The following is a 57,671-nucleotide window of genomic DNA, read 5'->3' as shown; positions in this document are numbered from 1 at the left end:
CGCTGGACGCCGGCCAGCTGCAAGCTGACGTGCAGGGCGGCGGTGCCGTTGACCGTGGCGATGGCGAACTTCGCGCCGGTGAAGGACGCGATGTGCTGTTCGAACTCGACGACCTTCGCGCCCACGGAAGAGACGAAGTTGGAGTCGATGCAATCGACGAGGTACTGCTTCTCATTGCCTTCGAAGACTGGGCGATGCAGCGGAATGAAGCTTTCGCCGTACTGATCACGCACGTGGTCTACCAAACTCTGCATGTCCAAGTTCCCAACCTTCATGCCACACCCGCCCGAGCTTCCGGAGCTGCCGTAATACCCATCTCCCGCAGCATCACTGCATTGACCTTGTGCACGTCGTACTTGTCCTCTGCAATCTGCCGCGACCGTCGCCCCATGCGATGGGCGAGCGTCGGATCTTCGATGAACTTCAGCATGGCCTCCACCAGCGCATCTACCGACTGCACTGGGACCAGGAAACCATTGTCGCCGTCGATGACCGTCTCGCGACAGCCCGGGGCATCCGTGGTGATGATGGGGCGGCCCATGGCCATGGCTTCCAGGACCGTGCGCGGGGTGCCTTCGCGGTAGGACGGCAGCACGTACACGCTACAGGCCGCAATCGATGGACGGACGTCGGCCAGCTTGCCGTGGAACTCGATCGTGCCGCTGGCAACCCATGCGTCGAGCTCGTCCTGGACGATGGCGTCAGGATTCTCGTCGATCCAACCAACCAGGCCGAAGCGGGCCTCCGGGTGCAATGACCGCACGCGCCCAGCGGCTTCAGCGTACTCGCGCACGCCCTTGTCGCCCAGAAGTCGCCCGATCATGAGGTATGTAGGTACACCCTCGGGCACGCCTTCCTCCTCGAATGAAGCCACATCCACGCCTGAGCCGTTCACCACGACCGAAGGCTTTCCAGAGGGAAGTATTCCAGAGTCGCGGAACAAGGCTTGATCGTCCGGATTCTGGAAAAACACCTTATGGGCGCGAGCCAGAGCGAGGCGATACAAGCGCTGGATCAACCCTGTCAGCATACTTTTGCGCGAGCCGGTAAATGCATAGCCCAGGCCCGTTACCAGGGCATAGCGGCGTGGTACCCGGGCCAACCAGCCCGCCAGCGTTCCATAGATGACAGGCTTGATTGTGTACCCCAGCATGGCGACTGGCTTGATCTCCCGAAGCAGACGATACAAGTGAGACACCAGCTTCAGGTCGGCAGATGGGTCCGTGCCGGTTCTGCTTAGCGGGATGTCGTGGACTTCTACTCCCATGCGTTCCAGGGAAGAACGAATACGCACGCCCGATGAAAGGCCAGGCGCAGCAACGTGAACGGAAAGTCCTGCGGAAAGCAGTGCTGCAATGAGTGGCCCCCGAAACGTCAATATTGACTCGGGAAAACTCGCTACAAGCAAGAAAGATCTGTTGCTCACAGCTTCGGCTCGCTTGCGCGGACAACATCCCGCCACATCGCAGCAAGCCTTGGAGCTTGGGCCTGAACGCTATAGAACTCTTCAACAGCCGCCCTACCACGCTCTCCCATAGCCGCCCTCAACTGAGGATCCATAACTAGCCGTTCAAGCTCTACGAGCCATTGCTCATTAGAACCAGCCAGCGCTCCACACTGCGCGCGTCCTATCACCTCGATATTCATCCCAACCGGGCTGGCAACGACAGGTACACCGGCAGCCATGTACTGAATAATCTTGTAGGCGCACTTCCCCAGCTCCCATTGACTCGCTTCCAGCGGCATAATTCCGATGTCGAACGTGGATACGAGTTGCGCCTCGCGATCTTCTGACCAGTCCACTGCTTTAAACGAAGTTCCTCGCAGCTGGATCGGATCCGCACCAACTGCCACACAATTCAGACCGTATCGATTCGCAAGTTCCTTCAGAGGCTCACCCACCAAGTTCAAGTACTTCGACGTGGAAGGAGACCCTATCCATCCGATAGTGATCGGTCCTGTCAAATTCGTAGCTCGAGCGACATATCTTTCAGCATCCACTACCGTGGGTACGTACTCAACACGAGGCGCTCCTGCCGCATCAGCTCGCTTCTGAATGTATCGACTTCCGGTCGTAACCAGATTTGAGCGTCGCATGATGCGGTCGATTTTGTCCCCCAGAAGGCGCTTCACAGCATTACTCCTGTGGGAGTCGTAAAGATGGAATATTGCGTCATCGAGATCGAGACTCAGGGGCACTGAGCCAGGCAGCATGCCGCTCTCTAACACCCACGGCAGCCATGGGAACGCCTCTTTCTCCAAGTGAACAAGATCGTATGACCCCGCACTACGCAGTGTGATGGCTCGCCTGACATAGGCTCTCGCAACTGAGGGTGCGGAGGTTTGACCTGCGTACTTCGCCTGCAGATACTCATCGTCCAAAAGACAATCGATGTCTAGTGCGATTCCCTCGGAACGCAAAGGCTCCAAGTACTGCATGGTCCGCAAGCGGCTGCTCGCGCCCTTCCTGCCATATTTACAAAGCGCCAAGACCTTCATCGTATTGGAGTGCTTATCGCACCACTCCGCGCTTGGCCAGCGACAACAGGTATTGGCCGTAGCCGTTCTTGGCCAGCGGCACGGCCAAGCGCTCGAGGTCGGCGTCGTCGATCCAGTCGTTCTGCCACGAGATCTCCTCGGGGCAACACACGCGCAGCCCCTGGCGGGCTTCCACGGTCTCGATGAAGTTCGAGGCCTCGATCAGCGACTGGTGGGTGCCGGTGTCGAGCCAGGCGTAGCCGCGGCCGAGCTGCTCGAGGTGCAGGCTGCCTTCATCGAGGTAGCAGCGGTTGAGGTCGGTGATCTCGAGCTCGCCGCGCGGCGAGGGCTTGAGCGAAGCCGCGAAGTCGCTGGCGCGGCCATCGTAGAAGTACAGGCCGGTGACGGCGTAGTTCGAGCGCGGGTTCACCGGCTTTTCTTCCAACCCCACGACCTTGCCGTCAGCGTCGAAATCGGCCACGCCGTAGCGCTCCGGATCGCTGACCCAGTAGCCGAACACCGTCGCCCCGTCCTGGCGTGCGTCGGCGCGCTTGAGGATCTCGGTGAAGCCGTGGCCGTGGAAGATGTTGTCGCCCAGCACCAAACAGCTCGGCTTGCCACCGACAAACTCGCGGCCGATCAGGTACGCCTGCGCCAGCCCGTCGGGGCTCGGCTGCACCGCGTAGCGGATGTCCATGCCCCACTGCGAACCGTCGCCGAGCAGCTGCTGGAACAGCGCCTGCTCGTGCGGGGTATTGATGATCAGCACTTCGCGGATCCCGGCGAGCATCAGCGCGCTCAGCGGGTAATAGATCATCGGCTTGTCGTACACGGGCAGCAGCTGCTTGCTGATCGCTTGGGTGAGCGGGTACAGCCGGGTGCCGGAGCCGCCGGCGAGGATGATGCCGCGGCGCGACGTCATGCCGCCGCCCCGATGCGCTCGAGGCGGTAGCTGCCGTCCAGCACGCGCTGCACCCAGGGCTGGTTGTCGAGGTACCAGTCGACCGTTTCGGCGATGCCGCGCTCGAAGCTGTACTTCGGCTCCCAGCCCAGTTCGTCACGCAGCTTGGAGGCATCGATCGCATAGCGCCGGTCGTGCCCCGGACGGTCGGCGACGTAGGCGATCTGCGATTCGCGCTGCTGGCCGTCCTCGCGCGGACGTCGCTCGTCGAGCAGCGCGCAGATCGTCTTCACCACGTCGATGTTCTGCTTCTCGGCGTTGCCGCCGACGTTGTAGGTCTCACCGACGCGCCCCTTGGCCAGCACGGTGCGGATGGCCTCGCAGTGGTCGCTGACGAACAGCCAGTCGCGCACCTGCTTGCCGTCGCCGTACACCGGCAGCGGCTCGCCGGCCAGCGCCTTGGCGATCACCAGCGGGACCAGCTTCTCTGGGAAGTGGTACGGGCCGTAATTGTTGCTGCAGTTGGTGGTCAGCACCGGCAGCCCATAGGTGTGGTGGAACGCCCGCACCAGATGGTCGCTGGCCGCCTTGGTCGCCGAGTACGGCGAGTTGGGCGCGTAGGGCGTGGTTTCGGTGAACAGGCCGGTCTCGCCCAGCGAGCCGTAGACCTCGTCGGTGGACACGTGCAGGAAGCGGAACGCGTCCTTCGCGGTACCTTCCAGCGCCTTCCAGTAATCGCGCACCGCTTCCAGCAGCGCCAGCGTGCCCACGACATTCGTCTGCACGAACGCCGCCGGGCCGTCGATCGAGCGGTCGACGTGGCTCTCCGCGGCGAAGTTGATCACCGCGTCCGGGCGGTGCTCGGCGAGCAGGCGCGCGACCAGCGCGCCGTCGCCGATGTCGCCCTGCACGAACAGGTGGTCCGGGTTGTCACGCAGCGAAGCCAGCGTGTCGCGGTTGCCGGCATAGGTGAGGACGTCGAGGTTGACGACGCGCACGCCGGCCGCCACGGCCTCGAGCACGAAATTACCGCCGATGAAACCGGCGCCGCCGGTGACAAGCCAAGTCTTCCTCCCGCTCATCTAAACCTCCCATGTTCATCAATAATAAGCGAGTCGATTTGTTCCTCACGCAGATGAGCTACCGATCGCGCCGAGGACTGTGCGCAAGCAGGCCTAACCAGAAACCACACGATAGGCAGCGCGAACATCCATTGCAGCGTAAATGCCTCGATATACGGATTCGTATTCGAAGCCAACACCGCGGATACAAACCCGACACCGAGGAACAAGTCGAGCTCAGAAAGAGAGCGATTTATCGCCAGTCTACAAAAAGCCGCAAAGCACATAACGAAAGCAACGGAGTACACCAACGCACCTATCAAACCAACCCGAAAGAGCGTCGCAACCCACACCATCTCGTAGCGCCACGGGAACGTATAGCTCCGAATATAATCAACGCCGACGCCATGACCCGCACCGAGCCCATAATGTTCTCCGACGCCTTCTAGCAGCGCCCGAGCCTGCTCCGAGCGGGCGGATCCACCCCCAGAGGACAGCTCGTCCCAAAACATTCCCACGATTAGGCTTATGTCAACGTCGGTAAACACAGGAAGCAAGAAAGCAACACTCAACACGCCAAAGGCAACAAACAGCACGCCCTTCGACATTCTAATGAAGCTACGGCGCCTGCCATCCGATCCGCCCGCAAGACGCCCTTGAAAAACAATTCCAAGCGCGGCGCCAAGAGGAATCGACATTATTAACGCAGAACGTCCCGAGGTGATCGCAGCAAGTGCCAACCCCCCCAATAACACTGCTCGAAGCACGTTCGAACGAATGATTCCAGGTGATGCGAAAAGGCCAGACGTAAAGAATATGAGAGCCCCATACACGTGCATGGTAGCCCCCGCATAACCGTCTTTGTAATTAAGGTTGGCACCCTCCCTAAAAAAGGAGACGGAGCTCGAACCAAAGCTAAAATACAAGAAGTAAAACAGGGCGACGCTTGCGGCCGCAAGGAGACTAACACTAACAAACACCCGCTCAAGTGCTTCTGCACTTGCAATTTGGACCATAGCGGCAAAGATAATAATCCATAGCAGTGGCGAAACGACGTAAATGACAAGAATCTGCCACATCGCCTCCAAAGGCGCCCCGCTATTCATACCAATCCCCATATAAAACAACGTGACTATGGAAACCAGCAGGTGAACTGCAAGCAAACGAAACAGCTTTTTCGTCCACTTGACCAAGCTCAGGCCCAACACAAATGAAGACATCAGGCAGGCAATCGTAGCCACTTGCAGTGAGTTAGGAACCACCATTGCCAAGAACAGCAATCCAGAAAGAGAAACCCAAAATACAACTCGCAAGGCAAAACGAGGCCGTCCCTTAGAAAATCTCGTTGGTAGTTGAATCACCTTCGACCCCGCGTGAGTGGGAAAACAGGCAAAAGCTGTGATTCCTTAGCTAGCATTTGCCAGACAAGCCGCTAAAAGAATTCATGGCTGACCGCGACGAGAAGAGCGCCTTTGACTGCGGCGAGCCTTTGATCCCAACAGCCTTAGCCCATACAGAGCCCCGTACCCTAACCAAGGCAGATTGCGAACGGTAGCCTTGGCTCCATCCGCAAGATATCCCGCTAGTACATAATCCATAATCAGCAAGAAAAGCAGCTTGCCCAAATAAACACGCTCACTACCGCGAGCCTGAGGAAAATCGTACCGAGAAAAGCGCTCGTTTAATGGAATGTATGAATGCACACTACGATTCTCAGCAGAACGACGGTAAACGGCAGTGACGCGGCTTGAGAACACCAAGGGGCTACGGGTAGTGCGAAACAGCCGATACCAGAACTCAACATCCTCGCCGTAACGATAACTTTCGTTATAACCACCAACATCCCGAAACGCGGACGCCTTTAACGCAAAGCTGGAAGAGCTAAGGAGTCCGTCCGGCAACGCAGCGCGCGCAAAATAATCTTGGTACACATCGCTCTGAATCAGACGCGGCTCTAGGGAGCATGCCCGATCATCGGAGAAGGTAGTTGCAAATACAACCGCAGGATCCGCGCACTCCTTGATAAGACCTGCCAAAGTAGACAGGTGATTCGGCAGCCAAAGATCATCCGCGTCTAAGAAAGCAAGATACTCTCTCCTCGAATGCCCTACTGCATGATTTCGCGCGCTCGAGACACCACCATTTTCCTTCTTCAGAACTATAAGCCGCGAGTCATTAATACTCTCTATCTGCCGAAGAGAGTTATCGGTCGAGCCATCATCGACGATGATCAGTTCGAAGTCGGGAAAATCCTGCGCAAGGACGGAGAGCGTCGTACTTTCGATCGACAGCTCCTTGTTGTATAGCGGAATAATTACGCTAAACATTTCAGGAAAACTCGAAGTTGAGCATCGCCGCTTCCCGCGCACCCGTTATACCCGTAGGCGCACTGTATTCACCGTTCAAAGAACCAGCCAAGTGACGGGAAAATTCAGATACCCCCGCCTCCCCGTTGGCCAGGCGGTAGGCTTGAAATCCTACGTCATCGAGAAAGTCAGTACACTTTTGATGATACTCGAGCAGGAAGAATGCCGTCTGAGCAAAACAGGCAAATACGGCCGCGTGAAGGCGGATCGAAACCATCACATCGCATTCTTGGACTAATCGGTACGTTTCTCTGACAACTGGCGAATACTTGATTATTTCGATACTTTCGCCCCCTATCGCATGGGCTAGGCGACGAGTGATCTCCTCGTCTCCGAACTCGGGGTGCCCGTTGAAAATGAACAGCCTGAACCTAAGGGGGCCACTGTAGTCTTTTTTCAGCTGAACCAGCGAGTCCTTAAGGAAGGTGAACCTCTCTTCTTCTTGTTCCAGTGAGCCACCCGAATAGCGTTCGTAGTAGCACGCGGCCACCCCCACTACCTTTTCGGGTTGCTGTAACACGCAACACTGAGTCTTATCCCCATATATCGCTGGCAACAGCGCAGCCAAGTCAAAGGCCAGCACGGGTGGACGGGGAAGATCATAGGAACTTGCGATTTCGAATGACCGCGCGTCGCGCAGGGCCAGATAGTCAAGTGACCGAAGATAGTTGATTGTACTTTTCTCTGCCGCAGAGTCTTTGTATGGACCCAGGGAAATACCGATTGCCGCAGTCTTGCCTGCGACATGCAAATCCTTCTTGAGCTTTGCATAGGTGCGAGGGTCTGTAAGCGAGAGGGATGAGTGAAAAGTTGAGCCCCCCGCAGAGATAAAGTAAGACGACCTTAAAATAAATGAAACGGCACGAGCGAAAGATAAGTAACCGTCATACGGATAGAAAACATCCGCAGGGGTGTTGATGATTGGCAGCGAACGAGCGAAAAACAAGGGCTTGGCTTGCTTGAGGAGCTTCGTCACCCCCCATGCGGCAACTTCACAGAAAGCGTCGTCACCGGTGTTAAATGCCCCATAGTATCCAGTCAGTACTGTCGTCATAAATTCGCAAACCAGCTCAAGTTAAGATCGCGCCGTCTTGAATGATTGACTGAGGAGCCAGGTCTTCTCGCGCAAGCTGAAGCCGTTTTCGATAAGCAGGTCGTAGTACTGCTTAATTTCAAACCGCTCGCCGAGGACACACTTCCGTTGGAGGGATCTAAAGTGGCGTCGACTCGCTGCCCACTTGTAGAATCTACAGATCTCACTTTCGGACAGCAATCCACTAGTTGCAGCCCGCGAAAGATCCAAGAAGTATTGGTTGAATATCAAATCTACATTCATCCGAGCAAGACCTTCTGCAGTGCTGATGTTGGCATCATGACGTCGATACCGTATGCCCTTGCTAGAGGACAAAACATTCGTACCGCAAAGCAACGACCGAAGGAGAATAGGAGTGTCCTCGGTGGGGCAGTCGGGTTGGAGAGGGCCGAAGAAATCAAATAATTCCCGCCTGAATGCTCGAGAAGCCCCCATAGTTTTCGAACTTCCATCCAGTAGGTGCTCGAGGGACTGGGTGACAGCTCTTGTATCCGCGACTAGAATTTCTCCGGACGTTGATGAGTGGTCATCGATCACGTCTGCAGAGAGCAATACGGCCTTGGCATCGGGGAACTCACTAAACAGTTCCACAGTGAGAGATACGCGGTTAGGTAGCGAGACATCATCGCCAGCTGCAATAACGATTATCTCCCCTTTCGCCGCTGCAACAACCTGATTGACATGAGCAGTCAGTCCCAGATTGGTCTCATTACGCCTCAGTGATACGCAGCGGTCACCGCTGTATTGTTCGAGAACTGCACACATGCGTTGATGAGTGCTGTCCGGCGAGCAATCATCAGAAATGAGAATTTCGAGGTTCCTATAATCCTGTGCCAGCGCGCCTTCAACCGCCTCCCGGATATATTCTTCCTGGTTGTAGGCGATCAGCGCGAGCGTAACCAATGGGGACTGCATCAATTCTGTCAACTTAGGCTCCAACCAATTTCCGCATACCGGGCACGCGACGTATCCAACGAACCACTCTGTGCTCAACACCCAACCGCGACACCAACTCGCGCATGCTCCACAGTCCTCCGACCATCGCCAACAGCGCCCCCAACGCCATGGCAGGAATATCGGACAACAATCGATTGGCTGCCAGCGCCATGCACATTAGCGCACCGGAGATCAGCATCATACGTAGTACTGCTGCGGACCAGCGGTAGCCGATTAGACGGCGCCCCACCCATGCCATACCTGCCGTGTAGAGCAAGTAGCTAAGGGCAAACGCATACGCTGCACCGACCACTCCTTGAGTCGGTACCAGCCATGTTGCTAGTACCGCCTGAATGGCTAGAAACGTCGCCTCTGTGGCCATGACCCAGCGCCCTGCACCCATTGATAGCTGGATGAATCCCATCGGCCAGGACAACACTCGCCCGAACACACCTAGCACCATCCACACAAGCACATCGGCCGCTGAGGCGAACTTGCTCGAATACAGCGCCCACACTACCCACTTCGCGAAGGCTAGCGTGACGAGCAATCCCGGCAGCGCCAGCAGGATTCCGATTTCGGTCTGCTCATTAACGGCGCGAATCGCGGCCGCACGGTCGTGGATGACCACTGTGAGCCGCGGATAGAAGTCGGTACCCATCGCGCCCAGGACGAATCCAGCGAACAGTCCGGACAGTGCCCACGCTGCCTGATAAATCCCGGCAGCATCCACCCCCAACGTCCGTGTGATCAGCGTGCGGACGTACAAATCCAGAACAAGAGTCAATACTCCGCCCCACATCATCGTGACTCCCAGCCCAAGCAGGGGCTTTGCCTCTGCTATTGCGTGCGGCCAGTCCATCGCCACTGTGGGCACCTCGACGCGTCTCGCGAACCACCAACTGCACAGCAAGGTGATGGCCGCATTCGCTAACAGCACTGGCACGATACCGTCCTCGCGCAGCCATGCGTACAGGCCTAGAGTTACCGCCGTATTTAGTATTGCCGCCGCTACCTGCACGCGAGCAATGTCGCCAATTCGACGCAATCCCTGCAACAATCCTAATTGCCCATTGCTGACCGCGGTGAGCATTAACATGCCGCCCAAAATCGCTAGCGCCCATGCGTGCTCCGTCGATTGGAACATCCAGCGACTCAAGGGAAGCGCCAGCGCAATGCTGGCAAGCCAGCCCAATGCCCCTGTCACCCACACCAAACGACGCAACGTGCGAATCGTACGGCCAACGGCCAGCGGATCGGCTTTGCCCTGTGCCTGCACAATGGCGCGCACTGAACTGCCCTGTAAGCCAAGCCCAGTCAGGGCTCCCAGCAGGCTAGTTGCCGAAATATAGAGGCCGATCAATCCAACGCCTGCCGGCCCCAAAAGCACCGCCACCACTTTCACCCGCAATAGAGCGACGATGTAATTGATCGCCTGCGCACCGCCAATGATGGACGACGAGCGCAGTATTTGACCATAGGAGTTTGTCACGGCGAAAGTTCGCGAATCACTCTCGCGGGAACGCCTGCTGCAATTACATTCTCTGGCACGTTGCCGGTCACAACGGAGGAATTGGCGATAACAGACCCACTCCCAATGCGCGCCCCTTTCAGGACACGAACGTTGGAGCCCAAGAATACGTTGTCACCGATATACACAGGGGCCGCCCATTCATGTTTAGAGCGACTCCGGTCTCGTATGCCTATTCCGTGGAAATCGCTATCGAGGACTTCAACATTAGCACCGATCAAGCAGTTCCTGCCGATAACTATTGCGGTGTGATCCGCAATGCAGCTAAACCCATTATTAATCCACGTACCTCCACCTATCGTAATAGACGCAGTTTCGTTGCGAGCCTCTAGATAAGCATACGAATCCAAGAACGCGGGTGATGGAAATACTCCGATGCTGACATTGTCCTCGAAGACAATTTTCCCACGCCCAGCGACCTGCATTGGTTGATAACGTGCAGGGCGCCCGACGAAGTGATTAGTGGATAACAACGAATACCAACCAACCCGTGCACGCTGGATCATGCGCATAAACAACAACGCGCTGCGTCGTTTGACACTTGATATCAGCATGTGACTGCTTCCACCACAGCGACCACATGCTCCTTAAGAAGATGCGGCCCCATCGGCAAACTCAACGCCTCAGTCGCCATCCGCGAGGCGATCGGGAACGCCTTTGCGTCAAAGCCCGCATGTGCGTACGCCGCCTGCCTGTGCGGCGGGATCGGATAATGGATCAACGTGCCCACGCCCGCCTCGGTCAGCCGCTGTTGCACGGCTTGGCGCTCCGGGGTCCCCACCACGAACAGATGCCACACGGGTTTAGCCCACTCCGGGACATGCGGCAACACCAATGCCGTGCGTTCGAGACCTTCTAAATACGCGGCTGCTACTTCAGCACGACGATCATTCCAAGCATCCAAGTGCGCTAGTTTGACTCGCAGGACCGCAGCCTGGAGCGGATCTAGACGACTGTTAAAGCCCTGCACCTCGTTAACGTACTTGACCCGCGACCCGTAGTTTCGCAGAACGCGGATTCGGTCCGCGATGTCTCGATCATTGGTGGTGACAGCACCACCATCCCCCAGCGCGCCCAAGTTCTTGCCGGGGTAGAAGCTCCACGCGACCGCATCACCATGCGAACCAATTCGCTCGCCTTTGTAACGTGCGCCGTGCGCCTGTGCGCCGTCTTCCAGCACGCGCAATCCGTGCTTACGCGCGATCGCGAGGATCGGCTCCATTTCCGCTGGCTGCCCATACAGGTGCACCGGCAGGATAACTTTGGTGCGCGAGGTGATGGCCGCGTCGATCAGCGAGGGATCGATGTTGTACGTGCGCGAGTCCGGCTCCACGGGAACCGGGATCGCCCCACACTGGCTGACCGCCAGCCACGTGGCGATATAAGTATTGGACGGTACGATGACTTCGTCGCCAGGGCCCACATCCATCGCCCGCAGCGCCAGGTGCAACGCATCCAGGCCGTTGGCGACACCAATGGCGTGCTTCGCGCCGCAATAGGCGGCGTACTCGTTCTCGAAACCCTCGACCTCGGGACCAAGGACGTACCAGCCACTATCAATCACGCGCGCGATAGCGGCATCAATCTCCTCGCGAAGCTCGATATGCGGAGCCTTCAGGTCTAGGAATGGAATCATGCGCCCGCTCTCGCCAGACGTACGAACTCGTCGTAATCCCGAATGTAGTCGTCCGCTTCGTAGTAGTGCGAAGCGAAGACCAGCAACACGGCGTCCGGCGAATACTTGTACTGGATACCCCACGTCATTGGGGGGAGGTGCAAGCCAGCATCGGGACGATCGAGGACGTACTCACGCCTAGTATGGCCGTCATCCGCCACGACGTTCACGCTTCCAGAAACGCAAACTAGGAACTGGTGGCATTGCTTGTGCGCATGCTCACCCCGCGTCTCGGCACTCGGGACATTGAACACCATGAAGTAGCGCTTAGCGGCGAAGGGCACGGATCTTTCGAACTCGCCAACCGTCAGGCTCCCTCGGATGTCGAGCACGCGGGGAAGCTTGCGCAGACGCGGCTCTCCCTCTGCCGCGCTTGCCATAGCCTCGGCAGCCTGAACTGCCGGCTGTGTTGCTGCGTCAACGTACCCCACGATGCGCGCCGGATTACCGATGACGATCGCGTTAGGCGGCACCGAACGAGTCACGACTGCGCCGGCGCCCACCATGGCCCTTCGACCAATCCTGACTCCGGGTAGGATGGTGGCATTCGCACCGATGGAAGCCCCCTCGCCAATATCGGTAGTCGCAAAGGTATTCGGATGCGTCTTGCTGCGCGGGAACTTGTCGTTCGTGAAGCTGGCATTGGGGCCGATGAAGACATCATCCGCCAGTTGAAGCCCGTCCCACAGCTGGACCCCGGACTTCACCGTGACCCGGTCACCCAACACCACATCGTTTTCGATCAGACAATGCGAGCAGATGTTGCAGTCCGATCCGATTACCGCACCCGGCAGGATCACCACGAACTGCCAGACCCGCGTACCCTTACCGATTTTCGTCGACTGCACGTCGGAAAGTGGGTGGATTATCACAGCCGCCCATCCACTGCTTCCCGCGGCAACACATACTTCACGTCATAAAGCACCGCTCCCGGCTTGCCATGCGCGCGTATCCCCGCCGCACCCAGCTTCCGGAACTCCTCGTGTCCCACCGCCACGATGATCGCGTCGTACTCACCCTCGCCCGGCTTGCACAGCGACAGCCCGTACTCATGCTTCGCCTCGCCCGCATCCACCCACGGATCGCATACGTCGACGCGCGCGTTGTAGCCCTGCAGCGCACCGATGATGTCCACAACGCGCGTATTCCGCAGGTCCGGGCAGTTCTCCTTGAACGCCAGCCCCAGGATCAGGATGCGCGCGCGCACGGGGTTGATCCCGTTGCGCACCATCAGCCGGATCACCTCGCCGGCCACGTACGCGCCCATGCCGTCGTTGGTGCGGCGGCCGGCCAGGATCACGTCCGGGTGGTGCCCCACTTCCTGCGCCTTGTGGGTCAGGTAGTACGGATCCACGCTGATGCAGTGCCCGCCCACCAGGCCCGGGCGGAACGGCAGGAAGTTCCACTTGGTGCCGGCGGCTTCCAGCACTTCCAGCGTATCGATGCCCAGCTTGTTGAACAGGATGGCCAGGTCGTTGACCAGGGCGATGTTGAGGTCGCGCTGGGTGTTCTCGATCACCTTGGCGGCCTCGGCCACTTTGATGCTGCTGGCCTTGTGGGTGCCGGCGGTGATGATGCTGGCGTACAGCGCGTCCACGAAGTCCGCGGCGGCCGGCGTGGAGCCGGAGGTCACCTTCATGATGGTGGTGACGCGGTGCTGCTTGTCGCCGGGATTGATGCGCTCAGGCGAATAGCCGCAGAAGAAGTCGACGTTGAACTTCAGGCCGCTCTCGCGCTCCAGGATCGGGACGCACACCTCTTCCGTGCAGCCGGGATACACGGTGGACTCGTACACCACGGTGTCGCCGGGCTGCAGCACCTTGCCCAGCGACTCGCTGGCGCGGCGCAAGGGAGTGAGATCCGGACGGCGGGCGCTGTCGATGGGCGTGGGCACGGTGACCACGTACACATTGCAGTCGCGGATGCCTTCCAGGTCGCAGGTGAAGCCGAGCTGCGTGGCGCTGGCCAGGAGCTCTGGCTCGACTTCAAGCGTGCTGTCGCGGCCGGTGCGCAGCTCTTCAACGCGCGCGGCATTGATGTCGAAGCCCACGGTGTCGTACTGCTTGCCGAACTCGACCGCCAGCGGCAAGCCCACGTAGCCGAGGCCCACCACGGCAATGCGGGTGGCCTGCGGCGAAGGAAAGTCACTCATTGATCCGGATCCCTTTGCATGATTGGCGTGTCCCGCGCTGTGCGCGGGGCCTTAGCCCTTGAACGTCCCTTGTCGCTGCCTGCGGCCTGTGCCGCGGCGATTCCTGCCAGTGCCGCCGCCACCGCCAGCATGGCCGGGGTGCGCAGGGGGTAGTCCACCAGCGAGTGCGCCAGTATCGCGCCCAGCGCCACCAGCGCGGTCATGCCCAGCCCGCGCATCTGCGCCGGCTGCCGCAGCAGTCCAAGCAAGGTGAGTGCCAACGCCACGGCGCCCAGCAGCAGGGTGACCATGGCGGGCACGCCGGCCTCGAGCCACCACTGCGCGTATTCGTTGTGGGCGTGGTTGACGTAGTTGGCCATCAGCAGTTCGCGCGGGGCTTCCTGCTCGAACACGGGCACGTAGCTGCCCACGCCCGCGCCCATGGGTGCGAAGCGCGCGGCGATCTCGCCGGTGAGCGCGCGCAGCGGGCCGCGCAGCTCGTCGATGGCGTCCACCTGCATCCAGCGCAGGGCCAGGAACAGGGCCAGCGCGGCCACGGCAAGGCTGGCGGCCAGGGCAATCCGGCTGCGGGTGCCGCCGCGCCAAGCCGGCCAGTGCACGGCCACCACCAGGGCGCAGGCCAGGATGATCAGCGCCACGCCGGCGCGCGAGCCGGTGAGCGGCAGGGCCACGGCCGCAAGCAGCATGACCAGGGCGGCGACGGTGCCGTGCATCAGGCGGTGCGGGCGGCCTTGCGGCCAGGCACCGGCCACCATCGCCAGGCGCGCGCAGGCCAGGGTGGCCGCGACCACCAGCAGGGTGGCCTGGTGGTTGGGATTGGCGAAGAAGCCGTTCATCGCCGGCTTCCACTGCGGGTAGGGATTGAGCGGGCTTTCCTGGGGGGCGCCGATCTGGGCCACGCCCAGCAGCAGGCTGGCCACGGCCAGCACCACGATCAGCTGCGCCAGGCGGCGGTGGGCGGCAGGCGGCAGGGCCAGCGCCATGGCGAAGATGGCCAGCGCCGGCAGCAGTTGGAACCCTGCGGCGCGGGTGGCTGCAGGGGCCAGGCTCCAGTGCGCTGGCGCAGTGACGCCGAACAGCGCAAGGTCCTGCCCCAGCGCCGCCCTGCCCTCGCCGCCGGCCACGGCCGCGGGCAGCACGGCCTGCAACAGCGGGATGGCGACCAGCGCCGCGGCAAAGGCCCCCCAAGCGAGGTGCACCAGGCCGGCGGGGCGCTTCAGCAGCAGCCAGCCGGCCCAAGCCAGCAGCGGCAGCGCCAGCAGTTGGGCAACAAAGCTGCCGGTGCCTGACTCCTGCGAGCTGCCGCCGGACAGCACGCACAGCACCAACAGCGCACACGCGGCGGCCAGCCTCGCGCGTGCGGCCCTGTCTTGATGCTGGTGATGGTGTGCGTCGGCAGTTGCGCCGTACATGGTGCTCCGCCCCTGGAAACGAAAACGGGACGGGTTAAACCCGTCCCGCAGTGCACCCTATGTCAAAACCGGAAGGGTCAGCGGCTGACCGGCGGCGGCGCAACGTAGGGCTGCTCGTCCATGCTTTCAAGGGCGGCGGCACCAAGCACGGCAGCGCCGCTGATGATGCCCACGGCGCCCATGTCCACGCCTGCAGCGGTGGAACCGGCGGCGGTGCCGGCAGCCGGGCTGCTGGCGGCGGCAACGCAGGTGGCGGGCACGCCGTGCACGCCGGCGGCGCCGAGCGCCTGGGTGCAGCCGTTGAGATAGACCAGGGTGGCGCTGCTGCCTTCGGTCAGCATCACGCGGCTGCCCGGGGCCAGCTGGGTGCCGGAGGCGGCGCTGGTGAACTCACCACCGGTGCTGACCATGGCGCTGCCGCTGTCGATGCGGAGCGTTGCGGACTCACTCTGAGCGAGCGCGGGTGCGGCGAACAGCGTGGCCAGCGCAGCGGCAATCAGGAGGCGATGGGTTTTCATGGAGTCCTTCCGGTGTTTCGTATGGGGTGGCGCATGTTGCGCCGCATAGAGACTACGGACATGGGGGCGCTGGCGCAACCCTTTTTACGTGACGATTTTGTGAATTTTGTCCGTAATATCAGCAACATGCGACGTTCATGTGAAGCTTGCGCGCATTCAGCGGCTGACTGGCGGAGAGCCCCCGCCGCCGCCACCGCCAGCGGCGGCCGCGATCACCGCCACGCCGCCGACAATGCCCGCGATCACACGGCCGTCCACGCCCCGGCTGCTGTCGGCAACGCAGTCGGCGGCCACGGTGTAGACCCCGGGGGTACTCATGGTCTTCTTGCAGCCGTTGGCATAGCCGAGGCTGGCGCTGCCACCCTCTGACACCAGCACGCGCTGGCCGGGAGCAAGCACCTGGCCGCTGGCGGCCTGGGTGAACTCGCCGCCGCTGCTGACAAGCACCGAGCCGCTTTCCACGCCCAGCAGGATGCCGGGATCGGCCGCCGGCACGGCGGTTTCAGGCGCATCCTGCGCAGGCGCCGCAAAGGCGGCCAGGGCAAGCGTGGTGAAGCTCAAAACGGCGACGATGTGGCGCATTCGGGGTCCTTCCGCTGGTTGTTCATCCCGCGACCGGACGGTCGGCGACGGAACCGTGAATTATGTTGCACTTCGCGTGCCAACGCATCCTCAGTGATGGCTGGCGCGAGGATCAGGCAAGGGTGGCTCAGGGTTGGACGATGGCCACGCCGGACAGGTCCAGCTCGCCGCGCAGGGTTTGCGCCACGCCGCGCGGGGCGGGGTTCACCAGCCGCAGCCACTGGCCTTCACAGCCCTCGCCTTCGGGCACGGTGAAGGGCAGTTCCAGCGCGGCCCAGTCGCGGGATTCGCGGATACGGGCGCCGCTGGCGATGCGTGTGCGGCCGTCGCTGCAGGTCAGGGTCCACTCCAGGCCCTGGTCCGAGCGCAGGTCCCTGGTGCGGGCGCGGAGCCGCAACACATGCTGGCCGGGGGCGAGCAGCAGCGGGATTTCCAGACCGGTGCGCGCTACTGGGCGGCCGAGGAAGCGCAGGCGGGCGGCGTGGGCCGTGCTGCCGGGTGTGCCGACGCCCGGCACGCTTTTGTCGAGTTCGATGCGCTGAAACAGCACGCCGGGCGTGCGGCGCACGCGCCAGTCGAAGCCGGCCGACGACAGCGGGCGCCCGAAGCTGCCGTTCCAGGGCACCGGCAGAAGCGCAGGGGCGTCGGCAAGGCCGCTGACCCAGCGTGCGTAGGCGCTGCCCCAACGGCCATCGCGAAGCATGCCGTCGATCCAGCGCGTGGTTTCATCGGCGCTGAGGCCGCCCTGCGCACGCAGGGCGCCGTGCAGGTTGTCGGCGGCGGTGGGCAGGCGGCTGGCGGTGGCGGCGCGCAGGACCGCGTTGCGCCACTGGGGTCGCTTGACCAGGTGGGTCGCCAGGGCATCGGCGAATTCCGGGTCCTGGGCGAGTTCGGCGATGAGCTTGAGCAGGTCGCTGCGCTGCGCGGGGGCCACGGTGAGCAGTGCGTCCAGGTGGTCCGCGGCGGCGGCGTAATTGCCGGACTGCAGGGCCTGGGTGGCAAGCCAGCCGCGCACCTGGGGATCGCGCGGGGCGCGGCGTGCGGCGGCCTGGTAGCGGGCGTGGTGGGCGGCGGCATCGCCCTGCCCGTCCTGGGCGCGGGCGAGTACGCCGAAGGCGCGGCCGAGTGCGGGTTCGCGCGCGAGCACGCTGCGGGCGATGGCTGCGGCGCGGGGGGCGTCGTCTTCGTGAAGGGCGGCTTCGGCGGCGGCGAGGTCGGCTTCAAGCCGGGCCTGTTCGCCATGCGTGCTGAGCAGGCTGGCGCCGGCGGCAAGCAGCGCCGCCAGCAGTGCCGCGAAGGCGATCCAGCGGGCGGTGTTCACTGGGCGGGCTCCAGTTGCAGGCCGACGACGCGCCAGGCCTCGCCCATGCGGATCAGCTCAACGCGAAGCACCCCGGTTTCCACCGTCCCGCGGCGGGCATCCAGGCGATAGGCGCCGAGCATGGAAGCGGCCATGGCATCCAGGGTCCAGTTGGGCGCATCGACCAGCATCCGCGTGCGCGCGCCCTGCGCATGGCGCGCCTGCAGCTGCGTGCGGATACCCGCACCCTCCAACCCCGTGGGCAGGTCAAGCCAGGCCGGTTCCGCGCCGCCCCCGGCCAGGTAATCCGTAACCCCCCGAACCGCTGTCTCTGCCTCCCCGAAAAGCCGCAACGGATCCGCAGCCGCAACCCCCGCACCCGCCCTTGCAGGAGCAGCTGCAGCTGCGATTGCCAGCCCATCCGACGGGGGTGCGACTTCAGCCGCAGCCGGCGCGACGGGCGTGATGGGGGTCGGTATCGCAGCCATGGCTGCTCCCACAGGTGGGGCAGCTGGCGAGGGCAAGGTCGCAGCTCTGGCTGCTTCTGCAGGTGGGGTGGCAGCTTGGGTTGCAGGTGGGGCGAATGGCGGGGGCTGGGTCGCAGCTATAGCTGCTCCTACAGGTGCAGGTGCAGGTGCAGGTGCAGGTGAAGGTGCAGGTGCGGGTGCAGCTGCGGGTGGGCTTGCAGGTGGGGCACCTGGCGGGGCGACTGGCGGGGTCGGCAGTTGGACCAGGGCCAGGGCTTGAGTGACCGTTGGGCTTGTCGGCTCGGGCGCGGCGGCGGTGCGGACGGGCGCGGCGGGGCTGCTGGCGGGCGCGGTGGCGCCGCTTTGCACGCCGTCGAAGTTGTCCTGGCGGGTGAAGGCGAGCCAGGCGAGGACGATGCAGGCGAGGCCGAGCAGTCCGACGAGGATGGGTGCGAGGGAGATGCGGGGGTTGGGGGGAATCGCGGCTGTAGCCACTCCCGTGGAGGGGGTGGAACATGGCGGGCTTGGGGGGACCGCGGCTGTAGCCGCTCCCACAGGGGGCGCGCGGCGCGGGGTGGTGGAGGTCGCAGCTGTAGCTGCTCCTGCAGGGGCGCGCGAGGCAAGGGTGGCGTCGTATCGGGTGCGGGCGGTGGTGGTACGGAGGTGGTTCCAGGCCTGGTTGACGCGGGTCGCGAGGGCGGAGTCCCACTGGCTGCCGGCGGTGCTGCGGTCGGGGTGCAGCCACCGCAGCAGGTGGCGGTGGTGGTCGCGCAGGGTGGCACGCTCGGCGTCGCGGTCGGCACCGAGTACGCGGTAGGCGTCGGCGTCTTCGGCCAGCAGCACCTGTTGAACGAAGAAGCGGCTGGCCTCCAGCAATTCGGATTCGTCGTAGCCGGTGTGCTGCGCGGCGCGGTGCAAAACCTCGGCGGAACCCGAGGCGATCGCCAGCAACGTGTCCATGCCCTGCGGCAGGGGCCGGGCGCGGAGGGCGCTGCGACGCGCAGGTGCGCGCAGCAGGCCCATGGCCAGTTCAAGTGCTTCGCCCGCGTTTGCCATCATCCCCTTGCGGGCCCCCGCCCCATCGCTACTTCCCGGCCAGCTTCGGCTGGGTACCGTAGGAGTAATAAGAGGCGTAATCGTAGCCGTAGCCGGCGACCTTGGCGTCGTAGTGGGTCATGAGTCCGCCGATCACGCGCGCGCGCGCGGCGGCCAGGCGCTTGAGCGCGGCCTGCGCGGTCTTGATGCGCGTCTGGCCGGCCTGCACCACCAGCAGCGTGCCGCCGGCGACGTTGGACAGGATGGGCGCATCGGCGATACCAAGCACCGGCGGGCCGTCGATGATCACCTGGTCGTATTTTTCCGCGGCCACGGTCAGCATCGACAGCAGGCGGCTGCCGGACAGCAGCTCGGCGGGATTGGGCGGCAGCGGGCCGGCCAGGATCACCTTCAGGCGTTCGTCGTCGGTATCCATGATCACCTGGCTGGCGCTGGCGGCGCCGGACAGCAGGCTGGACAGGCCGGTATCGGAACGCACGCCCAGCGAGCGGTGCAGCGAGGGGTTGCGCAGGTCCGCTTCGACCAGCAGCACGCGCTTGCCCAGCTGGGCGAAGTTGCGCGCCAGGGTCTGCGCGGTGGTGGACTTGCCCTCTGACGCACTGGGGCTGGTGACCAGCAGCACCTTGGGCACGCCCTGGTCGGTGGAGAACTGCAGCGCGGTACGCACCGAGCGGTAGGCCTCGGCAAAGGCCGAGCGCGGATCAGCCATGGCATCGACCACGCTCTGCTTTTTCAGGTGCGGAATGATGCCGAGCACGGCCAGGCGCAGATGCTGCTCGATGTCCTCGGGGGCCTTGAGGGTGTCGTCCAGGAACTCGAGCACGAACGCGATCAGCACGCCCAGCATCAGGCCCAGCATCAGGCCGATGGCGAGGTTGAGCGGCAGGTTGGGCTTGAAGCGGCCGGTGGGCGCGATGGCGCGGTCGACGATGGAGATGTTGTTGGTGCCGACGCCGGCGCCGGCGGCCACGCCAACTTCCTTGTAACGCTGCAGCAGGCTGTCGTAGAGCTGGCGGTTGGTGTCGGCCTCGCGGCGCAGGATGTTGTAGTCGATCGAGCGGTTGTCGACGTCCAGGGTGCGCTCGCGCAAGGTGTCGAGCTGGGCGACAAGCATGTTCTCGCGCGTCTGCGCAGCGTCGTACTCGGCCTTGATGCTGGCGCGCACGGATGCGCGCTCCTGCGAGATCTGGCGGTCGACCTCGTCGATCTGGCCCTTCAGCGCCTGCATGCTCGGGTACTCGGGCTTGAAGGTCTTGAGCTGCTGCTGGTACTGCGCATTGAGCGTGGCGCGCTGCTGCTGCAGGGTGTTGAGGATGGAGTTGCCGATGGCGCCGGCCGGCAGCTGGCCACCGCCCGACACCTGGCTCCACGCGGCCTGTGCGCGGATGCGATCGTCCTGGGCCGAGGCAAGCGCGGTGTTGAGCGCGCCAAGGTTCTGGCTTTCCAGGCTCTGGCTGCCCTCGCCGCTGGTGACGATGTTTTCCCTGGTGGCGAAGGCCACCAGCGTGCGCTCGGATTCCTCCAGGCGTCCCTTGGCCAGGGCCAGCTGTTCTTCGATGTACTTGCTGGCGTACGACGAGGCGTCGAACTTGCGCTCGATGGCGTGGGCGATGAAGCCGTCGGCCACGGCGTTCACCACGCGCGCCGAGAACGCCGGCAGCGTGGAATCGAAGTGCACGCGCACCAGGCGCGAGTTGCGGATCGGCTCGATCGTCAGGCCGCTGCGGACGATGCCGACCGCCTGGCGCAGGTCCAGGAGCTGGTCGGCCGTGTCGCCCTCGCCCTCAGCCGCGACATCGACGCTGACATCACCGGGCTGCGCCTGCTGCTGCGGACGCAGCGCACCGGTGGCACGCTGCCACCAGCCGGTGGAGTCCAGGCGTTCGACGGTGCTGCCGTCGATATTGAGTTCGTTGGCCACGCGCTCGGCCAGGGCGCGGCTCTTCAGCAGTTCGTACTGGGTAGTGAGGAAGTCCGGCGCCGACGCCTCGGCGTTGCCCGCGCCTTCCATCTGCAGGATCTGGACCGACTCGCGGTCGATCTGCAGCACCGCGGTGGCGCGGTACACCGGCGGCATCATCAGCGTGGCGATCAGCGCCAGCGCCACCACGGTGCCGAGCACGCCCAGCACCAGCCACTTGCGCTTGACCAGGATGCGCCAGTACGCGAGCAGGTCGATCTCGTCTTCGTCGCCGCCGCGCCTGTCGTCGAACATCTCGATGGCAAGCGCGCGCGAACCAGTGGTGGCGGGCAGGTTCGCATCCGCGCGATGCGCCGGCAGCTGGTCCCTGTCGCCCTCCGGGCGGATCGGAAGATTGTCGTCTGGCATGGGTCTCGGTTGTCCGTAACGTGGGCTTGGAGCGCAGGCTTGAGCGTGGCTTACAGGGCGAGGAACAGGCCCAGTGCGGGCACCGTCCTGATGAACTCGCGGAAGGCCGACTTGCTGCCGGAGCGCTCGATCACGATCACGTCATCGCCGTAAACCTGCGGATCGTCGAGCTCGCCGCGGCGGACCAGACTGAGGTCATAGGCCGCGGCCATGCGCTCGCCGTTGACGTGGCGGAACAGGATCACGCCCTCGAGGTCGGCGAACTCGTCGGTGCCGCCGGCCATGGCCACCGCCTGCAGCAGCGAGGTCTTGCCGGTCAGCGGATAGATGCCGGGCTTCTTCAGCGCGCCTTCCAGGGTGACCCGCTGGCTGGTGTATTCCTTGATGAAGATGGTGACCTGCGGGTTCTGCAGGTAGCCATCGGCGTACTTGGCGGCGAGTTCCTTCTCGAGCTCGGGCACGGTTTTGCCGCCGGCCATGACGCCGCCGATCAGCGGCACGTTGATCATGCCGTTGGAATTCACGCGCGCCTGGTGCGCGAGTTCGGAAACGCCGAACACGCTGATTTCAAGCAGGTCCTGCGAACCCACGCGGTAATCGGTCGCGCCTTCGTAGGCACCCGATGCGCTGGTGGTGTCAGGCGGTGGCAGGTCAATGCCGTGGGCGACGTTGCTCTTCCCGCCCGAGGCGCAGGCGCCAAGCAGCAAAGCGAATACGGCCGCGATCAGGAGTCGGCTGGCTTTTTTCATGGGGGGACCTCGGGGAATCGGGCGGATCGGGGCGGATCGGGGCGGATCAGGCTTGACGCAAGAACCGGGCCAGCAGGCCCCGGCGCGGGGCGGCGGGCGGCGGCGCTTTCAGGGGTGGCAGTGTATCCGGTGCCGCATTCGCCACGATGCCTGCAGGCCGCGTATTCACCATGTGGTCAGCCTCTTCCGCCCCCACCAGGGCCGCCGCAGCCTCGCGCGCTTCGGCCAGGAAGGGCGGCCGGCGCGTGGGATGGTGGGCATCGGTGGCCAGGATGTGGCAGTGGCCCTCGCCCACGAATCGATCGCCCCAGTGCCTGGCGCGGCGGCCATGGCGGCCGGTCAGGGCGCCGGCGGTGACCTGGATCCATGCGCCGCGATGCGCCAGGCGCACGAAGGTGTCGTAGTGCTGTTCGACCCAGGTCAGGCGCTCGGGATGGGTGATCACGGGCACATATCCGGCGGCCATGAGATCGAACAGCGTCTCTTCCAGCCGCGGGGGGGCGACGTGGTGCGGCGGTTCGAACAGCAGGTAGCGGGAGCCGGCGATGGTCGGAATGTGGCCGCTGCGGATGCCCGCGACCAGGTTGTGGTCGAGGTGCACGTCGGCCCCCCCCACCAGCCTGAGGGCGATGCCTTCGCGGTCGAGCTCGACCTGCAGCGCGGTGATCGCGGCGCGGATGCCGGGGCCGGTGTTCTCGTACAGGCCGGGATAGATGTGCGGGGTGCAGGCGGTCAGTGTGATGCCGTCGGCCACGGCCATGCGCGCCATTTCAAGCGACATGGCGAGATCGGTGGCACCGTCGTCGATGGCGGGCAGCAGGTGGCAGTGCAGGTCATACACGCGTGCAAATCCGTGTGCGTCGCGGCGGGGGCCGAATTTTACCCCCCCGATCCGTGATCCCCGTGGGAAGACTCTTTTGTAAGAGCGGCTATAGCCGCGAACAGGGGCCGGGCCCTGCCGGACAGCAATCGCAGCTATAGCTGCTCCCACAAAGGCAGGGCCCTACAAACAAAAAGCCGCCCGGGGGGCGGCTTTTGTCTGGAGGCCTCAGTCGGAATCGAACCGGCGTACGCGGATTTGCAGTCCGCTGCATGACCACTCTGCCATGAGGCCAACGGGGTGATACGACAAGACCCCGTTGCCGGGGCCTGGTCTGGCACTCGACCGGCGCTTGGCGACACGCCGTATCGGGTGAACCCGCAAAAGTATGGACGAGCCACGGGGACGGGGCAAGCCCCGGCGGCGGTGCAGCGGGCGCGCATGCTCATCTCCGGAACGAGACGCAGTTTGCACTTGCCGCCATTCAGGTTTGCTAACCTCGGGCGGTTGCAGTGCTGTCCCGCCCCCGAGGGAGTCTTCTGTACATGGATGTACCCGCGTTGTCGCCATTTGCCCGGTTGGCGAACCCGGGACAGGAACTCCGTACGCTGCGCCTGCATGCCGCTCCCCTGCCGTCCGGCACCCTGGTCGCGGAAGCCGTGCAGGGCTGGGAAGCGCTGGACGCGGGCTACCGGCTGCAGATCACGGCACTGTCCGTGGACGCACATCTCGACCTGCAGGCGCTGGTCGGAGCCCCGGCGCTTCTGGAACTGCTGACCGACCTGGGCGCCTGCCGCCCCTTCCACGGTCGGATCACCGCCATCGAGCGCATCGGCGCCAACGGCGGGCTGGCGCGTTACCGGCTGTGCCTGGAGCCTGGCCTGGCGCTGCTCAGGCACAGTCGCGACACCTGGGTGTTCCGCGACATGGACTGGCAGCAGATCACCCGCCAGGTGCTGTCCTGGTATCCGGAACTGGCGCCGGATGTGCGGCTGGACCTGCTGGATTCCGGGGCCTACCTGCGCTACGACCAGTGGACGATGTACGAGGAATCGCCGCTGGATGCGCTGCGCCGGCTCTGGGCCGATGAAGGCGTGTTCTGGTTCTACGAGCACGCCGGCGATGCGGACAGCGACACCCTGGGCGAACACACGCTGGTGCTGGCCGACCACAACGAGGCCTTCGGGCCGCAGGCGCCCGAGCGCTACGCCTTCCATCGCCGCGATGCCACCGAGCCGCTGGACACGCTGCAGCAGCTACGCCTGCGCACGCGGCTGCGGCCATCGCAGGTGAGCCGCGGCAGCTGGGATTACCGCAGCCGCAGCGACCGCCCGGCATCGGCCCGCGACGAGGCACCCGTGGCGCTGGCCGACCACGACATTCCCGGACCCTACGCCTGGCACACGCAGGCCGAAGGCGAGCGCCGCGCGCGCCAGCACCTGGACAGCCAGCGCCGCGACACGCGCACCATGGCCGGCGTGGGATCCGCGCGCCGGCTGGCGGTGGGCCAGCGCTTTGCAGTGGGCGGTCATCATGCGGTGGGCGCCGACCAGGCCTGGATCTGCCGCCAGCTCCACTTCCAGGCCCGCAACAACCTGCACGCCGACATCCTCGGGACCGAGGCAGGCAACGATGCCAGTGCGTACACCACTCCGGCCCTGCCGGCGGTGCTCTCGGCGCTGCCCGGGGACGGGCCGGGCGAGTCACTGCCGCGGATGACCGGCCTGGACGTGTCGCCGGACATCGTGTTCCAGGGCGCATTCGAAGCTTTCCCCGCCGAGCTGCCCTGGCGGCCGCGCACCACCGATGGCCACGGCCAGCGCCTGTACCCGCGGCCGCAGGCCAGCGGTCTGCTGGAAGGCATCGTGGTGGGCGACGGTGGCCCGGTCGATACCGACCGCGACCATCGTGTACGTGTGCAGCTGGTATCGCGGCGCGGCAGCCAGGCCAGCAGTGGCCTGGAGCACTGGAGCGGCGCCGACAACGCGCCCGGCAACGGCACCGCGACCGCCTGGGTGCGGGTGGTGACGGCACTGGCCGGCGACAACTTCGGCGCGGTCTGGGTGCCGCGCGTCGGCCAGCTGGTCTACCTGGCCTGCCTGGAGGGCCAGGCGGACCGCCTGGTGGTGGTCGGCGCGGCCTATGACGGCCGCGGCAACCCGGATGCCGCGCACAACCAGGTGGCCGGCGGTCCGGCCGGGGCCACCGGCAACGCACCGGCGTGGTTCGATGGCAACGGGCACGCCGCGGTGTTCAGCGGCTTCAAGACCCAGGCGCTGGCCAGCAGCCAGCAGGGCACCGGCGGCTACAGCCAGATGCTGTTCGATGCCACGCCCGGCCAGGCGCGCGTGGAGTTGTCCACCACCCAGGCCGAGACCGCCCTCACCCTGGGGCACCAGAAACGCCAGCGCGACAACCTGCGCGAAAACGACCGCGGCTTCGGCATCGAGCTCCGCACCCGGGCCGCGGCCGCCATCCGCGCGGGCCAGGGCCTGCTGATCACGTCGGAGGACGGCGGGCAGCAGCTCAGCGCGCCGCTGGTCGAGTCGCAGCTGCAGCGCAGCGGGCAGCTCGTGGATTCGCTGTCGCACACGGTCAAGGCGCTGCAGGCGGAGCTTCCGGGCGACCCGGACCCGGACCGCTCGCCGGCACGCCTGGCGCTGTCCGACGCCGGGCAGGCGCTGGCGGCAAGCACATCCGCAGCCGCCGGTGAAATCGGCTTTGGCGGCGGCGAAGGCAGCGCGCCGGCCTGGAGCAAGCCGCTGCAGGTGGTAAGCAGTCCGGCCGGGATCGCGGCATTGACGCCCGCCGACCTGGTCGCGGCCAGCGCGGAGCAGACCGTGCACGCCGCGGACCACGACCTGAACTGGGCCGCCGTGGACACGCTGTCGGTGGCGGCATCGCGCAGCGTCCAGCTGTTCACCCTGGGCAAGGCCGAGGGCGACCGGCCCAACCAGGAGCTGGGCATCGCGCTGCATGCCGCGTCCGGCAGCGTGCAGCTGCGCGCCCAGGCCAACATCGCCACGCTGCAGGCACGCGACGAGGTGCGGATCACCAGCACCGATGCGGACGTGCTGGTGTCGGCGCCCTCCCAGCGCCTGCTGGCGACCGCGGCCGGCGCATACATCCGGATCGAGGGCGGCAACATCGAGCTGGGTGCACCCGGCCAGGTGGAGTTCAAGGCCAGCCGCAAGGCGCTGGTCGGGCCGATGGCGGTCACCGCGGACGTTCCGGACCTGGTGGACACCGGCCCGCTGTGCCCGGCGCGGACCAGTGCCGCCACCCAGCGCGGCGGCGTGGTCAGGCTGGGCGGGGCCACTGGATGATCGGCCACGGACTTCTGCGCGCCCATGACTTCGCGCTGGTGGACCGTGCGCAGCATGCCGCCGCAGACCTTCCCGCAGGGCTTGAAATCCATCCACTGGTGCCGCCCGCGCTGCGCGACAGCGCAAGGCTGATGCCAGGCCTGGTGTGCCTGTCTGATCTGGCGGAGCCGCTGCTGCTGCAGTGCCTGGAACTGATGGAAGGCCAGGCGCGGGCGCGGCAGCCGCTGCTGTTCGCGAACATGCTGAAGTCGCCGGCGCCGCTCGAGCGTGTCGCCGGACACCTGCGCGCCACCCTGCTCGCCCGCATCCAGGACAGCGGCGACGCGCTGTACCTGCGCCAGTTCGACCCGCGCCTGTTCGTGCAGTACGCGTGGTTGATGACGCCGGAACAACGCCTGTGCCTGTTCGGTCCGGTCACGGAGTGGACCGTGTACCTGGATGGCGAATGGCTCGGTTTCCAGCCACCGGCCGGTGACGCCCGGACCCGCATTCCGGTGCTGCTTGAAGCCGGGCAGGCCGCGCGGCTGGAAGACCTGCAGACGGTCAACGAAACCCTGGCCCTGCTGGATCCCGACGGCATCGCGTCCCGCCAGCAGCGGGCGCGCGAACTGTACCGGCTGCTCGAGCACGGCCGCGGCCTGGGGCTGGGCCGCCTGCGCGACCTGGCCCTGTTCCTCGAGCACGGCGTAACCGTGCATCCCCGCTTCTACACGCATCCGTTGCTGCAACAGCGGCTGCAGTCGCTGCCCACCGACGCCGACCTGCCCTACACCGTGGCCGTCGGCGACCTGGCGGGCGCCGGCTTCCAGCAGATCCGCACCGAAATGACCTTGGGAGCCGGAGGCCCCTTGCATGAGCCTTGACGAGACCGCGCCCACGCCCGAACAGGAAATGCAGGCCGAGCCGACCTGCGACGAACAGTGTCCGCATTTCCGCATCGGGTTCCCGCTGTTCCTGGCCCGCTACGCGATCCTGCCGGAAGACGCGCCCCTGCCGGCGCTGCCGCAGCAGGTCGCGTCCGCCTCCGACCCGGTCAAGACCATTCCACTGGGCGGCGCTGCACGCTATGCGCTGCGCCTGCTGCGCGCCGGCTACGTGTACGTGTTCGACGAAAACCGGAACACGCTGGAGGGCTACCAGGTCGATGACAACGCCCTGCTGTTCAACCTGCACCTGGACAGCCCCAAGCCGCCGGTGGACGTTGACGTGAAGCCCTGCACGCTCACCTCGCACCTGGGCAACGCGACCTGCATCACGATTCCGGACGCGACCCGGGCCACCCGACCGATCTGGATCGCCTATTCGGAAGTCGAGTGGACCCGCGCGGTGCGCGATGCCCACAAGAACGATGCCGGCGTGCGCCGCAAGGGCATGGTGCCCTTCGACGTGAAGGCCTGGCTGGCCAGCCAACGCCAACCCGGCGCGATGAAGGTCGGCGAGGCGGCGCGGCACCTGGCCGAGTTCGGGCTGTTCGACCAGGACGCAAAAAGCGCCCTGCAGTCGCGCCGGCACATGGGCTGGAGTTCGGTCCCGCCGCTGCAGAGCGGCTGGCGCGCACCGGGGCTGGCATTTTCGTCCGAGCGCCTGCTGCGCGGCTTGAACAGGGGCAAGCCGGACAGCGGCAAGGTGCAGGGCGCGGTGCTGGCGCTGCCCGACCCCACCGCGGTGGCGCGCGACCTGGCGCTCTTGATGAAGAGCCGCTACGACGCGCATCTGGCGCGGTCTTCGGTGAAGCGCCCGCTGGCGGTCTCGACCGCGATCCTGCAGATCAAGGCTGCATCGAGAAACCAGTTCGAACTGCGCGAACTGGCCGCGGCGGAACAGCTGAGCAATGAACAGATGGGCAAGGAGTCCTGGCTCACCTACCGGGCGATCGACTGGGCCTTCGGGACGAACCAGAGCGAGCGCGCCATGCAGCGCGTGGAAGCCCTGCGCACGGTGACGCCGGCCGAGCTCGATCGCCACTTCGGCCGGGAGTGGACGAAGTACACAGACAAATACGACGAACCCGCGCGCGCGCGCTGGCAGGCCACGTTCGACGCGGCGCTGAAGGAGTTCGATGCCAGCAGGATCGCGCCCCTGGCCCTCGCGCACGCGGCCTGGATGAAGAGCGAGGCGATGGCGAACTGCTTCGGGCTGCAGTACGACCCCGACGACCCCGAGCAGGGAATGGCCTACACCGTAGCGGTGCTGCTGTGCCTGTCTGGCACCCAGGACAAGCAGGCCTGCTTCAACACCTACCTGGAGTGGCTGCGCAAGAACGACTGCAAGGACAAGCGCAACCTGCTCCTGCGGGCGCTGCTGTTCAACCAGACGGTGATCATCGACGCCGTGCAGAAGCAGCTCGACGCGGAACTCGATCCGCGCGCCTTCCCCTGGTCGGACGTGATCGCGCTGTACGAAGAATCGCTCAAGGCCATGGCCGACGGCAGCAGCCCGGCAGTGGCGAAGCTGGTCGAACAGCTCATGGGCCCGATGATGAAGGCGCTCGACAGCATGCTGGACAGCCGGCAGGCCCGCGCGGTCGGCGTCGCGCTCGGCCTGGTGTCGGGCAAGGCGGTGATCCCGGTGACCGAAGTCGGCGGCAGGAAAGTGTTCCGGGCGTCGCTGATCCGGCAGATGATCCGCCTGCACGGTGTCGACATCGGCGAAAACCAGATGCAGCGCGCAGTGGCCGCGGAGCTGAGGCGGCTGGAAGTCCACGGCGTGGCGATGGACGGCACCGACCGCAAGACCTGGCTGCTGCTGATCGACGTCGACCAGGCACGCAGCGTGCCCACCAGTCTCGCCAGCCGCGAACGCGCGGACCAGCTGGCGCGCGCGCTCCGCACCCCGACCCAGGTCGAGGCCAACCAGATCGCGAACTGGAAGAGCACGATCACCCGCGACGTGCGCCTGGGCACGGTGGGCGGCCTGCTGCAGACCTGGTGCCTGACCAGCCTCTGGAAGGACGTGGCGACATCGATGCCACACCAGAGCGACGAGGCGATCGGACGTTTTTCCGCCGGCGTCCTGGGGGCGGTCGGGACGACCTCGGAGGTGACCGGGAAGTACATCGGGAACCGCTTCGCCGATTCGGTCAGGCACGCACGGCTCCCGCAGGCGGGCCGCCTGCTGGTCACGCTGGGCACGCGTGCGTCGATCGTCGCCGGGGTGGCCATGTCCGTGTTCGACGGCATCCGCGCGTACCGCGAGCGCCAGGAAGGCAATGTCGGGATGGCCTGGGCATACCTCGGCTCGGCCCTGCTGGGAGTCGGCGTCATGATCGCCTTCGCCCTGGGCGGCCCGATCGGCATCCTCATCGGCGCCATCCTGCTTGCGCTGCTGTTTGCGGTCACGACGCTGATCGAACTGTTCAAGGACAACAAGTTCCAGGACTGGCTGGAGCGCTGCTTCCAGTGGGGCAAGCTCGTGGATCGGCGCTACGGCAACCTCGATCTGGAAATGCGCGCGCTTGAAGCGGCTTACGAAGGATAAGTGCCCGATGTTCCATGCTGGACTGGTCTGGAAATACAAAGTCGACCGCGCCCTGAGCGAGGACGAGCACGCGCTCCGCCTCGAGCAGCGGACGCGGCTGGATGTCGAGCCCGCCGACGAAGCGGCCCTTGTCCGGATGAACTCGACCTTCCTTGAATCGGTGGACAAATATTTCTTCAGCAAGGGCTGGCTGAGCCTGGTCGGCTTGCTGGCCATCGCGATCGGCCTTGGCCTGATGGGCGCGATGGCCTACGCGATCCTGTCCAGCACGGGCGACGCGTTCGATGGCGGTCGCGGGGCGGTGTACCTGGAGCTGGCCGCGGCGGTGGTCGTGCTCTCGCTCCCGATCGCCGCCGGCCTCTTCCTGCTGAAGTACGAGATGTTCCGCCTGACCCACTACCCCATCCGCCTGGACCGCAGGCAGCGGATGGTGCACGCGTTCCGGCAGGACAAGAGCATCCTCTCGGTGCCGTGGGACGAGGTGTTCTTCACCCTGGCCCGGGAAAACAGCCGCCCCGGCGCCGGCATGTGGGAAATCCAGGGGCACGTGCTGGACGACGACGGCAGCACGGTCCGGGAAACCTTTGCGTTCTCCAGCGTGAGCGACCAGGACATCCTGCGCCGGCACTGGGAATTCCTGCGCCGCTACATGGAGGACGGTCCGCAGGATCTGGTCGCACGCGTGAAGATGTACGCCGCCGTGGACCAGCGCAAGGAAACCTGGTGGGAAGGCTTCATGCGCATCGCCGCGGATGAAATCACCATGGCGCCGCTGGCGGCGATCGTGTTCGCCCCCTTCACCGTCCTCCAGGCCTCCGCCCGCTGGCTTGCCATGCGCAGCTGCACGATCCCGCGCTGGCCGGCGCACATCGAAGCGGCCTGCAGGGTCGACCCGGACGATGCATGGGCACGCGATGCCCACGATCAGGTGGTGCCCCGGATCCTCCTGGAGGATCGACGCTGATGTTCCACGCCGGGCTGGTATGGAAATACAAGACGAATCGTCCACTGACGACCGATGAACGTGCGCTGCAGTTGCGGCAGGCGCAACGGCTGCATGTCGATCCGATCGACCAGTCCTCTGTGATCAGACTCGACTCGGCCTGCATGGACGTCCTGGACAAGTACTTCATGAACAGGGGATGGCTTTCCCTGATCGCACTGCTTGTCACGTGCATCATGGCTCCACTCGCCTACACCGTCACGGGTGAAACGGTGGATGGACTGGCCAGCGGAGGAAACCGCCTGGATGCCACCCTGGGAACCGCCTTCCTCTGCCTCATCATCCTGCCCGCCGCAGCCTGTGTTGTCTGGATGCTCACCCTTGATGCCTTCCGCCTGACCCACTACCCCATCCGCCTGGACCGCACGCAGCGGATGGTGCACGCGTTCCGGCAGGACAAGAGCATCCTCTCGGTGCCGTGGGACGAGGTGTTCTTCACCCTGGCGCGGGAAAACAGCCGCCCTGGCCCCGACCTGTGGGAAATCCAGGGGCACGTGCTGGAAAGCGACGGCACCACGGTCAGGGACACCTTTGCGTTCTGTGACGTCAACGACCAGGACATCCTGCGCCGGCACTGGGAATTCCTGCGCCGCTACATGGAGGACGGTCCGCAGGATCTGGTCGCACTCGTGAAGATGTACGCCGCCGTGGATCAGCGCAAGGAAACCTGGTGGGAAGGCTTCATGCGCATCGCCGCGGATGAAATCACCATGGCGCCGCTGGCGGCGATCGTGTTCGCCCCCTTCACCGTCCTCCAGGCCTCCGCCCGCTGGCTTGCCATGCGCAGCTGCACGATCCCGCGCTGGCCGGCGCACATCGAAGCGGCCTGCAGGGTCGACCCGGACGATCCGCACGGCTCCAGGAGAGCAGCATGACCATGGATGTCCTGCCCGACGCGCTGCACGCCGCGCTCGCGCAGTTCCACGACAAAACCCGCCTGTATGCGCTGGACTCGGCCGGGAACACGTTCTCCAGCCTGCTCGTGGAGCGCTGGTCCGGCTGGGACGCGCTGGGTGCCGGCTTCCGTTACACCCTTGATTGCCTGTCCACCGACGCCTCGCTGCCGCTGGCGAAGATGCTGGGCCAGCCGGTGACCCTGAAGACACGTCTGGCCGATGGCGACTGGCACACCCGCACCGGCCTGGTCACCGAGGCCGAATGCATCGGTGCCGATGGTGGCCTTGCGCGCTACCGCCTGCGCCTGGTGCCATGGATCCACCTGCTGGCCCAGTCCCGGCAAAGCCGGCTCTACCAGGACATGACGGCGCTGCAGATCGTGGAGGCGGTCTTCGCGCGCCACGCCCCGCTCGCCGCCTGGCGCGTGACCGGCGAGGTCGGTCCCTTCATGGCCGACGCGCGCGTGCGCAGCAACTGCGCGCAGTACCGCGAGTCCGACTGGGAGTTCGTCACCCGCCTGCTCGCCGAGGAAGGCCTGGGCTTCTACATCGAAGACAATCCGGAGGCGCCGGCAGGCCACGACGTGGTGCTGTTCGCCGATTCAAGCCAGGCGTCGGAGGAGCGGAGTTCCGCGGCCGGCAACGGCATCCGCTTCCATCGCGACGCGGCCACCGAAGCCAGCGATGCGGTGCAGGGGTTCGGTGCCCAGTACACGCTGGGTTCGACCGGACTGGTGTGGCTGAGCCAGGACTACAAGTCCCACCGGGCGCTGGGCGTGCAGACGCCGCTGGACAACGCGATCGAGTCCGTCAGGCTGGAGCTCTACGACCCCACTGGTCCGCATGCGTTCGCCGACGAAGCCCAGGCCCGCCGCTATCTGGCGCTGGCCGGTGAGGCCCATGAGGCGCAGCAGCAGGCCTGGCTGGGCCTGGGCAGCGTGCGCAGCTTCCGCTCCGGCAACTGGTTCCGGCTCACGGATGCGCCGGACGATGGCGTCCACGCAGGACCACCGGAAGTGCTGCTGGCGGCGGTGCGGCACGAGGGCGTGAACAACCTGCCCGACGCGCTGGTCGACGCGCTCGAGGCCGGGCTTGCGGGCGACCTGGTGGAGCCGGTCGACGCGCTCGACGACGAGATCCTGCTGCCGCCCGGACTGTGCGCGTTCCTGGAGCAGTCCGACGATCCCCTGCTCCGCCGGCAACGCACCCGTCGCGCCGACGCGGTGGGCTATGCCTGCAGCTTCCACGGCCTGCCGCGCTCGCTGCCGTGGCGCCCGGTGCTCGCCGACGGCACCGGTGCGCGCTGGAATCCCCGCCCCACCGTGAACGGCCCGCAGACCGCGGTCGTGGTCGGGCCCGACGGCGAAACCAGCCCCCGCGATGCCAAAGAGCTCTACTGCGACCGGCTTGGCCGGGTGCGGCTGCGGCTGCGCTGGCAGGGCGACGTCCCGACCACGGCCTGGGTCCGCGTGGCGCAGCGCCAGGCCGGCCCCGGTGGCGTGGGCATGCAGTGGCTGCCCAGGATCGGGACCGAAGTGGTGGTGGTGTTCATCGACAACGATGTCGACCGTCCGCTGGTCCTGGGCGGCGTCTACGATGGCCAGGGCGAAGGCGGCATCGCGCCCACGCCCGGCGGCGAGGCCGCGCCGGCGCCCGGCGATGTCTACGCCCGGGCCTCGGACCATGTGCCCAGTGCGCAGGGCAACCTTGCCGGCGGTCATGCCCCGCCTTGGCACGGCGCGGGCGCCGGTGACGATGCGCACCGCAACGCCGCCGCGCTGGGCGGCGTCAAATCCAGGGAATTCGGCGGCACCGGCAGCAACCAGCTGGTATTCGACGACAGCGATGGCCAGCTGCGCATCCAGTTCGCCACCACGCACGCCGCCAGCCAGTTCAACGCCGGCCACCTGCTGCACCAGGCCGACAACTTCCGCGGCAGCTTCCGTGGCCAGGGCTGGGAGCTGCGCACCGACGCCTATGGCGCGCTCCGCGCTCGCTCGGGGCTGTGGGTAAGCACGTATGCGATCGACGCCGCCGACCCGGCCGGAGAGCCCACGCCCGCCACGGCCCTGCTGAAGCAGGCCGTGCAGCTGGTGCAGACCTTCGACGAGGCGGCATCCACGCACCACACGGTTGGCTATTCCAGCCACCGCGGCACCGGCAGCGACCAGCGCTCGAAGCTGTTGGCCGACACGCCACCGGTCAAGGGGCTGCTGGCCAGCATGCAGGCCCAGGTTCCCGGCGACGGCTACGAGGCGGCCCGCGAGGCGGCCGCGCAGCGCAGCCCTGCGGTGGCAGACGGCCACCTGCCGCACAGCGGCGACGCCCTCGTCGGCTTTGCCGCAAAGGCCGGCCTGGGCCTGGTGGCCGGACAGAGCCTGCAGTGGCTGGCCGGCGAAACCCTGACCCTGGCCAGCGGCGGCGACACCAGCTGGGCCATCAGCGGCGACCTGCGCGTGCACACCGGCCAGGCCATCGGCCTGCTCGCGGGTGCCACGAAGGGAGACGGTCTGCGCCTGATCGCCGGCAAGGGCCCGGTGGAAGCGCAGGCCCGCCAGGGCCAGCTGCGGCTGCGCGCGCGCGACCAGCTCAGGCTGGTCTCGGCCACGGCCGCGGTCGAGCTGGCGGCCGGCAAGCGCGTCGTACTCAAGACCGCCGGCGGCGCTAGCCTTGTGATCGAAGGCGGTGGCATGACCTGGGCCTGCCCGGGTGAGATCCGCGTGCACGCCTCCAATTACCGGTTCGACGGCCCGGCCCAGCTCAGCCGGGAAATGAACACCTGGCCCGAGACCGACTTCAACCAGCGCCACGTGCTGCGACACCGCCGGACCGGCGAGCCGCTGCGCAACATGCCGGTGGAGATCACCCGCGGCGACGGCGCGCGCATGCGGGTGACGACCGACGGCGATGGCCGGCTGCCGCTGCAGCAGGGGCTGTCGCTGGAAGAGGTCGTCATCAAAGTGTTGAACAGGGAGTAGCCCGGGATGTCCGGACACGACGACAGGGAAATCACCGTCCACCAGAGCGGACGCGACGGACAGGGACGGCCGGTGGCGCACACGCGGCTGACGCCACGGACCGATGATCGCGAGTGCGCGGTGCTATGCGAGCCCGATGCAGTGATCCCGATCGTGTTCCTGCCCGGGATCATGGGAACCAACCTGCGTCTGGAGGGCGGCGGAAAGGTCGCCTGGCGCCCACCGAACACGGATGGCGTGGTGTCGATCCTGAGCGCGATCGGCACCCTGGTGGGCTTTTTCTTCCGCGGACCGGCCACCCGCCAGCGGCTGCTGGATCCCGACACCACCGAGGTCGATGACCGCGGACCGATCGATACCGGCGGCAGCCTCGACCGCGACGAAGCGCGCAGGCGCGGCTGGGGCACGCTGATGCGCTCGGCCTACCACCCCGCGATGAGCCTGCTGCAGCAGGAGCTCAACGCGCTGATGGAAAACGCGGAGCTCCTGGGGGAATGGCGCGACGACATGCTCTACCGCCGTGCCGCCGCGGACTACGGTGACGGCACCGGCGCCGAAGCCCTGACCGGCGACGAGCTCCGGCACGCCGCCCGCTACCGCTTCGAGGTCTGGGCGGGTGGCTACAACTGGCTGCAGTCCAATGACGCCAGCGGCAGCAAGCTCGCCAGCCACATCGACGAGGTGGTCCTGCAGCACTATCGCGAAGAACTCGGCAGCGGCGTTGCCGAGCGCATGAAGGTGGTGCTGGTCACCCACTCCATGGGCGGCTTCGTGGCGCGTGCCCTGACCGGCATCCATGGCAACGACAAGGTGCTGGGCTCGGTGCTGGGGGTGATGCCGGCCGTGGGCGCACCCGCCACCTACAAGCGGATGCGCTCGGGTTTCGAGGGCTTCGCCAACGTGGTGCTGGGGCGCAACGCCGCGGAGGTCACGGCGATCATGGCCAATTCCCCGGGTGCCATGGAGCTGCTGCCGACCGACGAATACGGCCAGGGCGCCGGCGCGCACGACGATGCCTGGCTGAAGCTGGGCGGCGCAGCCGGCGGCCGGCCGTGGACACACGCGCTGCCGCAGTCGGGCGACCCGTATGCGGAGATCTACCAGAGCCGTGACTGGTACGGACTGGTGCCCGAGCACAACCAGTCCCTGCTGGACCCCGCCGGCCTGCTGCCGGATGCCGGGGAAGAAGTGTTCTCGAGGTCCGGGGGCACCGACCCCTTCGCCATGTTCGACACGCGGATCGACGACGTCCACGCCTTCCACGACAACATCCGCGGCCATTACCCCGCGCCGGCGTATGCCCATTACGGCGACGACAGCAAGCGCAAGGCCTGGTCGGAAGTGCACTGGGACGGCGCGGCCCTGCCGGCCGACGGCGGCCCGGGCCAGCATCTGGTGCTGGACGACAACGGCAAGGAAAGGATGCGCCTGCAGGTGGACGGCGCCACCGTCAGGCTGGACATCGCGGGCCCCGGCGGCAACGGCGATGAAACCGTGCCGGCGCTGTCGAGCCGTGCACCGGGCCTGGCCGGGGTGGAAGCCGACTTCCGCCAGGGCGACCAGGGCAGCGGCGCGCACGTGGACAAAAACGCAAAGGGCAAGGTGACCAAGGGCTATGAGCACCAGCACAGTTACAACGATCCGCGGGCGCTGTGGGCCACGCTCTACGGTATCGTCAAAATTTCGCAGCAGGCGGACTGGGCATGAAACTGATGCTGGGACTTGCACTGGTGTCGGCGATGGCCGCAGGACACGCTGAGGAGCGGCAGATGAGCACGGAAGGCAACACCACCTACTGCCTGGGGCGGTACCTGATCGACCTGCCGGCGGGCAGCCGGGTCTCGGCGCGCTACACCTTTGCCGGCTCCAGGGTGGACACCCATGCAGGGGTCTCCAGGGAAGGCTTCGCCGACAGGCTGGCCGCGCGCGAGGCCGGGCTGCGGAACGCCGCGCACCGCGACGGTGACTCGATGTACGTCGCGCGCGAAGACATCGCCACCGGGCAGGTCTCGCTGGTGTCGTGGGCCAGCCCGAACAGCCGTCGCCTGTACCGGTACGACGACTTCGCCTGGTTCCCGGCCGGGCAGGTGCTCTACCAGTTCCAGGGCGAAGGCGACGCCACGCCGCAGGCGCGGGCCAAGGCCACTGCGCACGGGCGCGAAGTGCTCGGTGCGTTGCGCCCGCGCGCGCGCGCCGAGGTGCCGGCGGGACCCGGCTTCTGCATCGACTCCGGTGTCATCGCGCACAGTCGCCTCAACCGGGAAGAGGTCACCGCGACCATCCGCCTGCGCGACTACCCCACGGTGACGCTGGACTTCATGTCCTACACCACCGGTCGCCCCGCGAGCGGGCTGCTGAAGCGGGCCGCGTCGGTCCCGCCGGGCTATGAAGACGTGGCTGCACGGATGACCAACCTGCGCCGCGGCGATCGCGACCTGGGCCCGGTGCAGGGCCAGGAAGTACTGGTACGCGCAGACGCGGACGGGAAGACGGCCTACCAGTTTCTGTGGGAATCGCAGGGGCAGGCCAATTCGATCGAACACCCCTTCCTGTCGCTGGAGCTGGGCACCACCGGCGAAACCGACGACAGCGGCGAAGTGATCGACGCGCCCTTCGGCTCCAGCGAAGACGCGCTGGCGCTCTGGGACGCCATCCTCGACTCCCTGCGCCTGAGGCCCGGCGCGGTTTCCCCGCGCTGACCCGCGGTCGGCACGGGAACAATTAGGTATGGCCATGGATCTGCCCGCCTGGACACGTCTGGTATCGCAGCACAATCGGCTGATCGAGCTGGAGACCACCCTGCCCGACGCGTTCGCGGTCGAGCGCTTCCGCGCCCGCGAAGCGGTGAGCGAACCCTTCCTGTTCGAGATCGACTGCCTGTCGGCCAACGCCTCCATCGACCTGCGACCACTGCTTTCGACGGAGGCCACGCTGCGCCTGCGCGGCCCCGGCGGCGGCCGGACCTGGCACGGCTGCTGCACGCAGGCCGCGCAGCTCGGCTCGGAGGGTGGCCTTGCGCGCTACCGCATCCGGCTTGAGCCGTGGACGGCCCTGCTGCGCCTGCGTCGCAACCGCCTGATCCACCAGGACCTGGACGAGCGCGGCATCATCGAGCGGCTGTTCGCGCACTATCCCCAGGCCAACTACCGCTTCGACATCAGCCGGCCGCTGTCGCCGCGTCCGGTACGCACGCAGTGGGAGTCCGACTTCGATTTCCTGGCCCGCCTGCTGGCCGACGCCGGCCTGGCCTACCGCTTCGAACATCCCGGCGACGCGGACCGCCAGTCCGGCGCGCGGGCCAGCCACGTGCTGGTGATCCACGACGACCAGGCGAGCGCGCCCGAGGCGTCGCCCGCCACGCTGCGCTTCCACCGGGTCGACGCTACCGAGGCGGAGGATGCGGCGGTGCTCTTCACCGAGAAGCGCCAGGTCACCACGAACGCTGTGGCGGTTGCGAGCTGGGAGCGCGACCAGGTGCGCATGTCCGCCGCCCGGGCGGAGCTGGACGCAACCGGCCTGCCCACGCTGGAGGTCTACCAGGCCGCACGCAGCGGCGCGTTCCCCACCGCCGCGCTGGCGCAGTCCGCCGCGGACCTGCGGCTGCAGGCCCTGCACCTTCCGGCCCGGCTGCATGCCGGCGCCGGCAGCGGCCGTGGCCTGGCGCCGGGCCACGCCTTCACCCTGGAGCAGCACCCCGACCTGCACGGCGACCGCTTCGTTCCGCTGGTGGTCGAGCACACCGCGGTCAACAACCTGGGCAGCCACGCCGTGACCCTGCTCGGGTCGCCGGCGCTGGAAGAAGGCGATTACCGCAACCGTTTCGTATGCGTGCCTGCCGGCGTCGCGGTGGTCCCGATGCACATCCCCCGGCCCACGGCGCCCGGCCCGCAGACCGCGCTGGTGGTCGGCCTGCCGGACGCCGGCGTGACCTCCAGCCGCGACCATGAAGTCCGGCTGCAGTTCTGGTGGCAGCGCGGCGCTTTGCCTAACCCCGGCGGCCTGCAGGACACCGGCGGCAAGGATCCGGGACATGCCCCCGGCGACGCTTCCAGCGGCACCTGGGTGCCGGTCGCCGAGTCCGTGGCGGGTCCCGATTTCGGCAGCCACTTCCTGCCGCGCCTGGGCAGCGAAGTGCTGGTGGACTTCGAGCATGGCGACCTCGACCGGCCGGTCGTGGTCGCGCAGCTGTACGGTGGCGCGCATCTCCCGCCCTACGCCGGTGGCGAGGACAGCGAATCCAACCACCCGGGCGTGCTCAGCGGCCTGCGCACCACCGGCCTGGACGGCCAGCAGGACAGCCGCTGGATCGTCGATGACACACCGCGGCAGCTGCGCCACCAGCTCGATACCGGACTGGCCGCCAGCCGGCTCGGCCTCGGGCTGCTGATCGACCAGGCGGACGCCAACCGCGGTGGCTTGCGCGGCGAAGGCTTCGAGCTCGATACCCGGGGCTGGTCGATGCAGCGCGCCGGCGAGGGCTTCCTGATCTCGACCAGCGCGCGCCCCGCTGCGGCCTCGACCTTACATGACGCCGCGGAGGCGGTGGCAGGGCTGGAGGCCGCGGTGCGTACGGCGACCAGCCTCTCCGAACGGGTCGCCGGCGTGGACGGCTTCCCGTTGCAGGCCAACCCGCGGCAGGAGGCGCTGCTGGAAGCGATCGACCCCCTGCGCAAGGGCCGCTACGACGGGCCGGTCAACAGCCAGCCTGCGGCCCGGCCCAAGGGCCAGGGGCGCGAACCCGGCGACGAGGTGGAACGCATCGACGGGCCGCGGATGCTGCAGGAAAGCGCCAGCCACCTGGTGTACGGCACCTCGCACAGCCTGCTGGCCTACGCCGGTGGTGCCCAGCACTGGACCGCGGGCGAAGGCGCGCATCTCGCTGCGGGCGCCACCTTCGCCGCGGTGTCCGGCGCGTCGGCGGGCTGCTTCGCCGGCAGCGGTACGCTGCAGATGGTCGCCGCCAGTGGCCCGCTCAGCCTGCAGGCCCATGCAGCGGGGCTGGAGGTCCTTGCAGACAGGACGGTCAGCATCACCAGCACCGAAAGCACGATCGAAGTGACGGCGCAGGAAAAAATCGTGCTCCAGGCCGGGGAATCGGCGATCACCCTGGTAGGCGGCGATATCGTCTTCGCCTGCCCGGGCGACTTCACCGTCAAGAGCAGCCAGAACCTGTTCCTGGGCGGCGAACGCAACGCCGCCGCCCTGCCCGCGCTGCCTGCGGCCGAGTTCGCCTTCGTCTCCAGCCTGCGTTTCGCGGTGACCGGCAGCGACTCGCTGGCCGAATCGATGGGTTGGGTCGGCCGCAACTTCAAGGTCCGCGACGGCGAGGGCGCGACCCTGGCCTCCGGCGTGGTCGACGCCAGCGGCCGCCTGCCGCGGGCCACCCATGACGGCCTGGGCACCGAACTCACCCTGGAGATCGGCGATGGCGGCTGGAAGACGCTTGCAGCCGCCCCTGCCGCCACGGCGCCGGAGGCGGACCCGGAATCAGAGGCTGCGCCCGAACCCCTGCACGCCGACGGCAACCGCTACTCGCAGCAGCTGCTGGACGATGCCGTCGAATCCCCGCTTGATCCCGGACTCATCGCCGAACTGCTCGGCCTGGACGCCCCGTGAGGACGCCGATGCACCGTTTCCTGGTCACCGCCCTGCTGCTCTGCGCCCTTGGCGCCGCCTCCGCCCAGAACTACGCCAGTGGCGAGCACGTGCTCGACTCCGCGCAGGGCGAGCTGCGCATCAACGTGGGCCTCGTCTCCCACCTCAACGCGCACACGTTCCACGTGTACACGTTCCAGTTCCGGCCCAGCGGGGAAACGGCCTGGCACCAGCTGCCGCTGGTGCGCGACGCCGCGGATCCCGCGCTCGACTTCATCCTCACCAGGACGGCCACCGCCGACTTCACCACCCGCGATGCGCGGCTGGCGGTCGACGGTCCCGCGCCCGGCCTCGCGATTGCTGCGCTGGAGTACGAAGACACACCGTATGACGATGACGCCAGGGTCCGGGTGGAAACGTTCGCCCTGAAGCGGCTGGACGAGGAAGGGCGCTGGATCTTCGAAAGGCAGGGCGAGTCGCTGGCCGCGCCCGGGACCACGATCGAGGAGGCGCTGCGCCCATGAGCAGGCCGCTGGTCAGTGCTGTCTACCATCGCGAGATCAAGACCGTGGAGTTCACCGCCGACAACGGCGACCGCCTGCTGCGCACGGGCGGCACCCTGGCGTGGCGCCTGAACAACCCCGGCAACCTGCGGCCGAGCCGGCTCTACCAGGGGGTCATCGGCACCGCGGACACGCCCAACGGCGCGTTCGCGATCTTCTCCAGCCCCGAGACCGGGCGCGCGGAAAAGCGCGCGCTGCTGCGCCGCCGCTACGACACGCTTTCGCTTCGCGATGCGATCTACACCTATGCACCGCCGGTCGAGAACGATACGGAGAAATACCTCGGCTTTGTCATCAAGCGCACGGGGCTGGCCCGGGACAGGCTGCTCAGCGACATGAGCGACGCCGAGCTCGGCGGGATCATGTCGGCCATGGAGCAGATGGAGGGCTACAACGCCAGCGTCGATACCCGCCAGGAGCGCTGGGTCCACGTGACCTCAGTCGCGCTGTCCGACGGCGCCCGCCCCCTGCCCGACCATCCGGTCACGGTCCAGCGCGGGAACGGGGAGAGCCGCGACGTCACCACCAATGCGCAGGGCGCGCTTCCGCCGCTGGTCACGCGCACCGCGGGCGAAGAAGTCGTGCTTCTGGAAACGGGCGGCGAGAAGGCGGAAATCGGGCGACTGACGCTGCTGGATACGTCCATCTCGATCGTCTTCGCGCGCCTGAGCGAGATCTTCACCGCAGCCTCCCAGCCGCACAATCCCCCGGCGGAGGCGACGGAAGCGGCACCGGAACGCAAACCGATCCGCTACGTGGTGCAACCCGGCGACACGCTTTCGGCGATCGCCCAGCGCTTCAAGACCACTGCAGGGGCGCTGCAGCAGTCGAATGCCGCGACCATCCGCAACGCCAACAGCATCCGGCCCGGCCAGGTGGTCTGGATCCATGGCGAGGGCCAGCAGGCCGCTCCTGCCCGCTACACGGTGGTCCGCGGCGACACCCTGGCCGCGATCGCCTCCAGGCACCGGACCAGCGTCGACCGGATCATGGCGGTGAACCAGGGAGCCATCGCCAACCGCAACGTGATCAGCCCGGGGCAGGTCATCGACCTTCCCGCCGGCGTCGTCGCCAGCGCGCCCGCCGCAGCGCCCCCCCCGCCCGCCCGCACCGGCGGCACCCAGTCCACGGCCAGTACGCGCAGCCGCGAGAACCAGGGCCATCCCCTGGCCATCGTCCAGCTCGACCAGCGCCGCGCGCCCTGGATGGAACACGCCTACGCCGAAGCCAGCCGCTGGGCCGGCAAGACCGAGGACGTGATCGGCAAGACGATCAACTACCACCATGAGCTGGGCACGAAGTGGCTGCCTTCCATGTCGGGGACCAACAACGCCTGGTGCGCATCGTTCGTCAACTGGTGCCTCAAGGAGGCCGGCTACACCATCTCGCGGGAACACTACCGGGCGCGTTCGTTCGCGAGCGACGCCGCCTTTTCACAGATCGACGCGCCGATCTATGGCGCGATCGGCATGCGCGGCACCAGCCACGTCGGCTTCGTCTACGCAGTGGCCAGCAACGGCAATCCGATCCTGCTGGGCGGGAACCAGGGCGACCAGATCAATTTCAGCGCCTTCGGCAAAAGCACGATGCGGTACTACGTGCCCCTGGCCTATGCCGAATTCGCCGCAACCGAGCTGGAGGATCCGAACCTGGACGTGACCACATCCGCTGCGCTCAACCAGGCCCTGGATATTTCCGTCAACCAGAAGGCGTCGGGCAATGAGCGCTAGGACACGGATGGCTTTCTGGCCGCTGCTCCTGGCCGGTGTGGCCGGCCTGGCCGGCTGCAACGATGCCAGCAGCCCGCCACCGCCCGTGACGACGCCGGCGACCGGGGCCGAGACCCGGGCAGAAGCCACAGATGCCGCAGGCACGCCGCATGGCATCCGGGCGGAACCCGTGGACGCCGCCAGCCTGGCACTGCCTGCCGCCGCGGATGAGGGCGAACTCCTGGACGCGCTGGCATACCGCGATGCAAACGGCTCGAACCTGCTGGTCTTCCGACGCGCGCAGTCCATGTCGGAAAGCGAGGACGGCGACATCGAAACGATCGCGCTGACGGTCACGCACTACCTTGACGCTTCCGACGACGCAGCCCCCGGATGGCGGGAGACGTGGCAGGCCGGTGAAACCACGCACTGTGACGGCCTGGATTTCGAAGCCGGCTTCCTGGAACGAGCCACCCGGGTCGAAGACCTCGACGACGACGGCATCGCCGAGCTGGTGGTCGGCTACAGCGGATTCTGCGGCGGCGGAATCGACCCCCATGACATCAAGCTGGTCCTGCACGCCGGAGGGCGTGAGTACGTCTTGCAGGGCGAATCACTGGTGCAGCCCCCGGACGGCAGCCCCTCTTTCGGCGGACACTACGCCACCACGCCGGCATCGGAAGACATCCCGCCGCCGCTGCGCGCCGCGCTGCTCGAAGCATGGAGCCGCGTGAAGACCCACCCGATTCCATAAGGAGAACTGCGATGGCCTTGCCATGGATCCTGGTAGGTGACGCGATCGACCACGGCGGCACTGTCGTGGCTGGCGCACCCGCGGTCAGCCTGGGCGGACGCCAGGTCGCGCGCATCGGCGACGCGGTCGTCTGCAGCCAGCATGGAAGCACCACCATCGTGACGGGAGACCCGGGCGTGGTCATCCTCGGCAGCCCGGTCGCGCGCCATGGCGACAAGACTGCGTGCGGTGCCAGCCTGATCGCCTCGCAAAGCACGACGTCCAACGGATAGCCCGGGATCGAACAAAAAAAAAGCTGCAGGCGCAATGCCTGCAGCTTCGATCTGGAGCGGGAAACGAGACTCGAACTCGCGACCCCGACCTTGGCAAGGTCGTGCTCTACCAACTGAGCTATTCCCGCGTTGTGAGCCAGCAATTGTAATGCCCGGAAAAAAACTGTCAACACCCCCCGATCATCGAATTCCCTACCCCCGACTTTTTTAAGAGCAGCTATAGCTGCGACCAGATGCCCCCCCGCCTTTGTGGGAGCAGCTTTTGTGGGAGCAGCTATAGCTGCTCCCACAAAGGCCGCCGGCGGCGGGCACGAAGGGTTACTGGCTGCGGCGTTCGCTTTCGCGGAGGGCGGGCCAGGCGGCGCGCAGGTAGAGGAAGCCCGACCAGAGGGTCAGCAGGGCGGCGACGGCCAGCATCCAGTCGCCGATGTGGAAGATCGGCGTGCCCAGCCAGGGCTCGGGGCGCGGCGGGTTCTTGTCGGGGGTGACGGCGTACAGCAGGGCCAGCAGGGCGACCATCTGCGCGACCGTCTTGACCTTGCCGATGGCGGCCACCTTCACGGTGGCGCGCTGGCCGAGTTCGGCCATCCATTCGCGCAGCGCGGACACGGCGATCTCGCGGCCGACGATCACCGCCGCCCAGAACGCCATCCACGGCGTGGGATGCCCCTGCACGATCAAAAACAGCGCGGTGGCGACCATCAGCTTGTCGGCCACGGGGTCGAGGAAGGCGCCGAAGGCCGACGACATCTGGTAGCGGCGCGCGATCCAGCCGTCCAGCCAGTCGGTGATGGCGGCCAGGCCGAACACGCCGGCGGTGGCGAAGTTGCTCCACTGCCAGGGCATGTAGAACGTCGCCACCATTACGGGGATCAACAGGATGCGGAGCAGGGTCAGCCAGGTGGGAAGGGTGAGCTTCATGGGTCCTTCTGGGGTCGCGTTGCAGCTGGCGCGGGGGCGTCCAGGCCGTGCAGTGTGGCGTAAATCCGTTCGGCCAGCGCGAGATTGACGCCTTCCACGCGCGCGATTTCCGCAACGCCCGCGGCGCGCAGGCCGCCCAGGCCGCCGAAATGCTTGAGCAGCGACGCGCGCCGGCGCGGGCCGATGCCGGGGATGTCTTCGAGCCGGCTGGTGCTGCGCGCTTTTTGCCGGCGGCCGCGATGCCCGGTGATGGCGAAGCGGTGGGCTTCATCGCGCACCTGCTGCACCAGCTGCAGGCCGGGCGATGCGGCGCCGGGCTTTACTTCGCTGCCGTCCGGCAGCAGCAGGGTCTCATCGCCGGCCTTGCGCGCTTCGCCCTTGGCCACGCCGACAATAGTGATCCCCCCGGCGATGCCGAGTTCGGCCAGCACGGCCTTGGCCTGGCCCACCTGCCCCGCCCCACCATCGATCAGCAGCAGGTCGGGCAGCACGGCGTCGTCGTTGCCGGCGGCGCGCTTGAAGCGCCGGGTCAGGGCCTGGTGCATGGCGGCGTAGTCGTCGCCGGGTTCGATGCCGCTGATGTTGTAGCGGCGGTACTGGCCGCGCACCGCGCCTTCGGCATCGAACACCACCTGCGACGCGACGGTGGCCTCGCCCATGGTGTGGCTGATGTCGAAGCACTCGATGCGCCTGGCGGGCTCGGCCAGGCCCAGCAGTTCGCGCAGCGATTCGGCGCGCGCGGCCTGCGCGGCCTGGCTGCCGAGCTGGGTGGCGAGCGAGTTCTCGGCGTTGCGGCGGGCAAGGTCGAGATAACCGGCGCGCTCGCCGCGGACGCTGGTCTTCAGCGTGACCTTGCGGCCGGCCTGCAGCGCGAAGGCTTCTTCAAGCAGCGGCACATCCTCGATCACGCGGTCGAGCACGATCTCGCGCGGCGGCTGGTGCGCGATGTAGTACTGGGCGACGAAGGCGGCCAGCACTTCGGCGGGCTCGTCGACGCCGTTGGTTTTCGGGAAGAAGGCGCGGGTGCCGAAGTTGCGGCCGTCGCGGAAGGCCAGCAGCAGCACGCAGGCATTGGTGCCCTGCATGGCGATGGCGAGCACGTCCAGATCCGCGGCGTGGCCGTCGACGTACTGGCGCGCCTGCATGCTGCGCAGGCTGGCGAGGGTGTCGCGCAGGCGGGCGGCGTTCTCGAAGTCCAGGCGTTCGCTGGCGGCTTCCATCGAGGCGGCGAGTTCGTCAAGCAGTTCGTCGCTGTGGCCTTCAAGGAACATCCGCACGCGGCGCACGGCGGCTTCGTATTCGGCGGCCTCCACCAGGCCCACGCAGGGCGCGCTGCAGCGGCCGATCTGGTACTGCAGGCAGGGGCGCGTGCGGTTCTTGAAGACGCTGTCTTCGCAGCTGCGCAGCTTGAACAGCTTGTGCAGCAGGTTCAGCGTTTCGCGCACCGCGACCACGCTGGAGTACGGGCCGTAGTAGCGGCCGGGCACCGACTGCGGGCCGCGGTGGAGCGCGATGCGCGGCCACTCTTCGCGGGTCATCAGCAGGTGCGGGTAGCTCTTGTCGTCGCGCAGCAGCACGTTGTAGCGCGGCTTGAGCGATTTGATCAGCTGGTTTTCCAACAGCAGCGCTTCGGCCTCGGTGCGGGTGACCGTGACCTCCATGCGCGCGACCTGGGACAGCATCGCGGCGGTGCGCGCGTTCTTGGGGCTGGCGCTGAAGTAGCTGGCCACGCGCTTCTTCAGCGCACCGGCCTTGCCGACGTAAAGCACGCTGTCGTCGGCGGCGTACATGCGGTACACGCCGGGTGCCGTGCTGAGGCCGCGGACGAAGTCCTTGCCGTCGAAGGCGGGCGCGGCGCCGGGGTCGCCGGCCGCGGTCATTCGCCGATGGGAACGTGCTTCAGGCTTCCGTCCCGGGTGTCATAGCGGAGTACGGCGTGGGCGTCGGTATCGGCGATCCAGACCACGCCGTCGGCCACGGCCATTCCGCAGGGTGCGTGCAGGCGCTGCGGCAGGGTGACGGTGGTGAGTTCACCGCCGCCCAGGCGCAGCGAGCGCAGGCAGTCGTTGCCGCTGTCGGCGATCCACAGCACCGGCGCATCGGGATCAAGCGCGATCGCCTGCGGCTGCTGCAGGCGCGCGCTGGCGCGGGCGCCGTCGCCGCTGCCGTGGCTCCAGGGGCCCTGCCCCACCAGGGTGGTGACCTGGCCGGTGCGCACGTTGGCCGAGCGGATCGCGGAGCCCGCGGCATCGCAGACATAGACCACCTGCTGCACGGCGGCGAGCGAGGCGGGTTCGGCGAACGAGGCCTGTTCGCGCGCGCCATCGTCCACGGCCAGCGCGCCGGAGCCGGCCAGGAGCGTCATCGCCGGGGCGCCGAGACCGAAGGACCAGACGCGGTTGTCGCCGGCGGTGGCGATGTGCAGGTTGCCGGCGGCCAGCGACACCGCGCGCGGCTGGTCCAGGGCGACCATCCGCGGATCGGCCACCGGGCCTTGATTTGGAACACCGGGGCGGCCGGCGCCGACCACGGTGTCGATATCGCCGCTGCGCAGCTGGATGCGGCGCACGGCGTGGTTGCCGGTATCGGCGATGTAGAGCGTGTCGCGTTCGATGCACAGCCCCTGCGGGCGGCTGAAGGCGGCAAGCTCCATCGGGCCATCGATGAAGCCGGCGCCGCCGCTGCCGAACTGGCGCAGTACGCGGCCGCTGAGGTCGCACTCGAGCACGCGATGGTGGCCGCTGTCGGCGACGTACAGGTAGTTGCCCGACAGCGCCAGGCCGACCGGGAAGCGCAGCGGCAGGACCGGTTCGCCGCCGCGGCGCATCTCGATGCGTTCGGCGTTGAGCGAGCGCGGGGTGGCTTCGGACTGCAGGCGGCTGATGGCGGAATCGATCCCGCGCAGCTGGCCATCGCCGACGAAGCGGTCGCGCACCTGGCCTTCGGCATCGATCAGCACCACGGTGGGCCAGGCCTGGATGCCGTAGTGCTGCCACAGCGTCCAGTCGGCATCGTGGCCGACCGGGAATTCGAAATTGTTGCGCGCCAGGCGCTTGCCCACGCGCCGCGGCTCGCGCTCGTGGTCGAAGCGCGGCACGTGCACCGCGACCACGTTGAGGCGGTCGGGATGGCGGTTGCGCAGGTGGTTGAGGTCGACCAGGGTCTGGCTGGACCAGGCCGAGCCCGCGTTGACGAACGCGAGCGCGGTCACCCGGCCGCGCAGCTGGGACATGCGCAAGGGTTCGGTGGTGTTGAGCCAGTCGATGCCTGGCGGGAATTCGGGTGCGGCCTGCATGTCTGGATCTTACTTCAAGCCTTCGGGCAATTGAGGCGCAGCGGGCGGAGGTCAGCGGGCGCCGTGGGCCGCTTGGGCGGCGGCGATGCGGAGTTCGGCGTGCGCGAGGTCTTCGGGCGTATCCACGCCGGGCGGAAACTGCTCCGGCGACAGGGCGACGGCGATGCGATGGCCGTGCTCGAGGGCGCGCAGCTGTTCCAGTGATTCGGTCTGCTCCAGCGGCGTGGGCGGCAGCGCCGCGAAGCGTTTCAGGAAGCCAGCGCGATAGGCATAGATGCCGATGTGGCGCAGCCAGTGGCCGCCGGGCGGGAGCGTGGCGCGGCCTTCGGCCGTGGACCAGGCGTCGCGCGGCCAGGGGATCGGGGCGCGGCTGAAATACAGGGCGTCGCCGCTGGCGGCGCGGACCAGCTTGACCGCGTTGGGATCGGCGAGCGTGGCGGCGGCGTCCACCGGCGTGGCGAGGGTCGCCATCTCGGCACCGGAGTCCAGCAGCGCCGTGGCCACGGCGCGGATGCCGGCGGCGGGCGCGAAGGGTTCGTCGCCCTGCAGGTTGACCACCACGGTGTCGTCGGCCCAGCCGGCGATGGCGGCGCACTCGGCCAGGCGGTCGCTTCCGGAGGCGTGGTGCGGCGAGGTCATGGCGATGCGGACGCCGCTGTTGGCGAGTGCGTCGGCGATGCGGTCGTCATCGGCGGCCACCCAGACCGCGTCCGCGCCCGCGGCCAGCGCGCGGCGGGCGACGTGCAGGACCAGCGGCTCGCCCGCGAGCAGGCGCAGCGGTTTGCCCGGAAGGCGCGACGCGGCGAAACGCGCGGGGATGGCGACGGTAAAGGATTGCCTGGTCATGCCCCGATTGTGCCCCGATTGTGCCGCCCTGACCCGCAGGAGCCGCTTTTGTGGGAGCGGCTATAGCCGCTCCCACAGTCGCGCTGACCCGATCGAGGCTATAGCGGCTCCCACAGAGTCAGGCGGGGGCGAGCTTGGCCAGCAGCGCGACCCAGAAGGCTTCGGGGAGCTCGGCGCGGACGGGGACGGCGTAGTGGCGCTCGCCGACGAAGGCGGCGCACTTCACGGCGTCCTTGGCGGTCATCAGCACCGGCAGGTCGCTGCCGAAGCGCAGGTCGCCTTCGACATAGGCGTGGTGGTCGGGGAACGCGTGCGGCACCACGGCGATGTCGAGGGCGCGCAACATTTCGAAGAAGCGCTCCGGGTCACCGATGCCCGCCACCGCGTGCACGCGCTGACCGGCGAACGCCGACAGCGGCAGGCCGCGGCCGCCGAGCAGCGGCACGGCGTCGCCGGGTGCCAGCCACATCGGCCACTCGCCAAAGCCGGCGGCGATGTCGGGATCGCTGCCGGCGTTGAGCACGCGGAAGTCGCAGGCCGCGGCGCGCGCGGCGGGCTCGCGCATGGGGCCGGCGGGGATCGGCAGGCCGTTGCCGTGGCGGCGGCGGCCATCGATGACTTCGATCTCGATGTCGCGCGCCAGCGCGTAGTGCTGCAGGCCGTCGTCGCAGACCACGATGTCGCAGCCGGCGGCGGCCAGCGCGCGCGCGGCGGCGACGCGGTCGCGGTCGACGCGCACCCGGGCTTCGGACTGGCGCGCGATCAGCACCGGCTCGTCACCGCCCTGGGCTGCGGGCGTGCCGGCTTCGACCCACAGCGGCTTCGACTCGTCCGCGCGGCCGTAGCCGCGGGTGGCGACGCCGGGATTCCAGCCCTCGGCGCGCAGGCGTTCGACGATGGCGATGGTCAGCGGCGTCTTGCCGCTGCCGCCGGCGACCAGGTTGCCGACCACCAGCACCGGCACCTTCACCCGGCGCTTCCCCAGCAGCCCGATGCGGTACAGGCGCACGCGCAGCGCGACCAGCGCGGCGTACACGCGCGACACCGCGTGCGCCCACAGCGGCACGCGGCCGCCGCCGTACCACCAGCGCGGGGTTTCGCGGCGGCTCATGCGGCACCACCGTCGCGGAACTGCATCGCATGCAGGTGCGCGTACAGCCCGCCCCGCGCCAGCAGCTCGGCGTGGGTGCCCTGCTCCACCATGCGGCCCTGGTCGAACACCAGCACCTGGTCGGCGTGCTCAATGGTCGACAGGCGGTGCGCGACCACCAGCGTGGTGCGGTCGGGCATCAGCCGCTGCAGCGCGTCCTGCACCAGGCGCTCGGACTCGGTGTCGAGCGCGGCGGTGGCTTCGTCGAGAATCAGGATCGGCGCGTCGCGCAGAATCGCGCGGGCGATCGCCAGGCGCTGGCGCTGGCCGCCGGAGAGCAGTGAGCCGTTCTCGCCAATCGGCGTGTCCAGGCCCTGCGGCAGGCGTTCGATGAATTCCCAGGCGTTGGCGGCTTCGGCGGCGGCGCGGATGGATTCAAGTGGCGCATCGATGCCGTAGGCGATGTTGGCGGCGACGGTGTCGTCGAACAGCGCCACGCGCTGGCCGACCAGCGCAATCTGCCGGCGCAGGTCGGCCAGCGGGTAGTCGGCCAGCGGCACGCCGTCCAGCGTAATGCGGCCCGAGCTGGGCTCGTAGAAGCGCGGCACCAGGCGCACCAGGCTGGTCTTGCCGCTGCCGGAGCGGCCGACGATGGCGGTGACGGTGCCGGGCGCGGCGCGGAAGCTCACGTTCTCCAGCGCGCTGCCGTCGCCGCGAGCGTAGCGCAGGCCGACATCGTCGAACACCAGCTCGCCGCGCGCGCGCTCGACCCTGTGGCGGCCGCGGTCGTCCTCTTCCTCGTCATCGAGGATCGCGAACAGGCGCTCGGCGGCAGCCACGCCGCGGCCCAGCACGCTCTGCACGTTGGTAATGCGCCGCAGGGACGGAATGATGCCCATCATCGCGGTCATCAGCTTGATGAACTCGCCGGGATTCAGCTGCCCCGCCAGCGATTCGCGGATCGCCACCCAGACGATCGCCGCCAGCGCCAGCGCCGCCAGGATCTGCACGAGCGCCGAGGACGCCGCGCGCGTGGCCTCGACCTTCATGTTCAGGCCCAGCACGCGGTTGGCGAGCGCCGAATAGCGCCCCTGCTCGAAGGCCTGCGCGCCGTGCACCTTGACGTCCTGCTGCGCGGCCAGCGACTGCTCGGCGCTGTGCGCCAGATCGCCCATGCCGGTCTGGATGCCGCGGCTGATGCGGCGGTAGCGGCCGCCCACGTACCAGACCAGCACCCCGATCAGCGGCGCGATCAGGATCATCGCAAGCGTCACCTTGACGCTGGTCCAGAGCATCAGCCCAAACAGGAAGACGATGGTCAGGCCGTCGGCGATGAGCATCTTCAGCGCGTCGGCGCTGGCCTGGGTGACCTGTTCGGTGTCGAAGTTGAGCCGGCTGACCATCTGCGGCACGGCTTCGGTGTCGAAGCGGCTGCTCGGCAGGCGCAGGTACTTGCCCAGCACAAGCTCGCGCAGGTCGCGCACCACGCTGCGGCCCACCCGCGCGATGCCGTAGTCGGTGCAGAAGGTCGCCGCGCCGCGCAGCAGGAACAGGCCGATGATCGCCAGCGGCAGGATCAGCGCCATGTCCGGGTCGGGATCGACGAAGCCCTGGTTGGTGAGCGGCTCCATCAGCCAGACGAAGGCGGCGCCGGCCGCGGCCTCGATCACCATGCCGACCATCGCCACGATCAGCAGCGGCCGGTAGTTGACGGTGTGGCCGAGGAGGCGGCGGTAGGTCTGCCAGGCAGAGGGTGCGCCTTCGGCGGCCGGGGCCTCTGGCTGTGACGGGTCCCGTCCGCCCGCGCTGCTCACTGCGCGGGATCCTGCACGACATTGCCGCCGGCCTCGGGCGCGGTCGCGATCGAGATGCGGCGGAAGCCCAGCTGGCCAAGTGCGTCCATCGCGGTCACAACCGCCTGGTGCGGCGTGCGGGCGTCGGCGCGCAGCAGCACCGGGCGCTCGCGGTCTTCGCCGGCGACTTCAAGGATCGTGGCCTTGATCGACTCGACGTCGGTGCGCAGGGCCTCGCGGTCATCGATGAAATAGCGGCCTTCGGCGTTGACCAGCACGCTCAGCGAGGGCTGCTCGCTGTCGGCGGCGCGCGCGTCGGCACGCGGCAGCTCGAGCTTGAGCATCGACCGGGTATCGAAGGTCGTGGTGACCACGAAAAAGATGATCAGCACCAGGATCACGTCGATCAGCGGAACGAGGTTGATCTCGGGGATGTCCTCGGCGCGGCGGTCGCGGATGCGCATGCGCGGGTCAGGCCCTGCCCGGGCGGTTGCGCGGATCCAGGGCATCCATCAGCGCGATCGCCTCGTGCTCCATGGCGACGATGTAGCCATCGATGCGGCCGCGGAAGAAGCGGTGGAACATCAGCGCCGGCACCGCCACCACCATGCCGGCGGCGGCGCAGACCAGGGCCTTGCCGATGCCGCCGGCCAGCTCGTTCATCTCGCCCATGCCGACATCCATGATGCCGAGGAACATCTGGATCATGCCGACCACGGTGCCGAACAGGCCCAGCAGCGGCCCGATGCCGGCGATGGTGCCGAGCGCGTTGAGGTAGCGCTCCATGCGATGCGCCTGGTGGCGGCCGACGTCCTCGACGCGCTCGCGCATCTCTTCGCGCGGGTGGTTGCGCATGTCGAGCACGCTGGCCAGCAGCGCGCCCAGCGGCGAGTTGCCGCGCAGCGACTCGATGTGGGACGGATCGAGCTGCCCGCCGCGGCCGACCCAGTCGCGTACCTCGCGGCCGAGGCCGGCCGGGAGCATCTGGTTGCGGCGCAGCGTCCAGAAGCGTTCAACGATGATCGCCAGCGCCACCGCCGACAACAACAGCAGCGGCAGCATCGGCCAACCGCCGGCCTTGACCAGTTCCAGCACGCATCACTCCAGAGGCCGGGGGGCCCGGGAAACAGGGCCCATAGGATAACGCCACAATCCCGCCCCGTAGGAGCAGCCCGCCTGTGTGGGAGCAGCCCGCCTGTGTGGGAGCAGCCCGGCTGTGTGGGAGCAGCCGGCCTTTGTGGGAGCAGCTATAGCTGCGATGCCGCACCGCCGGGCGACTCTGCACCGTCCACGCACACCGATCGCAGCTATAGCTGCTCCTACAACCGCTTCTGCAGGAGCGGCTATAGCTGCTCCCGCAGGCGGGAGGCGGCTTCGGCGTCCCAGAAACGGCGACGGCGATCACGTTCTGCTTCGATCTCCGGCCCGGCCTCCCCAAGGCGAACGCGGAGCGCGCCGGCAGCGGGGGTCTCGAGCACGCGCGCGCCGGCAGCCTGCCAGCGTTCGACCACGTTCGCGTCGGGATGGCCAAACCGGTTCCCGTGCCCGGCCGATACCAGCGCCAGCCGGGGCGAGGTCGCGGCCACGAATTCCACCGTCGACGAATGCCTGGACCCATGGTGCGGCACCAGGACCACGTCCACCGGAAGATCCTGCGGCACGCGTCCAACCAGGCGCTCCTCCACCGCTTCGCCGATGTCGCCCGTCAGCAGGATCGCGCCGTGGGCGGTTTCGATCCGCAGCACGCAGCTGGATTCGTTGCGCAGGTAGGGGAAATGCAGCGGCGGGTGCAGGAAGCGGAAGGTCACGCCGTCGCGCTTCCAGCCGCTTCCGGCCAGGCAGTCCGACGCGCCCTCGAAGGCGATCCCTTCTGGTGCCAGCAGGCGCTTCGCGGGGAAGCGCCGGCGCACCGCGTCCAGGCCGCCGGCATGGTCGGCATCGCCGTGGCTCACCACCATCGCCTCGACCCGGCGTACGCCCAGAGCGTGCAGCGCCGGCACCACGGCGCGCTCGCCGGCGTCGTAGCCATCGCGGATGGCGGGGCCCATGTCATAGAGCATGGTGTGGCCGGCGGTGCGCACCAGCAGCGACATGCCCTGCCCCACGTCCAGCACCACCAGCTCGACCTCGCCATGCCGCGGCAGCTGGCGGTCGGGCCACAGCAGCGGCAGCCACAGCAGCAGGGCAAGCGGCTTGCCGGGCACGCCGCGCGGCAGCAGGATCCAGAACGCGGCGAGCATCGCCATCGGCAGCGCAAACCAGCGTGCTTCCGGCAGCCACCACAGCGCCAGCGGGCTGTTGCCGAGGCGCTCGAACAGCGGCCAGGACAGGTCGAAAGCCCGGGCCGACAGTCGCCAGGCGTCACTCCCCCAGCCTGCGTGCAGGCCTTCCAGCGCAGTGCCCACCAGCGACAGCGGCACCACCACCAGGCTCCACCACGGAATCGCCACCAGGTTGGCGAAAGGCCCGGCCAGCGAGGCCTGGCCGAAAAGGATGGCGGTCATCGGCAGCAGCCCGAGCGTGGCCACCCACTGCGCGGAAAGGAAGTCGCGCAGCGGGCGGCCGCCGGCCTGCGGCAGGCACCACAGCAGCCAGGCGACGCCGCCGAAGCTGAGCCAGAACCCGGGCGAGAGCAGCGCCAGCGGATCGACCAGGACGATGGCGATCGCGGCCAACGCCAGCGACTCCGAAATACGCAGCCGCCGTCGTGACAGCCGCGCGGCGACCACCACCGCGATCATCAGCACCGTTCGCACCGTGGGCAGGGCGAAGCCGGCGACGGCGGCGTAGCCAAGTGCGCCGAGGAAGGCCGCAGCGGCCGCGGCCTGGGGTCTCGGGATGACCGTGCACAGTGCCGGAAAAAGCCGCCACAGCCCCGCTCCCAACAGGGCGAAGAAGCCCGCGACCAGCCCGACGTGGAAGCCGGAAATGGCGATCAGGTGGGTCAGACCAGTGGCGCGCAGCAGCTCCCAGTCGGTGTCGGACAGGGCGCGCGTATCGCCCAGCGCCAGCGCGCGCACGTAACGCGAGGATGCGCCGGTTACGGCTTCGTCGATGCGGGTCGCGATGCGGTTGCGCCAGGCGTCGATGCCGCGCGGCGAGGCGAGCTGCTCCGCCGTCGCCTGTTCGCGCACATAGCCGGTGGCGGCGATGCGCGCGGCCATGGCGTGGCGCTCGCTGTCGAAGCCGCCGGGATTGCGCAGCCCGCGCGGCGCGCGCAGGCGAAGTTGCAGACGCCAAGTCGCGCCGGGCTGCAGCTCGTGGCGACGCGTGAGCTCGTCCGACCAGTCGTTCTCGTACCAGGACAGGCGCAGCTTCGCCCCACGCAGGAATTCGGGCAGCGCAGGGTCGTCGTCGACCCGAAGCTGGAAGCGCGTGCGCCGCAGCTCGTTCTCCGGCAGGCCGATGACCCGCCCGCTGACGGTGAAGTCGGCCCGTTCATGCTCCGCGGGGAGCTGCGCGCCGAGCGACGTCGCGGCATGCAGGCCGCAGAGCGCGAACCCGACTAGCATCGCCCCGGCCCAGCGCCAGCGGCTGCGCAAGCGCCACCAGCCGGCAAGCCCCACGAGCAGCAACGCCGCAAGCAGGGCCGCCGCCGGCAAAGCCGGAAGCCGCAGGCAAACAGACGCCCCCAAAACCAGCGCCCCCGCCACCCCCACCCCGAATGCAGGAGCAACTACAGACACAGGAGCAACAGGATCAACCGCAGATGCAGATGCAGATGCAGATGCAGGAGCAGATGCAGGAGCAGAAGCAGAAGCAGAAGCAGAAGCAGAAGCAGTTATAGCTGCGATCGCTGGGCTTTTGTGGGAGCGGCCATGGCCGCGATTGGCATGGTCGGAATCGCCGTGCCAGTGATCGGGCATCAGCACCCAGCACAAAAGCCTGGAGCCAGCCCAGGCAGCACGATCGGCAAGGGCACCTGAGATGCGCGACGCAGGATCCCCATCGCTGAACCACGAACGACGTTGATCCGTGACGAAGGTGAGGAGGTAGATGCTGCCGGCTTCGGACCAGCGTCCGCGACGAAGGGTTTGGGAGCGTGGCCTGGGCATGGGCCTAGGCTGACGCTTCCGCGTCGGGGTGCCAGCGGTAGCTTCCCCGACATGCGTGTCGGGCTTTTGTGGGAGCGGCTATAGCCGCTCCCACAAATTGCCGTCTCCCGCAATGTGGCCGCCCACGCCGAGTAGCCGTCCCCCAAAAAAAAGGGGGTTTCAGGCGGAGGCGGGGGGGATCTCGCGGAGTTTGCCTTCGTGGAGTTCGAGGACGCGGTCGAGGCGGCGGGCGAGGCGGCGGTCGTGGGTGACCAGGACCAGGCTGGTGCGTTCGGCGCGGTTGAGCTCGAGCATCAGTTCGAACACGGTGGCGGCGGTCTTTTCGTCGAGGTTGCCGGTGGGTTCGTCGCCGAGCACGCAGGCGGGGCGGTTGACCAGGGCGCGGGCGACGGCGGCGCGCTGGCGTTCGCCGCCGGAGAGTTCGCCGGGCTTGTGCTCAAGGCGATGGCCGAGGCCGACGGACTCCAGCAGCACGCGGGCGCGCGCAGACGCGTCCGCTACGCCGGCACCCGACAGCAGCACCGGCAGGATCACGTTTTCGAGCGCGGTGAACTCGGGCAGCAGATGGTGGAACTGGTAGACGAAGCCGAGCGCGCGGTTGCGCAGGCGGCCACGCTCGGCGTCCGACAGCGCGCTCATGCGCTGGCCGGCGACGTAGACCTCGCCGGCGGTGGGCGTGTCGAGGCCGCCGAGGAGGTGCAGCAGCGTGCTTTTGCCGGCACCGGATGCGCCGAGGATCGCCACGGTCTCGCCGGCCGACACCGACAGGTCGAGTCCGTCGAAGACCGGCGTGTGCATCCGGCCTTCGGCATAGGTCTTGCCCAAGGCCCCGGCACCGACCACTTCGCCCGCCTGGCGCTCCGCCATGTCGACCGCACCGGCACCTGCACCGGCACCGACGGGATCACCGGCACCCGATCCGGCAACCGCGCGCATCCGGGCGTCTTTCGCTTTCCGGTCACTCATAGCGCAGCGCCTCCGCCGGGTCGGTGCGCGCCGCGCGCCGCGCCGGGTAGATGGTGGCCAGCAAGGCCATGGCCAGCGCGACCAGGGCCACGATCACGATGTCCTGCGCGCTCAGCTCGGTCGGTAGCCCGGTGATGTAGTAGACGTCGGCCGGCATCAGCTCGGCGCCGGTCACGGCCTCGATCAGGCGCAGGATGCGCTCGAGGTTGAGCGTCAGTGCCACGCCGCCGACCACGCCCAGCACGGTGCCGAACACGCCGATCAGCGAGCCCTGCACCATGAACACCTGCATCACCCCGGCCGGCGTGAGCCCCAGGGTGCGCAGGATGGCGATGTCGGACTGCTTGTCGGTGACCAGCATCACCTGCGACGACACCAGGTTGAAGGCGCCCATGGCGATGATCAGCGACAGCAGGATCGCGATCATGGTCTTCTCGAGCTTCAGCGCGCGGAACAGGTGCGCGTTCTCCATGGTCCAGTCGCTGACCATGTACGGGCCTTCAAGCTTCAACGCCAGGTCGCGCGCCACAGCATAGGCCTGGTCCATGTCGTGCATGTGCAGGCGCACGCCGGTCACGCCGTCGCCCATGCGCAGCAGGCGCTGCAGGTCTTCGATGTTGACCACCGCCAGGCCCTTGTCGAACTCCTGGTAGCCGGCTTCGAACACGCCGCTGACGGTGAAGCGCTTGAGCTGCGGCACCGCGCC

The 57,671-nt window shown here is 67.2% G+C and carries 46 protein-coding genes, 2 tRNA genes and 1 pseudogene (2 of these 49 running past the window's edge); 13 read left to right on the top strand and 36 right to left on the bottom strand.

Annotated elements, in window-relative coordinates; genetic code table 11:
* The 24 genes and pseudogenes from ACW7GZ_RS11540 to ACW7GZ_RS11425 all read right to left on the bottom strand — a co-directional run.
* Positions 1-254, bottom strand: the 5' end (the start) of a protein-coding gene (locus ACW7GZ_RS11540) for a LegC family aminotransferase (RefSeq protein WP_457009316.1). The gene continues 904 nt to the left of window position 1, outside the view; only the first 254 of its 1,158 coding nucleotides appear in the window; it begins with the start codon at positions 252-254; its stop codon lies off the left edge, out of view.
* Positions 255-271: 17 nt separating this feature from the next.
* Positions 272-1,426: a glycosyltransferase family 4 protein gene (locus ACW7GZ_RS11535; RefSeq protein WP_457009314.1), complete on the bottom strand. Its 1,155-nt coding sequence runs from the start codon at positions 1,424-1,426 to the stop codon at positions 272-274.
* Positions 1,423-2,499 (bottom strand): glycosyltransferase family 4 protein, encoded by a 1,077-nt coding sequence (locus tag ACW7GZ_RS11530; protein WP_457009312.1) that lies wholly within the window; start codon positions 2,497-2,499, stop codon positions 1,423-1,425. The genes ACW7GZ_RS11535 and ACW7GZ_RS11530 overlap by 4 nt, the downstream gene beginning before the upstream one ends.
* A gap of 13 nt (positions 2,500-2,512) precedes the next feature.
* Positions 2,513-3,400: a glucose-1-phosphate thymidylyltransferase RfbA gene (gene rfbA / locus ACW7GZ_RS11525; protein ID WP_457009310.1), complete on the bottom strand. Its 888-nt coding sequence runs from the start codon at positions 3,398-3,400 to the stop codon at positions 2,513-2,515.
* Positions 3,397-4,461, bottom strand: coding sequence for a dTDP-glucose 4,6-dehydratase (rfbB, locus tag ACW7GZ_RS11520; protein ID WP_457009308.1), 1,065 nt, complete (start codon positions 4,459-4,461; stop codon positions 3,397-3,399). Before rfbB ends, rfbA begins: the two co-directional genes overlap by 4 nt.
* Positions 4,458-5,711 carry a hypothetical protein gene (locus tag ACW7GZ_RS11515; RefSeq protein WP_457009306.1) on the bottom strand — a complete coding sequence of 418 codons (1,254 nt, stop codon included), beginning with the start codon at positions 5,709-5,711 and terminating at the stop codon, positions 4,458-4,460. The genes rfbB and ACW7GZ_RS11515 overlap by 4 nt, the downstream gene beginning before the upstream one ends.
* A gap of 171 nt (positions 5,712-5,882) precedes the next feature.
* Entirely contained in the window at positions 5,883-6,767 is an 885-nt protein-coding gene (locus ACW7GZ_RS11510) for a glycosyltransferase family 2 protein (RefSeq protein ID WP_457009304.1), read from the bottom strand.
* Position 6,768: 1 nt separating this feature from the next.
* Entirely contained in the window at positions 6,769-7,860 is a 1,092-nt protein-coding gene (locus ACW7GZ_RS11505) for a polysaccharide pyruvyl transferase family protein (RefSeq protein WP_457009302.1), read from the bottom strand.
* Between the two features lie 21 nt (positions 7,861-7,881).
* Positions 7,882-8,826, bottom strand: coding sequence for a glycosyltransferase family 2 protein (locus tag ACW7GZ_RS11500; RefSeq protein WP_457009300.1), 945 nt, complete (start codon positions 8,824-8,826; stop codon positions 7,882-7,884).
* A gap of 1 nt (position 8,827) precedes the next feature.
* Complete coding sequence (locus tag ACW7GZ_RS11495) at positions 8,828-10,327, bottom strand: O-antigen translocase (protein WP_457009298.1); 1,500 nt, start codon at positions 10,325-10,327, stop codon at positions 8,828-8,830.
* The gene (locus ACW7GZ_RS11490) at positions 10,324-10,791 is read right to left on the bottom strand and encodes an acyltransferase (RefSeq protein WP_457009622.1); all 468 of its coding nucleotides are present in this window, start codon (positions 10,789-10,791) and stop codon (positions 10,324-10,326) included. The genes ACW7GZ_RS11495 and ACW7GZ_RS11490 overlap by 4 nt, the downstream gene beginning before the upstream one ends.
* Before the next feature lie 122 nt (positions 10,792-10,913).
* On the bottom strand, positions 10,914-12,002 hold the full coding sequence (locus ACW7GZ_RS11485; RefSeq protein ID WP_457009296.1) for a DegT/DnrJ/EryC1/StrS family aminotransferase: 1,089 nt from the start codon (positions 12,000-12,002) through the stop codon (positions 10,914-10,916).
* Complete coding sequence (locus tag ACW7GZ_RS11480) at positions 11,999-12,889, bottom strand: WxcM-like domain-containing protein (RefSeq protein WP_457009294.1); 891 nt, start codon at positions 12,887-12,889, stop codon at positions 11,999-12,001. Before ACW7GZ_RS11480 ends, ACW7GZ_RS11485 begins: the two co-directional genes overlap by 4 nt.
* 20 nt (positions 12,890-12,909) lie before the next feature.
* Positions 12,910-14,193 carry a Vi polysaccharide biosynthesis UDP-N-acetylglucosamine C-6 dehydrogenase TviB gene (gene tviB / locus ACW7GZ_RS11475; protein WP_457009293.1) on the bottom strand — a complete coding sequence of 428 codons (1,284 nt, stop codon included), beginning with the start codon at positions 14,191-14,193 and terminating at the stop codon, positions 12,910-12,912.
* Entirely contained in the window at positions 14,190-15,605 is a 1,416-nt protein-coding gene (locus tag ACW7GZ_RS11470) for an O-antigen ligase family protein (RefSeq protein WP_457009292.1), read from the bottom strand. Before ACW7GZ_RS11470 ends, tviB begins: the two co-directional genes overlap by 4 nt.
* A gap of 77 nt (positions 15,606-15,682) precedes the next feature.
* The gene (locus ACW7GZ_RS11465) at positions 15,683-16,123 is read right to left on the bottom strand and encodes a hypothetical protein (RefSeq protein ID WP_457009290.1); all 441 of its coding nucleotides are present in this window, start codon (positions 16,121-16,123) and stop codon (positions 15,683-15,685) included.
* Between the two features lie 156 nt (positions 16,124-16,279).
* Entirely contained in the window at positions 16,280-16,705 is a 426-nt protein-coding gene (locus ACW7GZ_RS11460; protein WP_457002227.1) for a hypothetical protein, read from the bottom strand.
* Between the two features lie 127 nt (positions 16,706-16,832).
* Positions 16,833-18,026: a hypothetical protein gene (locus tag ACW7GZ_RS11455; RefSeq protein WP_457009288.1), complete on the bottom strand. Its 1,194-nt coding sequence runs from the start codon at positions 18,024-18,026 to the stop codon at positions 16,833-16,835.
* A complete protein-coding gene (locus ACW7GZ_RS11450) occupies positions 18,023-18,259 on the bottom strand; it encodes a hypothetical protein (protein WP_457009640.1) in 237 nt (78 codons plus the stop codon). Before ACW7GZ_RS11450 ends, ACW7GZ_RS11455 begins: the two co-directional genes overlap by 4 nt.
* An 855-nt stretch (positions 18,260-19,114) precedes the next feature.
* Positions 19,115-19,432: pseudogene (locus tag ACW7GZ_RS11445) on the bottom strand (J domain-containing protein); the annotation flags it as partial.
* 124 nt (positions 19,433-19,556) lie between these two features.
* A complete protein-coding gene (locus tag ACW7GZ_RS11440) occupies positions 19,557-21,857 on the bottom strand; it encodes a GumC family protein (protein ID WP_457002222.1) in 2,301 nt (766 codons plus the stop codon).
* 50 nt (positions 21,858-21,907) lie between these two features.
* Positions 21,908-22,606: a polysaccharide biosynthesis/export family protein gene (locus tag ACW7GZ_RS11435; RefSeq protein WP_457002220.1), complete on the bottom strand. Its 699-nt coding sequence runs from the start codon at positions 22,604-22,606 to the stop codon at positions 21,908-21,910.
* Positions 22,607-22,652: 46 nt separating this feature from the next.
* On the bottom strand, positions 22,653-23,447 hold the full coding sequence (locus ACW7GZ_RS11430) for a tyrosine-protein phosphatase (RefSeq protein WP_457009286.1): 795 nt from the start codon (positions 23,445-23,447) through the stop codon (positions 22,653-22,655).
* Between the two features lie 199 nt (positions 23,448-23,646).
* Positions 23,647-23,720: transfer RNA gene (locus ACW7GZ_RS11425), tRNA-Cys, on the bottom strand.
* Positions 23,721-23,971: 251 nt separating this feature from the next.
* Here ACW7GZ_RS11425 and ACW7GZ_RS11420 point away from each other — a divergent pair.
* The 13 genes from ACW7GZ_RS11420 to ACW7GZ_RS11360 are packed head-to-tail and all read left to right on the top strand — an operon-like array spanning position 23,972 to position 43,999.
* Positions 23,972-26,752, top strand: coding sequence for a type VI secretion system Vgr family protein (locus tag ACW7GZ_RS11420; protein WP_457009284.1), 2,781 nt, complete (start codon positions 23,972-23,974; stop codon positions 26,750-26,752).
* The gene (locus tag ACW7GZ_RS11415; RefSeq protein WP_457009282.1) at positions 26,749-27,615 is read left to right on the top strand and encodes a DUF4123 domain-containing protein; all 867 of its coding nucleotides are present in this window, start codon (positions 26,749-26,751) and stop codon (positions 27,613-27,615) included. The genes ACW7GZ_RS11420 and ACW7GZ_RS11415 overlap by 4 nt, the downstream gene beginning before the upstream one ends.
* Positions 27,605-30,229 carry a T6SS effector BTH_I2691 family protein gene (locus tag ACW7GZ_RS11410; RefSeq protein WP_457009280.1) on the top strand — a complete coding sequence of 875 codons (2,625 nt, stop codon included), beginning with the start codon at positions 27,605-27,607 and terminating at the stop codon, positions 30,227-30,229. The genes ACW7GZ_RS11415 and ACW7GZ_RS11410 overlap by 11 nt, the downstream gene beginning before the upstream one ends.
* 7 nt (positions 30,230-30,236) lie before the next feature.
* Complete coding sequence (locus tag ACW7GZ_RS11405) at positions 30,237-31,193, top strand: DUF6708 domain-containing protein (protein WP_457009279.1); 957 nt, start codon at positions 30,237-30,239, stop codon at positions 31,191-31,193.
* Positions 31,193-32,107: a DUF6708 domain-containing protein gene (locus tag ACW7GZ_RS11400; RefSeq protein WP_457009278.1), complete on the top strand. Its 915-nt coding sequence runs from the start codon at positions 31,193-31,195 to the stop codon at positions 32,105-32,107. Before ACW7GZ_RS11405 ends, ACW7GZ_RS11400 begins: the two co-directional genes overlap by 1 nt.
* Positions 32,104-35,106 (top strand): type VI secretion system Vgr family protein, encoded by a 3,003-nt coding sequence (locus tag ACW7GZ_RS11395; RefSeq protein ID WP_457009276.1) that lies wholly within the window; start codon positions 32,104-32,106, stop codon positions 35,104-35,106. Before ACW7GZ_RS11400 ends, ACW7GZ_RS11395 begins: the two co-directional genes overlap by 4 nt.
* 6 nt (positions 35,107-35,112) lie before the next feature.
* The gene (locus tag ACW7GZ_RS11390; RefSeq protein ID WP_457009274.1) at positions 35,113-36,813 is read left to right on the top strand and encodes an esterase/lipase family protein; all 1,701 of its coding nucleotides are present in this window, start codon (positions 35,113-35,115) and stop codon (positions 36,811-36,813) included.
* Entirely contained in the window at positions 36,810-37,805 is a 996-nt protein-coding gene (locus tag ACW7GZ_RS11385) for a T6SS immunity protein Tli4 family protein (protein ID WP_457002205.1), read from the top strand. The genes ACW7GZ_RS11390 and ACW7GZ_RS11385 overlap by 4 nt, the downstream gene beginning before the upstream one ends.
* Before the next feature lie 34 nt (positions 37,806-37,839).
* The gene (locus ACW7GZ_RS11380) at positions 37,840-40,722 is read left to right on the top strand and encodes a type VI secretion system Vgr family protein (protein WP_457009272.1); all 2,883 of its coding nucleotides are present in this window, start codon (positions 37,840-37,842) and stop codon (positions 40,720-40,722) included.
* Positions 40,723-40,730: 8 nt separating this feature from the next.
* Entirely contained in the window at positions 40,731-41,225 is a 495-nt protein-coding gene (locus ACW7GZ_RS11375; RefSeq protein WP_457009270.1) for a hypothetical protein, read from the top strand.
* Complete coding sequence (locus ACW7GZ_RS11370; protein WP_457009268.1) at positions 41,222-42,994, top strand: TIGR02594 family protein; 1,773 nt, start codon at positions 41,222-41,224, stop codon at positions 42,992-42,994. Before ACW7GZ_RS11375 ends, ACW7GZ_RS11370 begins: the two co-directional genes overlap by 4 nt.
* A gap of 7 nt (positions 42,995-43,001) precedes the next feature.
* Positions 43,002-43,727 carry a M949_RS01915 family surface polysaccharide biosynthesis protein gene (locus ACW7GZ_RS11365; RefSeq protein ID WP_457009266.1) on the top strand — a complete coding sequence of 242 codons (726 nt, stop codon included), beginning with the start codon at positions 43,002-43,004 and terminating at the stop codon, positions 43,725-43,727.
* A gap of 11 nt (positions 43,728-43,738) precedes the next feature.
* Complete coding sequence (locus ACW7GZ_RS11360; protein WP_457002198.1) at positions 43,739-43,999, top strand: PAAR domain-containing protein; 261 nt, start codon at positions 43,739-43,741, stop codon at positions 43,997-43,999.
* A 52-nt stretch (positions 44,000-44,051) separates the two neighbouring features.
* Here ACW7GZ_RS11360 and ACW7GZ_RS11355 read toward each other — a convergent pair.
* From ACW7GZ_RS11355 to ACW7GZ_RS11300, 12 genes are all read right to left on the bottom strand, one after another.
* Positions 44,052-44,127, bottom strand: a tRNA-Gly gene (locus ACW7GZ_RS11355).
* Positions 44,128-44,317: 190 nt separating this feature from the next.
* A complete protein-coding gene (gene pgsA, locus ACW7GZ_RS11350; protein ID WP_457002196.1) occupies positions 44,318-44,920 on the bottom strand; it encodes a CDP-diacylglycerol--glycerol-3-phosphate 3-phosphatidyltransferase in 603 nt (200 codons plus the stop codon).
* Positions 44,917-46,800, bottom strand: a complete 1,884-nt coding sequence (gene uvrC / locus ACW7GZ_RS11345; protein WP_457002194.1) for an excinuclease ABC subunit UvrC — start codon at positions 46,798-46,800, stop codon at positions 44,917-44,919. The genes pgsA and uvrC overlap by 4 nt, the downstream gene beginning before the upstream one ends.
* Positions 46,797-48,215 carry a thioredoxin-like domain-containing protein gene (locus tag ACW7GZ_RS11340; protein ID WP_457009264.1) on the bottom strand — a complete coding sequence of 473 codons (1,419 nt, stop codon included), beginning with the start codon at positions 48,213-48,215 and terminating at the stop codon, positions 46,797-46,799. Before ACW7GZ_RS11340 ends, uvrC begins: the two co-directional genes overlap by 4 nt.
* Positions 48,216-48,266: 51 nt before the next feature.
* Positions 48,267-49,061, bottom strand: coding sequence for a 3-deoxy-manno-octulosonate cytidylyltransferase (gene kdsB, locus ACW7GZ_RS11335; protein ID WP_457009262.1), 795 nt, complete (start codon positions 49,059-49,061; stop codon positions 48,267-48,269).
* A gap of 118 nt (positions 49,062-49,179) precedes the next feature.
* A complete protein-coding gene (gene lpxK / locus ACW7GZ_RS11330) occupies positions 49,180-50,172 on the bottom strand; it encodes a tetraacyldisaccharide 4'-kinase (RefSeq protein WP_457002188.1) in 993 nt (330 codons plus the stop codon).
* Positions 50,169-51,965, bottom strand: a complete 1,797-nt coding sequence (gene msbA / locus ACW7GZ_RS11325; protein WP_457002186.1) for a lipid A export permease/ATP-binding protein MsbA — start codon at positions 51,963-51,965, stop codon at positions 50,169-50,171. Before msbA ends, lpxK begins: the two co-directional genes overlap by 4 nt.
* Complete coding sequence (locus ACW7GZ_RS11320) at positions 51,962-52,408, bottom strand: ExbD/TolR family protein (RefSeq protein ID WP_457002184.1); 447 nt, start codon at positions 52,406-52,408, stop codon at positions 51,962-51,964. The genes msbA and ACW7GZ_RS11320 overlap by 4 nt, the downstream gene beginning before the upstream one ends.
* A 7-nt stretch (positions 52,409-52,415) precedes the next feature.
* Positions 52,416-53,039, bottom strand: a complete 624-nt coding sequence (locus ACW7GZ_RS11315) for a MotA/TolQ/ExbB proton channel family protein (RefSeq protein ID WP_457002183.1) — start codon at positions 53,037-53,039, stop codon at positions 52,416-52,418.
* A 248-nt stretch (positions 53,040-53,287) separates the two neighbouring features.
* Positions 53,288-55,603 carry a DNA internalization-related competence protein ComEC/Rec2 gene (locus tag ACW7GZ_RS11310; RefSeq protein WP_457009260.1) on the bottom strand — a complete coding sequence of 772 codons (2,316 nt, stop codon included), beginning with the start codon at positions 55,601-55,603 and terminating at the stop codon, positions 53,288-53,290.
* Between the two features lie 555 nt (positions 55,604-56,158).
* The gene (gene lolD / locus ACW7GZ_RS11305) at positions 56,159-56,866 is read right to left on the bottom strand and encodes a lipoprotein-releasing ABC transporter ATP-binding protein LolD (RefSeq protein ID WP_457002873.1); all 708 of its coding nucleotides are present in this window, start codon (positions 56,864-56,866) and stop codon (positions 56,159-56,161) included.
* 91 nt (positions 56,867-56,957) lie between these two features.
* Positions 56,958-57,671 carry the 3' portion of a lipoprotein-releasing ABC transporter permease subunit gene (locus tag ACW7GZ_RS11300; RefSeq protein WP_457002179.1) on the bottom strand. 528 nt of this gene lie beyond the right edge of the window, so 714 of the gene's 1,242 nt are visible here — the last part of the coding sequence; its start codon lies off the right edge, out of view; the stop codon is at positions 56,958-56,960.

This window comes from Luteimonas sp. A537 (genome assembly GCF_054052065.1).
The sequence above is the reverse complement of the archived record's forward strand: the minus strand, read 5'-3'. Positions and strand labels throughout refer to the sequence as shown.

What these genes read in the sequence shown, in the direction of transcription:
- ACW7GZ_RS11530 (WP_457009312.1), bottom strand. Translation starts at nt 2,499, where the DNA reads ATGAAGGTCTTGGCGCTTTGTAAATATGGCAGGAAGGGCGCGAGCAGC.
- rfbA (WP_457009310.1), bottom strand. Translation starts at nt 3,400, where the DNA reads ATGACGTCGCGCCGCGGCATCATCCTCGCCGGCGGCTCCGGCACCCGG.
- rfbB (WP_457009308.1), bottom strand. Translation starts at nt 4,461, where the DNA reads ATGAGCGGGAGGAAGACTTGGCTTGTCACCGGCGGCGCCGGTTTCATC.
- ACW7GZ_RS11510 (WP_457009304.1), bottom strand. Translation starts at nt 6,767, where the DNA reads ATGTTTAGCGTAATTATTCCGCTATACAACAAGGAGCTGTCGATCGAA.
- ACW7GZ_RS11505 (WP_457009302.1), bottom strand. Translation starts at nt 7,860, where the DNA reads ATGACGACAGTACTGACTGGATACTATGGGGCATTTAACACCGGTGAC.
- ACW7GZ_RS11490 (WP_457009622.1), bottom strand. Translation starts at nt 10,791, where the DNA reads ATGCAGGTCGCTGGGCGTGGGAAAATTGTCTTCGAGGACAATGTCAGC.
- ACW7GZ_RS11485 (WP_457009296.1), bottom strand. Translation starts at nt 12,002, where the DNA reads ATGATTCCATTCCTAGACCTGAAGGCTCCGCATATCGAGCTTCGCGAG.
- tviB (WP_457009293.1), bottom strand. Translation starts at nt 14,193, where the DNA reads ATGAGTGACTTTCCTTCGCCGCAGGCCACCCGCATTGCCGTGGTGGGC.
- ACW7GZ_RS11470 (WP_457009292.1), bottom strand. Translation starts at nt 15,605, where the DNA reads ATGTACGGCGCAACTGCCGACGCACACCATCACCAGCATCAAGACAGG.
- ACW7GZ_RS11465 (WP_457009290.1), bottom strand. Translation starts at nt 16,123, where the DNA reads ATGAAAACCCATCGCCTCCTGATTGCCGCTGCGCTGGCCACGCTGTTC.
- ACW7GZ_RS11460 (WP_457002227.1), bottom strand. Translation starts at nt 16,705, where the DNA reads ATGCGCCACATCGTCGCCGTTTTGAGCTTCACCACGCTTGCCCTGGCC.
- ACW7GZ_RS11440 (WP_457002222.1), bottom strand. Translation starts at nt 21,857, where the DNA reads ATGCCAGACGACAATCTTCCGATCCGCCCGGAGGGCGACAGGGACCAG.
- ACW7GZ_RS11435 (WP_457002220.1), bottom strand. Translation starts at nt 22,606, where the DNA reads ATGAAAAAAGCCAGCCGACTCCTGATCGCGGCCGTATTCGCTTTGCTG.
- ACW7GZ_RS11420 (WP_457009284.1), top strand. Translation starts at nt 23,972, where the DNA reads ATGGATGTACCCGCGTTGTCGCCATTTGCCCGGTTGGCGAACCCGGGA.
- ACW7GZ_RS11415 (WP_457009282.1), top strand. Translation starts at nt 26,749, where the DNA reads ATGATCGGCCACGGACTTCTGCGCGCCCATGACTTCGCGCTGGTGGAC.
- ACW7GZ_RS11410 (WP_457009280.1), top strand. Translation starts at nt 27,605, where the DNA reads ATGAGCCTTGACGAGACCGCGCCCACGCCCGAACAGGAAATGCAGGCC.
- ACW7GZ_RS11405 (WP_457009279.1), top strand. Translation starts at nt 30,237, where the DNA reads ATGTTCCATGCTGGACTGGTCTGGAAATACAAAGTCGACCGCGCCCTG.
- ACW7GZ_RS11400 (WP_457009278.1), top strand. Translation starts at nt 31,193, where the DNA reads ATGTTCCACGCCGGGCTGGTATGGAAATACAAGACGAATCGTCCACTG.
- ACW7GZ_RS11395 (WP_457009276.1), top strand. Translation starts at nt 32,104, where the DNA reads ATGACCATGGATGTCCTGCCCGACGCGCTGCACGCCGCGCTCGCGCAG.
- ACW7GZ_RS11390 (WP_457009274.1), top strand. Translation starts at nt 35,113, where the DNA reads ATGTCCGGACACGACGACAGGGAAATCACCGTCCACCAGAGCGGACGC.
- ACW7GZ_RS11385 (WP_457002205.1), top strand. Translation starts at nt 36,810, where the DNA reads ATGAAACTGATGCTGGGACTTGCACTGGTGTCGGCGATGGCCGCAGGA.
- ACW7GZ_RS11380 (WP_457009272.1), top strand. Translation starts at nt 37,840, where the DNA reads ATGGATCTGCCCGCCTGGACACGTCTGGTATCGCAGCACAATCGGCTG.
- ACW7GZ_RS11375 (WP_457009270.1), top strand. Translation starts at nt 40,731, where the DNA reads ATGCACCGTTTCCTGGTCACCGCCCTGCTGCTCTGCGCCCTTGGCGCC.
- ACW7GZ_RS11370 (WP_457009268.1), top strand. Translation starts at nt 41,222, where the DNA reads ATGAGCAGGCCGCTGGTCAGTGCTGTCTACCATCGCGAGATCAAGACC.
- ACW7GZ_RS11365 (WP_457009266.1), top strand. Translation starts at nt 43,002, where the DNA reads ATGGCTTTCTGGCCGCTGCTCCTGGCCGGTGTGGCCGGCCTGGCCGGC.
- ACW7GZ_RS11360 (WP_457002198.1), top strand. Translation starts at nt 43,739, where the DNA reads ATGGCCTTGCCATGGATCCTGGTAGGTGACGCGATCGACCACGGCGGC.
- pgsA (WP_457002196.1), bottom strand. Translation starts at nt 44,920, where the DNA reads ATGAAGCTCACCCTTCCCACCTGGCTGACCCTGCTCCGCATCCTGTTG.
- uvrC (WP_457002194.1), bottom strand. Translation starts at nt 46,800, where the DNA reads ATGACCGCGGCCGGCGACCCCGGCGCCGCGCCCGCCTTCGACGGCAAG.
- ACW7GZ_RS11340 (WP_457009264.1), bottom strand. Translation starts at nt 48,215, where the DNA reads ATGCAGGCCGCACCCGAATTCCCGCCAGGCATCGACTGGCTCAACACC.
- kdsB (WP_457009262.1), bottom strand. Translation starts at nt 49,061, where the DNA reads ATGACCAGGCAATCCTTTACCGTCGCCATCCCCGCGCGTTTCGCCGCG.
- lpxK (WP_457002188.1), bottom strand. Translation starts at nt 50,172, where the DNA reads ATGAGCCGCCGCGAAACCCCGCGCTGGTGGTACGGCGGCGGCCGCGTG.
- ACW7GZ_RS11320 (WP_457002184.1), bottom strand. Translation starts at nt 52,408, where the DNA reads ATGCGCATCCGCGACCGCCGCGCCGAGGACATCCCCGAGATCAACCTC.
- lolD (WP_457002873.1), bottom strand. Translation starts at nt 56,866, where the DNA reads ATGGCGGAGCGCCAGGCGGGCGAAGTGGTCGGTGCCGGGGCCTTGGGC.